The organism is Mesorhizobium sp. 43Arga (assembly GCF_053714255.1).
This window is the reverse complement of sequence record NZ_JBSKBO010000004.1, coordinates 1-55,786: the sequence shown is the minus strand read 5'-3', so window position 1 is coordinate 55,786 and position 55,786 is coordinate 1. Positions and strand designations below refer to the sequence as shown.

At 63.9% G+C, this 55,786-nt stretch carries 57 protein-coding genes (1 of these 57 cut by a window edge); 30 read left to right on the top strand and 27 right to left on the bottom strand.

Annotated features, from left to right (window positions below):
* On the bottom strand, positions 1-149 hold the 5' portion of the coding sequence (locus tag ACWGS8_RS15920; protein WP_454581822.1) for an aldose 1-epimerase. It extends 778 nt beyond the left edge of the window; only the first 149 of its 927 coding nucleotides appear in the window; its start codon is at positions 147-149; its stop codon lies off the left edge, out of view.
* 85 nt (positions 150-234) lie between these two features.
* Between ACWGS8_RS15920 and ACWGS8_RS15915 the strand changes: the two genes are divergently transcribed.
* The 8 genes from ACWGS8_RS15915 (at position 235) to ACWGS8_RS15880 (ending at position 8,476) form a co-directional block, all read left to right on the top strand.
* On the top strand, positions 235-1,002 hold the full coding sequence (locus ACWGS8_RS15915) for a FadR/GntR family transcriptional regulator (RefSeq protein WP_454581821.1): 768 nt from the start codon (positions 235-237) through the stop codon (positions 1,000-1,002).
* Positions 999-2,726, top strand: a complete 1,728-nt coding sequence (locus tag ACWGS8_RS15910; RefSeq protein WP_454581820.1) for an IlvD/Edd family dehydratase — start codon at positions 999-1,001, stop codon at positions 2,724-2,726. Before ACWGS8_RS15915 ends, ACWGS8_RS15910 begins: the two co-directional genes overlap by 4 nt.
* A gap of 11 nt (positions 2,727-2,737) precedes the next feature.
* Positions 2,738-3,517: an SDR family NAD(P)-dependent oxidoreductase gene (locus ACWGS8_RS15905; protein ID WP_454581819.1), complete on the top strand. Its 780-nt coding sequence runs from the start codon at positions 2,738-2,740 to the stop codon at positions 3,515-3,517.
* A 32-nt stretch (positions 3,518-3,549) separates the two neighbouring features.
* Positions 3,550-4,548, top strand: a complete 999-nt coding sequence (araD1, locus tag ACWGS8_RS15900) for an AraD1 family protein (protein ID WP_454581818.1) — start codon at positions 3,550-3,552, stop codon at positions 4,546-4,548.
* 52 nt (positions 4,549-4,600) lie between these two features.
* Positions 4,601-5,626, top strand: a complete 1,026-nt coding sequence (locus ACWGS8_RS15895; RefSeq protein ID WP_454581817.1) for an ABC transporter substrate-binding protein — start codon at positions 4,601-4,603, stop codon at positions 5,624-5,626.
* Between the two features lie 77 nt (positions 5,627-5,703).
* Complete coding sequence (locus ACWGS8_RS15890; protein WP_454581816.1) at positions 5,704-6,810, top strand: ABC transporter ATP-binding protein; 1,107 nt, start codon at positions 5,704-5,706, stop codon at positions 6,808-6,810.
* Between the two features lie 35 nt (positions 6,811-6,845).
* Positions 6,846-7,679, top strand: a complete 834-nt coding sequence (locus tag ACWGS8_RS15885) for an ABC transporter permease (protein ID WP_454581815.1) — start codon at positions 6,846-6,848, stop codon at positions 7,677-7,679.
* Complete coding sequence (locus ACWGS8_RS15880; protein ID WP_454581814.1) at positions 7,676-8,476, top strand: ABC transporter permease; 801 nt, start codon at positions 7,676-7,678, stop codon at positions 8,474-8,476. Before ACWGS8_RS15885 ends, ACWGS8_RS15880 begins: the two co-directional genes overlap by 4 nt.
* A gap of 15 nt (positions 8,477-8,491) precedes the next feature.
* Here the strand turns inward: ACWGS8_RS15880 and ACWGS8_RS15875 are convergent, their stop codons facing one another.
* The 7 genes from ACWGS8_RS15875 to ACWGS8_RS15845 all read right to left on the bottom strand — a co-directional run bounded on the left by ACWGS8_RS15875 (position 8,492) and on the right by ACWGS8_RS15845 (position 14,471).
* Positions 8,492-9,895, bottom strand: a complete 1,404-nt coding sequence (locus tag ACWGS8_RS15875; RefSeq protein ID WP_454581813.1) for an FAD-binding oxidoreductase — start codon at positions 9,893-9,895, stop codon at positions 8,492-8,494.
* Between the two features lie 212 nt (positions 9,896-10,107).
* Entirely contained in the window at positions 10,108-11,367 is a 1,260-nt protein-coding gene (locus ACWGS8_RS15870) for an ABC transporter substrate-binding protein (protein WP_454581812.1), read from the bottom strand.
* Between the two features lie 49 nt (positions 11,368-11,416).
* On the bottom strand, positions 11,417-11,848 hold the full coding sequence (locus tag ACWGS8_RS15865) for a hypothetical protein (protein ID WP_454581811.1): 432 nt from the start codon (positions 11,846-11,848) through the stop codon (positions 11,417-11,419).
* Positions 11,845-12,900, bottom strand: coding sequence for an aldo/keto reductase (locus tag ACWGS8_RS15860; RefSeq protein WP_454581810.1), 1,056 nt, complete (start codon positions 12,898-12,900; stop codon positions 11,845-11,847). The genes ACWGS8_RS15865 and ACWGS8_RS15860 overlap by 4 nt, the downstream gene beginning before the upstream one ends.
* On the bottom strand, positions 12,897-13,250 hold the full coding sequence (locus ACWGS8_RS15855) for a TIGR04076 family protein (RefSeq protein ID WP_454581809.1): 354 nt from the start codon (positions 13,248-13,250) through the stop codon (positions 12,897-12,899). The genes ACWGS8_RS15860 and ACWGS8_RS15855 overlap by 4 nt, the downstream gene beginning before the upstream one ends.
* 1 nt (position 13,251) lies before the next feature.
* Positions 13,252-13,740, bottom strand: coding sequence for a DUF3830 family protein (locus ACWGS8_RS15850; RefSeq protein ID WP_454581808.1), 489 nt, complete (start codon positions 13,738-13,740; stop codon positions 13,252-13,254).
* Positions 13,737-14,471 (bottom strand): GntR family transcriptional regulator, encoded by a 735-nt coding sequence (locus ACWGS8_RS15845; protein ID WP_454581807.1) that lies wholly within the window; start codon positions 14,469-14,471, stop codon positions 13,737-13,739. Before ACWGS8_RS15845 ends, ACWGS8_RS15850 begins: the two co-directional genes overlap by 4 nt.
* Before the next feature lie 124 nt (positions 14,472-14,595).
* On the opposite strand from ACWGS8_RS15845, the gene ACWGS8_RS15840 reads away from it, so the two are divergent.
* The 5 genes from ACWGS8_RS15840 to ACWGS8_RS15820 are packed head-to-tail and all read left to right on the top strand — an operon-like array spanning position 14,596 to position 19,328.
* Positions 14,596-15,396, top strand: coding sequence for an ABC transporter ATP-binding protein (locus ACWGS8_RS15840; protein WP_454581806.1), 801 nt, complete (start codon positions 14,596-14,598; stop codon positions 15,394-15,396).
* Positions 15,393-16,142, top strand: coding sequence for a branched-chain amino acid ABC transporter ATP-binding protein (locus ACWGS8_RS15835; protein WP_454581805.1), 750 nt, complete (start codon positions 15,393-15,395; stop codon positions 16,140-16,142). Before ACWGS8_RS15840 ends, ACWGS8_RS15835 begins: the two co-directional genes overlap by 4 nt.
* Positions 16,139-17,047, top strand: a complete 909-nt coding sequence (locus ACWGS8_RS15830) for a branched-chain amino acid ABC transporter permease (RefSeq protein ID WP_454581804.1) — start codon at positions 16,139-16,141, stop codon at positions 17,045-17,047. Before ACWGS8_RS15835 ends, ACWGS8_RS15830 begins: the two co-directional genes overlap by 4 nt.
* A complete protein-coding gene (locus tag ACWGS8_RS15825; protein ID WP_454581803.1) occupies positions 17,044-18,027 on the top strand; it encodes a branched-chain amino acid ABC transporter permease in 984 nt (327 codons plus the stop codon). Before ACWGS8_RS15830 ends, ACWGS8_RS15825 begins: the two co-directional genes overlap by 4 nt.
* Positions 18,024-19,328 carry an NAD(P)/FAD-dependent oxidoreductase gene (locus ACWGS8_RS15820; RefSeq protein ID WP_454581802.1) on the top strand — a complete coding sequence of 435 codons (1,305 nt, stop codon included), beginning with the start codon at positions 18,024-18,026 and terminating at the stop codon, positions 19,326-19,328. Before ACWGS8_RS15825 ends, ACWGS8_RS15820 begins: the two co-directional genes overlap by 4 nt.
* Positions 19,329-19,349: 21 nt before the next feature.
* Here ACWGS8_RS15820 and ACWGS8_RS15815 read toward each other — a convergent pair whose 3' ends face one another.
* From ACWGS8_RS15815 to ACWGS8_RS15800, 4 genes are read right to left on the bottom strand one after another with little or no spacing between them, the layout of a single operon-like run.
* A complete protein-coding gene (locus ACWGS8_RS15815; protein WP_454581801.1) occupies positions 19,350-20,006 on the bottom strand; it encodes a GntR family transcriptional regulator in 657 nt (218 codons plus the stop codon).
* Between the two features lie 9 nt (positions 20,007-20,015).
* A complete protein-coding gene (locus ACWGS8_RS15810; protein WP_454581800.1) occupies positions 20,016-21,326 on the bottom strand; it encodes an aspartate aminotransferase family protein in 1,311 nt (436 codons plus the stop codon).
* Entirely contained in the window at positions 21,327-22,385 is a 1,059-nt protein-coding gene (locus ACWGS8_RS15805; RefSeq protein ID WP_454581799.1) for a phosphotransferase, read from the bottom strand.
* Positions 22,382-23,683, bottom strand: a complete 1,302-nt coding sequence (locus tag ACWGS8_RS15800) for an ArgE/DapE family deacylase (protein ID WP_454581798.1) — start codon at positions 23,681-23,683, stop codon at positions 22,382-22,384. Before ACWGS8_RS15800 ends, ACWGS8_RS15805 begins: the two co-directional genes overlap by 4 nt.
* 178 nt (positions 23,684-23,861) lie before the next feature.
* Between ACWGS8_RS15800 and ACWGS8_RS15795 the strand changes: the two genes are divergently transcribed.
* Positions 23,862-24,506, top strand: coding sequence for a GNAT family N-acetyltransferase (locus tag ACWGS8_RS15795; RefSeq protein ID WP_454581797.1), 645 nt, complete (start codon positions 23,862-23,864; stop codon positions 24,504-24,506).
* 34 nt (positions 24,507-24,540) lie between these two features.
* On the opposite strand, the gene ACWGS8_RS15790 is transcribed toward ACWGS8_RS15795, so the two are convergent.
* Complete coding sequence (locus ACWGS8_RS15790; protein ID WP_454581796.1) at positions 24,541-26,187, bottom strand: acetolactate synthase large subunit; 1,647 nt, start codon at positions 26,185-26,187, stop codon at positions 24,541-24,543.
* Positions 26,188-26,276: 89 nt separating this feature from the next.
* Positions 26,277-27,179, bottom strand: coding sequence for a LysR family transcriptional regulator (locus ACWGS8_RS15785; protein WP_454581795.1), 903 nt, complete (start codon positions 27,177-27,179; stop codon positions 26,277-26,279).
* 102 nt (positions 27,180-27,281) lie between these two features.
* On the opposite strand from ACWGS8_RS15785, the gene ACWGS8_RS15780 reads away from it, so the two are divergent.
* From ACWGS8_RS15780 to ACWGS8_RS15755, 6 genes are all read left to right on the top strand, one after another.
* Positions 27,282-28,271: a zinc-dependent alcohol dehydrogenase family protein gene (locus ACWGS8_RS15780; RefSeq protein ID WP_454581794.1), complete on the top strand. Its 990-nt coding sequence runs from the start codon at positions 27,282-27,284 to the stop codon at positions 28,269-28,271.
* 190 nt (positions 28,272-28,461) lie between these two features.
* Positions 28,462-28,755: a TFIIB-type zinc ribbon-containing protein gene (locus ACWGS8_RS15775; protein WP_454581793.1), complete on the top strand. Its 294-nt coding sequence runs from the start codon at positions 28,462-28,464 to the stop codon at positions 28,753-28,755.
* Positions 28,756-28,811: 56 nt separating this feature from the next.
* Positions 28,812-29,798 carry a Tim44 domain-containing protein gene (locus tag ACWGS8_RS15770; protein WP_454581792.1) on the top strand — a complete coding sequence of 329 codons (987 nt, stop codon included), beginning with the start codon at positions 28,812-28,814 and terminating at the stop codon, positions 29,796-29,798.
* Positions 29,799-30,145: 347 nt separating this feature from the next.
* Positions 30,146-30,697, top strand: a complete 552-nt coding sequence (locus ACWGS8_RS15765; protein ID WP_454581791.1) for a MaoC family dehydratase — start codon at positions 30,146-30,148, stop codon at positions 30,695-30,697.
* A 2-nt stretch (positions 30,698-30,699) separates the two neighbouring features.
* A complete protein-coding gene (locus tag ACWGS8_RS15760; RefSeq protein ID WP_454581790.1) occupies positions 30,700-31,860 on the top strand; it encodes a CaiB/BaiF CoA transferase family protein in 1,161 nt (386 codons plus the stop codon).
* Positions 31,861-31,874: 14 nt separating this feature from the next.
* Positions 31,875-33,020 carry an extracellular solute-binding protein gene (locus ACWGS8_RS15755; protein WP_454582200.1) on the top strand — a complete coding sequence of 382 codons (1,146 nt, stop codon included), beginning with the start codon at positions 31,875-31,877 and terminating at the stop codon, positions 33,018-33,020.
* Between the two features lie 57 nt (positions 33,021-33,077).
* Here ACWGS8_RS15755 and ACWGS8_RS15750 read toward each other — a convergent pair whose 3' ends face one another.
* Together ACWGS8_RS15750 and ACWGS8_RS15745 are read right to left on the bottom strand one after the other, a co-directional pair.
* Positions 33,078-33,917, bottom strand: coding sequence for an amidohydrolase family protein (locus tag ACWGS8_RS15750; protein WP_454581789.1), 840 nt, complete (start codon positions 33,915-33,917; stop codon positions 33,078-33,080).
* A gap of 64 nt (positions 33,918-33,981) precedes the next feature.
* Entirely contained in the window at positions 33,982-34,767 is a 786-nt protein-coding gene (locus tag ACWGS8_RS15745; protein WP_454581788.1) for an IclR family transcriptional regulator, read from the bottom strand.
* A 168-nt stretch (positions 34,768-34,935) separates the two neighbouring features.
* Here ACWGS8_RS15745 and ACWGS8_RS15740 point away from each other — a divergent pair, with 168 nt between their 5' ends.
* The 8 genes from ACWGS8_RS15740 to ACWGS8_RS15705 all read left to right on the top strand — a co-directional run bounded on the left by ACWGS8_RS15740 (position 34,936) and on the right by ACWGS8_RS15705 (position 42,221).
* The gene (locus ACWGS8_RS15740) at positions 34,936-36,255 is read left to right on the top strand and encodes an ABC transporter substrate-binding protein (protein ID WP_454581787.1); all 1,320 of its coding nucleotides are present in this window, start codon (positions 34,936-34,938) and stop codon (positions 36,253-36,255) included.
* 127 nt (positions 36,256-36,382) lie between these two features.
* Positions 36,383-37,279 carry a carbohydrate ABC transporter permease gene (locus ACWGS8_RS15735; protein ID WP_027046570.1) on the top strand — a complete coding sequence of 299 codons (897 nt, stop codon included), beginning with the start codon at positions 36,383-36,385 and terminating at the stop codon, positions 37,277-37,279.
* Positions 37,279-38,145, top strand: coding sequence for a carbohydrate ABC transporter permease (locus ACWGS8_RS15730; protein WP_454581786.1), 867 nt, complete (start codon positions 37,279-37,281; stop codon positions 38,143-38,145). The genes ACWGS8_RS15735 and ACWGS8_RS15730 overlap by 1 nt, the downstream gene beginning before the upstream one ends.
* A gap of 4 nt (positions 38,146-38,149) precedes the next feature.
* On the top strand, positions 38,150-39,247 hold the full coding sequence (locus ACWGS8_RS15725; RefSeq protein ID WP_454581785.1) for an ABC transporter ATP-binding protein: 1,098 nt from the start codon (positions 38,150-38,152) through the stop codon (positions 39,245-39,247).
* Between the two features lie 3 nt (positions 39,248-39,250).
* Positions 39,251-40,363: a mandelate racemase/muconate lactonizing enzyme family protein gene (locus ACWGS8_RS15720; protein WP_454581784.1), complete on the top strand. Its 1,113-nt coding sequence runs from the start codon at positions 39,251-39,253 to the stop codon at positions 40,361-40,363.
* A 13-nt stretch (positions 40,364-40,376) separates the two neighbouring features.
* The gene (locus ACWGS8_RS15715; RefSeq protein WP_454581783.1) at positions 40,377-40,706 is read left to right on the top strand and encodes an L-rhamnose mutarotase; all 330 of its coding nucleotides are present in this window, start codon (positions 40,377-40,379) and stop codon (positions 40,704-40,706) included.
* The gene (locus ACWGS8_RS15710; RefSeq protein WP_454581782.1) at positions 40,699-41,775 is read left to right on the top strand and encodes a Gfo/Idh/MocA family protein; all 1,077 of its coding nucleotides are present in this window, start codon (positions 40,699-40,701) and stop codon (positions 41,773-41,775) included. The genes ACWGS8_RS15715 and ACWGS8_RS15710 overlap by 8 nt, the downstream gene beginning before the upstream one ends.
* Complete coding sequence (locus tag ACWGS8_RS15705) at positions 41,772-42,221, top strand: MaoC/PaaZ C-terminal domain-containing protein (protein WP_454582199.1); 450 nt, start codon at positions 41,772-41,774, stop codon at positions 42,219-42,221. Before ACWGS8_RS15710 ends, ACWGS8_RS15705 begins: the two co-directional genes overlap by 4 nt.
* 379 nt (positions 42,222-42,600) lie before the next feature.
* On the opposite strand, the gene ACWGS8_RS15700 is transcribed toward ACWGS8_RS15705, so the two are convergent.
* From ACWGS8_RS15700 to ehuR, 11 genes are all read right to left on the bottom strand, one after another.
* Complete coding sequence (locus ACWGS8_RS15700) at positions 42,601-43,722, bottom strand: acyltransferase family protein (RefSeq protein WP_454581781.1); 1,122 nt, start codon at positions 43,720-43,722, stop codon at positions 42,601-42,603.
* A 213-nt stretch (positions 43,723-43,935) separates the two neighbouring features.
* A complete protein-coding gene (gene doeB / locus ACWGS8_RS15695; RefSeq protein ID WP_454581780.1) occupies positions 43,936-44,937 on the bottom strand; it encodes a N(2)-acetyl-L-2,4-diaminobutanoate deacetylase DoeB in 1,002 nt (333 codons plus the stop codon).
* 5 nt (positions 44,938-44,942) lie between these two features.
* Positions 44,943-46,121, bottom strand: coding sequence for an ectoine hydrolase DoeA (doeA, locus tag ACWGS8_RS15690; RefSeq protein ID WP_454581779.1), 1,179 nt, complete (start codon positions 46,119-46,121; stop codon positions 44,943-44,945).
* A 134-nt stretch (positions 46,122-46,255) separates the two neighbouring features.
* Positions 46,256-47,248 (bottom strand): cyclodeaminase, encoded by a 993-nt coding sequence (locus ACWGS8_RS15685; protein WP_454581778.1) that lies wholly within the window; start codon positions 47,246-47,248, stop codon positions 46,256-46,258.
* A complete protein-coding gene (gene eutB / locus ACWGS8_RS15680) occupies positions 47,245-48,234 on the bottom strand; it encodes a hydroxyectoine utilization dehydratase EutB (RefSeq protein ID WP_454581777.1) in 990 nt (329 codons plus the stop codon). Before eutB ends, ACWGS8_RS15685 begins: the two co-directional genes overlap by 4 nt.
* Positions 48,235-48,239: 5 nt before the next feature.
* Positions 48,240-49,019 carry an ectoine utilization protein EutA gene (eutA, locus tag ACWGS8_RS15675; RefSeq protein ID WP_454581776.1) on the bottom strand — a complete coding sequence of 260 codons (780 nt, stop codon included), beginning with the start codon at positions 49,017-49,019 and terminating at the stop codon, positions 48,240-48,242.
* Between the two features lie 3 nt (positions 49,020-49,022).
* On the bottom strand, positions 49,023-49,682 hold the full coding sequence (gene ehuD, locus ACWGS8_RS15670) for an ectoine/hydroxyectoine ABC transporter permease subunit EhuD (RefSeq protein WP_454581775.1): 660 nt from the start codon (positions 49,680-49,682) through the stop codon (positions 49,023-49,025).
* Complete coding sequence (gene ehuC, locus ACWGS8_RS15665; RefSeq protein WP_454581774.1) at positions 49,682-50,341, bottom strand: ectoine/hydroxyectoine ABC transporter permease subunit EhuC; 660 nt, start codon at positions 50,339-50,341, stop codon at positions 49,682-49,684. Before ehuC ends, ehuD begins: the two co-directional genes overlap by 1 nt.
* Positions 50,342-50,545: 204 nt before the next feature.
* The gene (ehuB, locus tag ACWGS8_RS15660) at positions 50,546-51,397 is read right to left on the bottom strand and encodes an ectoine/hydroxyectoine ABC transporter substrate-binding protein EhuB (protein WP_454581773.1); all 852 of its coding nucleotides are present in this window, start codon (positions 51,395-51,397) and stop codon (positions 50,546-50,548) included.
* 82 nt (positions 51,398-51,479) lie between these two features.
* Entirely contained in the window at positions 51,480-52,265 is a 786-nt protein-coding gene (ehuA, locus tag ACWGS8_RS15655; RefSeq protein WP_454581772.1) for an ectoine/hydroxyectoine ABC transporter ATP-binding protein EhuA, read from the bottom strand.
* Positions 52,266-52,410: 145 nt separating this feature from the next.
* On the bottom strand, positions 52,411-53,796 hold the full coding sequence (gene ehuR / locus ACWGS8_RS15650) for a MocR-like ectoine utilization transcription factor EhuR (RefSeq protein ID WP_454581771.1): 1,386 nt from the start codon (positions 53,794-53,796) through the stop codon (positions 52,411-52,413).
* Between the two features lie 83 nt (positions 53,797-53,879).
* Between ehuR and ACWGS8_RS15645 the strand changes: the two genes are divergently transcribed.
* Both ACWGS8_RS15645 and ACWGS8_RS15640 read left to right on the top strand, forming a co-directional pair.
* A complete protein-coding gene (locus tag ACWGS8_RS15645) occupies positions 53,880-54,371 on the top strand; it encodes an Lrp/AsnC family transcriptional regulator (RefSeq protein ID WP_454581770.1) in 492 nt (163 codons plus the stop codon).
* Positions 54,372-54,502: 131 nt separating this feature from the next.
* Positions 54,503-55,786, top strand: a 1,284-nt coding sequence (locus ACWGS8_RS15640; protein WP_454581769.1) for an NAD-dependent succinate-semialdehyde dehydrogenase, incomplete at its 3' end; no start/stop codon positions are given.

Genomic DNA, 55,786 nt, shown 5'->3' with positions numbered 1-55,786 from the left:
AGCCAATCCACAACGGCGCCATCTTGCCACCATCGATAGGACGCCAGCGCACCGCCGGCTGCCGGAGCAATGTCGACTGTCGCGATGCCGTCGGTGATCGAGACCGGTTCCGTGTGCTGCGCTGCAATGGCAGCAAAATTCTTTGTCATCGGCGCTCCCCTGTCCCTTGACTCCAATCGCCATGGCTATAAGACATATCATATGAATAGTATGAAGAATAAGAAATCTTTTAGCATGGCACGGACGTCACGGATTGCCGTTGCGGTTTCCAGCGGCTCCACCGCGCTGCACGCGACCGTCGTCGAGCAGATCGGCCTGCGCATCGTGCAGGGTGACTTCCTGCCCGGCGAGGCGCTGCCCAATGCCGACGATTCCAGCGAGATGCTGGGGGTCAGCCGCACGGTGCTGCGCGAGGCGATCAAGGTTCTGGCCGGCAAGGGGCTGGTTGAATCGCGGCCTAAGACCGGCACACGCGTGCGCCCACGCTCCGACTGGAATTTTCTCGATCCGGACGTGCTGTCGTGGCGTTACGCCGGCGGCGTCAGCGCCGACGATGTGCGGGCGCTGTTCGAACTGCGTCGCGCCATCGAGCCCATGTCGGCAGCACTTGCCGCCCAGCGGGCCACGCCTGGACAGATTGCCGAGATCCATGCGGCACTGGCCGAGATGGAAGCGGTGAGCGACGATGGCGATCGCTTCGCCAAGCCTGATCTGGTGTTCCACCAGACGATCCTGCGCATGACCGGCAATGAGCTGATCGGCTCGCTGGCGGCGCTGGTCGAAACCGCGCTGGTGATGAGCTTTCGTCTTTCCAACGACAATCCGGAAGGCCAGCGCCACTCCCTGCCGCTGCATCGCGAGGTGGCTGAGAAGATCGCCGCCGGCGACGCCGCCGGCGCGCAGAAGGCATTGCTGGTGCTCATCGACAATGCCGAGGACGACGTACGCCGCAGCGTCGAGAACCGCAACAAACGCCGCACCGACCGGGGCCAGCAATCGTGACCGAGACCAACCGCAAACTACGGTCCGAAGCCTGGTTCGGCGGTGAAGGCAAGAACGCCTTCATGCACCGCAGCTGGATGAAGAACCAGGGCATCCCCGCCGACGCTTTCGACGGCCGCCCGGTGATCGGCATCTGCAACACATGGTCGGAGCTGACGCCGTGCAATGCGCATCTGCGGGCGCTGGCCGATCACGTCAAGCGCGGCGTCTACGAGGCCGGCGGCCTGCCGCTCGAATTCCCTGTCATGTCGCTCGGCGAAAGCAACATGCGCCCCACCGCCATGCTGTTTCGCAACCTGGTCAGCATGGATGTCGAGGAATCCATCCGCGGCAATCCCGTCGACGGCGTCATCCTGCTGGTGGGCTGCGACAAGACCACGCCGGCGCTGTTGATGGGCGCCGCCTCGTGCAATTTGCCGACCATCACCGTTTCCGGCGGGCCGATGCTCAACGGCAAGTTCCGCGGGCAAGATATCGGCTCGGGTACCCATGTCTGGAAATTCGCCGAGGAAGTAAAGGCCGGCCGCATGCCGGTCGCCGACTTCCTCGCCGCGGAACAGGGCCAGAGCCGGTCGGCCGGCAGTTGCATGACCATGGGCACGGCCTCGACCATGGCCAGCATGGTGGAAGCGCTGGGGATCGGCATGCCGGACAACGCCGCAATCCCGGCGGTGGATTCGCGCCGTGGCGTGCTCGCCCAGATGGCAGGACGCCAGATCGTCGATCTGGTCCGCAGGGACGTGAAAATTTCGGACATTCTCACCAGGCAGGCGTTCGAGAACGCCATTCGCGTCAATGGCGCGATCGGCGGTTCGACCAATGCGGTGCTGCATCTGATCGCCATCGCCAACCGGGTCGATGTCGATCTTAGCCTCGAGGACTGGGACCGCCTTGGCCGCGACGTTCCAACCATTGTCGACCTGATGCCGTCGGGCCGGTACCTGATGGAAGATTTCTACTATGCCGGGGGGCTGGCTGCGGTCATGGCGTCGCTTGACGAAGTGGGGCTTCTTCATCGCGACGTCATGACCGTCAGCGACAAAACGATCGGCGAGTTGATCGACGGCGCGCCCAACTACAACCGCGAGGTCATACGGCCGCTGAGCGAGCCGCTGACCGAGCAAGGGGGCATCTCGATCCTGCGCGGCAATCTGGCGCCCAATGGCGCCGTCATAAAGCCGTCGGCGGCGACGCCCGCACTGATGCAGCATCGCGGCAAGGCTGTCGTCTTCGAGAACATCGAGCATTACTACGCCCGCATCGACGATCCCGACCTGGATATCGACGCCTCCTCGGTGATGGTGCTGAAGAATTGCGGGCCGCGCGGCTATCCCGGCATGGCCGAGGTCGGCAACATGCCGCTGCCGGCGAAGCTGCTGAAGCAGGGCGTCTCCGACATGGTGCGCATCTCGGATGCGCGCATGAGCGGCACGGCCTACGGCACGGTGGTGCTGCATGTCGCGCCGGAGGCCGCGGCCGGTGGCGCGCTGGCCCTGGTGCGTGACGGCGATCTCATCGAACTCGACGTTGCCGGCCGCCGGTTGGAGCTTTTGGTGTCTGATGAGGAGCTGGCGATCCGCCGCCGCGACTGGAAGCCGCCGGCGCCGCCCGAAGGCGGCTATCAGAGCCTCTATGTCGAGCGCGTGCTGCAGGCCGACAAGGGCTGCGATTTCGACTTTCTCGTCGGCCGGCGCGATGCCGGCATCCCCCGGCATTCCCACTAGAGAGGCGCGCGATGACGGATCAGATCGGCAGCTACGCGACCTACCCGAGCCTCAAGGGCCGCAGCGTCTTCATAACCGGCGGCGGCAGCGGCATCGGCGAAAGCCTGGTGCGCCATTTCTGCGCGCAAGGCAGCCGCGTCGCCTTCGTCGATCTGGCCGAGGAGCCTTCCAGGCACCTGGTCGAGGCGATCGCCGCCGAAGGACATGCTCCGCCATTGTTCATTCCCTGCGACCTACGCAACGTCGAGCAGCTGCAGGCGGCAACCGCGCGGGCCATGCAGCACAATGGCCCGATCCAGGCGCTGTGCAACAATGCCGGCAACGATGACCGCCATCAGACCAAGGATGTGACGGTGGCCTATTGGGACGACCGCATGGCGGTCAATCTGCGCCACCAGTTCTTCGCCGCGCAGGCGGTGCGTCCGCAGATGGGCGCACAGGGTGGTGGCTCGATCATCAATTTCGGCTCCATCACCTGGATGGTCGGCGATCCCGATTGTCCGGCCTATGTCACCGCGAAAGCCGCCGTCTACGGCATGACGCGGGCGCTGGCCCGCGAACTCGGCCCCGAGCGCATCCGAGTCAACTGCATGGTGCCGGGCTGGGTGATGACCGAGCGCCAGATGCGCCTGTGGCTCGATGCCGACGGTGAACGCCAGATCGCGGAAAGGCAGTGCCTGCCCGACCGGCTGCAGCCCGGCGATATCGCGCGCATGGCGCTGTTCCTCGCCGCCGACGACAGCCTGATGTGTACGAGCCAGCAGTTCATCGTCGATGCGGGCTGGGTGTGACCCATACGGCTGCAAGGGAAGAAGGGTATTTCATGCGTCTTGTTCAGTACAGAATGCCGGATGGCAGCAGGCGGGTCGGTCGCGTGTCCGAGGATGGCGACCATCTGCACCCGCTCAAGGGGACGAGCACCGTGCTGGAGTTGGCGGAAGCCGCGATCGCGCGTGGCGGGTCCATTGCGACGCACGTCGAAGAGCGCACGACGGCCGAGCAGATCGGCTATGACCAGTTGCTGAGCGATGGCCGCGTCCTGGCACCCGTCGACCATCCGGAGCCTGCGCGCTTCCTGGTTACCGGAACCGGCCTGACCCATACCGGAAGTGCCGCCGCGCGCAATCAGATGCATGTTCTGACCCATGGCGACGGTGCCGAGGAATCCGATTCCTTGAAAATCTTCCGCATGGGGCTGGAGGGCGGCAAGCCTGGCGCTGGCAAGATCGGCATCCAGCCTGAGTGGTTCTTCAAAGGCGTCGGCACCTGCGTTGTGCCGCCCGGCGCGCCGCTGCCGATGCCGGCATTCGCAAAAGCCGGCGCAGAGGAAGCCGAGATCGTCGGGCTTTATTTCAATGGGCCGGACGGCCATCCCTATCGCATCGGCTATGCGCTCGGAAACGAATATTCCGACCACGTGACGGAGGGCGAGAACTATCTCTACCTTGCTCACTCCAAGCTGCGCTCCTGCTCGATCGGTCCGGAGCTTTTGGTCGGAGATCTACCCGAAGAAGTTCGCGGTCATTCCCGCATCCTGCGCGATGGCGCAGTCATCTGGGAGCAGGAGTTCCTATCGGGCGAAGCGCACATGTCGCACTCGATCGCCAATCTCGAACACTTCCATTTCCGCTACCCGATGCACCGAAGGGCGGGCGACCTCCACGCCTATTTCTTCGGCGCGGCGGTGATGAGCTACGCCTCCGGCATCAAGACGGCTTCCGGCGACGAGTATGAAATCCAGGCACAGGCGTTCGGCAAGCCGCTGCGCAACCGGATGGAGTCGGTGCCGGACGAGGGACTGGTCACCGTCACCCAGCTGTGACGGCGCAGTCCCGGAAATTACGGTCCATCAGAACGACAATGGGAGATTAAAAATGGGACTGAAGAGAGCGTTTCTAAGACTAGCGACAATCGGGCTCGGCATCGGCCTGATGACATCGGCGGCGCTGGCCGCGAACCTTCGGGTGCTTGCGTGGGACGGCTATGCCGACCCCGACTGGGTCAAGGATTTCACCGCGGCAACCGGCATCGGCGTCGACGTCGTCTTCATCGGCAGTGATGACGAGATCTGGGCCAAGATCAAGGGCAGCGAAGGCCAGGATTTCGACGTCTTCGCCGTCAACACCGCCCAGTTGCAGCGCTACATCAAGGCCGATCTGGTATCGCCGATCGACACCACGAAGCTGCCGAACCAGAAGGAGGTGCTGCCGCGCTTCCGGGATCTGTCGCAGGTCAGCGGCGACACCAAGGACGGTAAGGTCTACGGCATTCCGTTCTGCTTCGACTCCATCGGGCTGATCTACGACACCGACAAGGTCAAGCCGGCGCCGACCTCGATGTCGGTGCTGTGGGATCCGGCCTACAAGGGCAAGGTCCTGGCATACGACAATGGCGAGCACAATTTCTCGTTCACCGCGCTGACGCTCGGCTACAAGGATCCGTTCAACCTCGACGCCGAGCAGATGGCGGCGGTCAAGGCCAAGCTGGTCGAACTCAAGCGCAATGTGCTGAGCTTCTACACCACCGCCGACGAGGCGCAGCAGATCTACCAGAACAATGACGTTGCCCTGATCTGGGCCAATTATGGCCAGCAGCAGGTCAAGGCGCTGCAGAAGATCGGCGCCCATGTCGCGTACATCAATCCGAGTGAGGGCGCCCTGGCCTGGCTCGACAATTGGGTGATTTCCAAGGGCGTGCGCGACAATGCAGCGGCCGAGAAGTGGATCGACTTCATGCTGACGAAGAAGGTCAGCGGCGAGCTTTCCGAGCGTACCGGTTTCGGCAACACAGTGGTCGAGTCGAGCAGCGCCGGCAGCAACGACAAGCTGGTCTGGCTCAACAATGTCGAAGATCCGCTCAAGCGGTCGGACATGTGGAACGAGATCAAGGCGACGCCCTGATCCTTTCCGCAGCCCGACCCAGAAGGACCCGGCGGTCCGGACGTTCCGGACCGCCGCAGCGTATGCGAGAATAGTTTATGAACCAGAACACCGACCTGCTGACGCTGCGGTCCGTCTCGAAATCCTACGGCACGGTTCCCGTTCTGCACGACATCGACCTCTCTATCCGGGATGGCGAGTTCCTGACCGTCCTTGGACCGTCAGGCTCGGGCAAGACCACGGTCTTGCGGCTGATCGGCGGGCTGGAGCCGCTGACCGCGGGCGAAATCCGCCTCGACGGCCAGGACATCAGCCACATGCCGATCAACAAGCGGCCGTTCAACACCGTGTTCCAGGACTATGCGCTGTTCCCTCATATGACCGTTTCCGGCAATGTCGGCTATGGGCTTTCGGTGCGCCATATCCAGCGCAAGGAGATCGCGCGCCGTGTCGCGGAAGCCCTCGACCTGGTGCAGCTCGGGCGCTTCGCCGACCGTTTTCCAGCACAGCTTTCCGGCGGCCAGCGCCAGCGCGTCGCGCTCGCCCGGGCGCTGATCTGCCAGCCGCGCCTGATCCTGCTCGACGAGCCGCTCGCCGCGCTCGACCTCGAACTGCGCCGGCAGATGCAGGAGTTCCTGAAATCCATCCAGCGCGAGATCAAGACCACCTTCCTGTTCGTCACCCATGACCAGGAAGAAGCGATCGGCATGGCCGACCGGATCTGCGTCATGCAGGCCGGTCATATCCGCCAGCTCGGCACGCCGCACGAGCTTTACTACAGGCCGAATTGCGAGTTCGTCGCGCGCTTCTTCGGCGAGAACAATCTGGTGGCCGGAAAGCTCGGCGGCCCCGTCCAGGGCGAGCAGCGGCCGATCGAGACCGCCCTTGGGCGGCTGATCTGCTCGATCAGCGACCAGCCGCATTTGAAGGCCGCGCCAGACGGCGCGAACGCCTTCGCGGCGTTCCGGCCCGAGGCCTTACATCTCGCGGAAGCCACGGACGGCGACAACCGCTTTTCCGGCATCATCGCCGATCTGGCCTTTGCCGGCTCGTCGACCGTCGCCACGATCGCGGCGGGTGCGGATAATGCGGCACAACGCCTGAGGCTGCGAACCCCAAGCCGGATCGACGGCAGCACGCTGAAATCCGGGGAGACGGTTTCGCTTTCGTTTGCGCCGCATGAAGGCCATCTGGTGCTGGCATGAGCGCGGCCGGCTCGATACATCCCGCGGAAAGGCGCTTGTCGCTGCTGGTGACGGTGCTGGCTTTCGCACTGCCGGTGATCTTCGTCCTGGTGCCGCTGGCGATCTTCCTGGTCTACAGTTTCTTCAGCGTCGACCAGGGCACGATCGTCTACGCGCCGACGCTCGCCAACTATGTCCGGTTCTTTACCGATCCGATCTTCCTGCCGGTGTTCTGGAACACCATTGTGCTGTGCGTGTCGGTGGCCGTCATCTGCATCCTGCTCGCCTATCCCGCCGCCTATTTCCTGACGACGCTGAGAGGGCGGTGGCGTTATGCCTTGCTGATGCTGCTTCTGGTGCCGCTGCTGATGAGCTACGTCATCAAGATCTACGCGATCCGCAGCATCCTCGGCCTCAACGGCTTCCTCAACAAGGCGCTGGTGGCACTCGGCATATTGCAGCAGCCGTCGACGCTTTTCGTGTTCAACATGAACGCCATCCTGTTGACGCTGAGCCTGCTTTTGATCCCCTTTGCCATCCTGCCGATCTTCCTGTCGCTGGAGCGTATCCCGCAGACCTTGCTGCGTGCCTCCGACGATCTTGGCGCGAGCGGCTTGCAGACGTTCCTGCGCATCACCTTGCCGCTCAGCCTGCCCGGCGTCGCCTCGGCGGCGAGCTTCGTCTTCGTGCTGGCGATCGGCGATTTCCTGACGCCGCAGATGGTCGGTGGGATCAGCGGCTTCACCTTCGGCCGCATCCTCTACAGCCAGTTCGGCACGGCCTACAATTGGCCGTTCGGCGCCGCACTGTCGGTAGCGCTGGCGATCGTGGTGATCTGTGCCATCCTCATCGGCGAACGGTTCGGGCGCAGCCGGGGGACGTCGGTATGAACGCCCTGCCCCGCCCCTCCACCATCTTCCTGGCGGCGATCACAACGCTGGTCGCGGTGCTGCTCTACAGCCCGCTCTTCGTGCCGATCGTGTCGTCGTTCTTCACCATCTCGCACGGCGATGTCGACTGGTCGTCACCGACCCTCTCGACCTATCGGGCTCTGGCCGGGAACCACGATATCCTGGCCGCCTTGCGCACCACGCTGATCGTCGGCCTGTGCACCGTCGTGCTGTCGGTGGTCAGCGGAACGCTGCTGGCGCTCTATTATCACGGCCGCCGCTCGGGGCGCTCGGTCTTGCAATTCATCATCTTCCTGCCGTTCCTGATGCCGCCAATCATCAGCGGCCTGGCGCTGCTGATCTTCTTTCGCGAGATCGGCCTCGAGCGTTCGCTGCTGACGGTCGTCATCGGCCATACGGTCTTCGTGCTGGCGATCGTCTATCGCACCGTGCTGATGCGGCTGCAGTCGATGAGCCGCACGCTGGTCGAAGCGTCCTACGATCTCGGCGCCACCGGCTGGCAGACTTTCTGGCGCATCATCCTGCCTAACCTGTCGAGCGCCATGGTTGGCGGCGCCATCCTGGCCTTCGCGCTGTCGTTCGACGAGACGATGATCACCATCCTGGTCACCGGCACGCAAAGCACGCTGCCGGTCCGGCTGTGGGCGATGATGCGGCTTGGCTTCTCGCCCGACATCAATGCGCTGGTCGCCTTGATCCTGATGTTCACCGTGCTGCTCTGCGTGCTCGCCGCCCGTTTCCTGATCCCCAGGCAGATGGCGGCGGAACGGAGCTGAATTATCGAACACCCGTCAGCGGGGGAAAGCCGTTGCGTCGAGGTCGAAGACGCGCCCGGGATTGAGAATGTTCTTCGGGTCGAGCGCAGTCTTCAGCCGCCGCATCGTGGCGATTTCGGCGTCGCTGCGCACCAGATGCAGCCACTGTTTCTTGTCGAGGCCAATGCCATGTTCGGCCGAAACGCCACCTCCCGCCGCCGCCACGCCGCTATAGACGATGCCGTACGCCGCCGCCGGATCGGTGGTGCGCACCTGGTAGTGCAGATTGCCATCGCCGAGATGGCCGAAGACATAAATGTCGGCACCGGGGTCAAAGGCGTGGATCGCGGTCTCAGCTTCTTGCAGGAACGCGCCCATCCGCGCCAAGGGAATGCTGATGTCGACACCGATCAGGCCTTTGATCGAAAACAGCACGCGATTGGCGTCTTCCCGCACGTCCCACAGCGCCCGGAAGTCGCGCGGCGACTGCGAGACGACGACATCGTCGACCACGCCATCCTCGACCGCCTGCATCAGGACTTCGGCGAAGCGCTCGCTGTCGCGCTCGGGCTCGCTGCCCTGGATTTCGGCCAGCACATAGACGGGTGAACCCGCCGGCAACGGCGCCGGCATAGCCATGCTGGCAGCCATCACGTCATAGAGTGGCGCGAAGTTGACCTCATAGGCGGACAATAACGGACCAAGCTTTTGCCGCAGCAGCCCGAGCAGGGCGATCGCCGCATCGAGCGAAGCGAGCGCACAGAAGGCGTTCACTTCGGAGGCCGGCTTCGGATGCAGCCTCAGCGCGGCGCGTGTGACGACGCCAAGCGTCCCTTCCGCGCCGATGAAGATCTGGCCGAGGTCGTAGCCGGAATTGTCCTTGGGCAGGCCTTTCAGCGATGTCAGCACACTGCCGTCGGCAAGCACGGCCTCCAGCCCCAGCACCTGCGCGCGGTACATGCCGTAGCGCAGCACTCGGATGCCGCCGGCGTTAGTGGCGATGTTGCCGCCGACCGTGGCCGAGCCGCGCGCGCCGATATCGACGCCGAACATCAACCCGGAACCGTCGGCCGCCTCCTGCACCGCTTGCAGCGTCGCGCCGGCTTCGGCGACGATACTGGCGGCTTGGGCGTCCGGCATGGCGAGGCCGCTCATGCGTTCCAGCGACAGCACGATCTCGCCAGGCTGGACCCGTGTGCCGCCAGCCAGCCCGGTGCGTCCGCCCTGGATGACGACCGGCTGGCTAAGAGCGTTGCACCCGGCGAGTGCGGCCGCGACACCAATAGTATCGCGCGGACGCAGCACAACTTCGGGCAAAGCTCCAAGTTTGCCGTCGGGATCGTCGCGATAGCGCTGGTCGACATCAGCGCCGGCAAGCACGCCGCCCGCGCCCAGCCGATCGCCAAGGGCGGACAACAGTCGTTGCGTTTCGGGCGACATCGGCTCAGGCGCCTGCTTGGCGAAGCGCGTCGTCTGCGTCCAGCGACCGGATGGGCCGATGAGTATTTCCGTCCGACACGCTCGCCATCCTTCAATTGCAGCCAGCCGATCCTATTCGGGATAGCTTGTCGCGCAAGTGATATCGCCTGCCCCGGGCGACACCGGCATCAATCACGGCAAGACGCGATTAATGCCGGCGCCACTGCGTCTGCTTACTGAAGCTTGGCCTGCAGCGCGTTGACGTCGTCGGTGGTCATTTCGCCGTCGGTGGTCACCTTGCCATCGATGATCTTCCACAGCCGGAACGGGCCGGTGATGTCGCCAAATTTGTCGAAGGCGACCGGGCCGATGACGCCTTCGTAGCGGATCGGCTTGCCATCCTTGATCAGGCCGAGCGCCTTGGCGAATTCCTCCTTGCCGGCAAAGATCGGCGTGCCGGCCGGATCGACCGCCTTGTACATGGCGTCCTTGATCTTGGCCGGATCCTCGGAGCCGGCAATGGCGATGGCCAGCCCGACAATGGCGCCGGCATCATAGGAACGGTCGGCCGCCGGATTGGAGGGTTCGATACCGGAGAATGCCTTGTAGTTCTTGGTGAAATACTCGGTCGATGCGGTCGGGCTGGTTCCCGACGACGTGCCATAGGCGTCCTTCAGATAGTCGGCGCCGACGGACTCGATGAAGTCAGGGCTGTTCATCCCGTCATTGAGCAGGAATTTCTGCACGCCGCCTTGCGAAATCCAGGTGCGGGCAACGGTCGCGCCGTCAACCGGGGTGCTGACCAGATAGAGGCCGTCCGGCTCGCCCGCCATCGCCGCAGTCACCTCCGAGGCATAGCTCGACTGCTTCTCGTTGTACGGCGTGTCGGAGACGATGGTGCCGCCGAGCGCTTTGTAGGCGCGCGAGAATTCGGCCACCATGTTGACGCCGAAATCATTGTTGACGTGGATGATCGACAGTTTCTTGAAGCCCTTGTCGATGGCGTATTTGGCGGCGGCCACACCTTGCAGCGCATCGGACGTGATGGTGCGGAAGAAGATGCCGTTGGTCTTGCCGTCGCGGCCGAGCGCGGTCAGCGTGGGCGAGGAGGATGCCGGCGAGACCTGGACGATCTTGGCAGGTGCTGTGACAGAGGTCAGGATCGGGATCGACACCGACGAAATGATGCCGCCGATGATGACCGGCACCTTCTTGACCTGCACCAGCTGGGTCGCGGCGTCGACGGCGATGTTGCCCTGGCTCTGGCTGTCGCGCGTATCGGTCACCAGATCGCAGCCGCGCACGCCGCCGGCTTCGTTGATGTCGCGAAAAGCCATTTCGACCGACTTGGCGCCGGCCTGGCCGTATTCGCCGGCCGGACCGGTCAGTTCCATGACAAGCCCGACGGTGATCTTGCAGTCGGCGGCCTGCGCGGCGCCCGCCAGCGTGACGAGAGCAAGCGCGGTGGTGAGTTGGAGTATCGTCTTTCTCATTGTTGTTCCCCTTTCGTTACTCGACCCTAAATTGATCTCTGGAGCCTGTTCAGCGTTCCGGCACCTGCAGCCAGGTTTCATGCAGGTGTCGCCATTCGACGCCGTTCGGCGCCGATGAACTGGTGGTGAAGACAGCGCTCGACTGACGGCGGCTTCGCTTACCGCCGCGCAACTGCGCCTCGACGTAAAGGACGACGATGGAGTCCTCGGTTTGCCAACCGGGCCGGATGTCCTCAATCGAAATGGCAAACCCGTCGTCGCATGTGGCGCGGCTGGAGCGGACATGATCGATCACAGCGTCACGATCGAGGATCTGGCCGCTCGGTGCGATCATGGTCAAGCCTTCGCCCATGACGCCTTCGAAGCGCGAGAAATTCACCGTGTCGGCGCGCGCGGCGACGAACCAGTCGACGAAGAAGCGATGCAGGCCGACGACCTCGGCGCTGGCCTGGGAAAATAGCGTGGGGCTGCTGGCGTTCATGTGCGGCCTGCGTTCAAATTGTAGTGCATGATCGAGCCGTGGCGGCCATGGCGGTCGCGCTCCAGTGTGTAGACGTCACCCAGGGGACCTTGGCTTTGCGCGATCACGGCCGCGATCTTCGCCCGGTCATCGGCGTCGAGCGCGACATCCATAATGCCAGCATTGGCGAGCGCATGGGCCTGGTTACGGGCGCCGACGATGACGGCGGCGACTCGCGGCTGCTTCAGCACCCAGGCGCTGGCGATGGTGGCGATGTCGACGCCGTGGCGGTCGCCAACGGCCTTCAATGCCCGGAGCAGCTGCTGGAACAGGTCCCAGCCGCCGAAATCATCGATGATCAGCTTGTATTTGACCAGCGAACGGTTCTCGAGGGGCGTGGTGGGTTCGGCAACCCCAAGCCATCTGTCGCTGAGGAAGCCGCCGGCCACTGAACCATAGCAGAGGAAGCTGACGCCGTTTTTCGCGGCAAGCTCGGCGAGGCTGTGTGCCGGCCGCTGATCAAGCACCGAATATTGCAGTTGCTGGCTGACCAGCGGAATGCCGGCGGCGAGGATTTCGGCGAGCCGCGGCGTGTCGAAATTGGTGGTGCCGAGATTGCGCACCTTGCCCTCGCGCCTAAGCTCATCGAGCCAACCCATTGCTTCGACATAGCGAGGCTGGTCATAGTCCCACCAATGAAACTGGACGAGATCGAGCCGTTCGGTCTTCAGCCTGCGCAGCGACTGCTCGACGATGCCCCTGATGTAGTCGCGGCTGATCGTTGCCAGCCGTTCAAGGTCGGGCACCAGCTTGGTGTGCACTTTCATTTTCGCGGCAACGTCGAGGCCGCGCTCGCTGGCCAGGCGCAGGCGCGCTGCGCCGATCAGTTCCTCGACGCCGGTGTAGATATCGGCGCAATCATAGGTCCAGATGCCGGCATCGAAAGTAGCGATCAGATCGGCCACCGCCTGGCTGCGGTCGATGGCGCCATGGCCGCCGGCAAGCTGCCAGCCGCCGCGAATGACGCGCGAAATGGTGTAGCCGGGGCCGAGTTCGAAAGTCTTTGCGGTCATCCCTTGTCATTCTCCTTCGGCAGCGGCACGGCCGTAGTCTGCGCATGGCTGAACCGCCGTTTGCCGGTCCTGACGATTCTGAGCCGGCTGGCGCAATTGGGATCGGGACAGGCGATCTCGGCGTCCGATGTCATCCAGTCATTGGCGTCGGTCGGCCGCTGCTTTGCCGCCAGCAGTGGCAGGACGGCGGCGAGTGAATAGATCGAAAAGCCCTGCCCCGCCGGCAGGGACAGCATCTCGCCCTTGAGTTCGAAAAAATCACCCGCCTTGGCGCCGCAATAGATCGGTTTGCCCTCGGGGATGACTGCCTCGACGCGAAGGTCGAAGAGCTCGAAACTGTCGTCGGCCATGTCAGGCCTCCACCAGGCTGAAGGTGACGTCGCAGGCGCCGTTGCGGCGGATGACACCGCAGGCGGCAGCGAACTGCTCACGCTCCTGCGGCAGCACCTGCGCCACCACGCTGCCGGCCAGCCAGCCGATCGGGAACAGAAGCCGCGCGCCCTGCCCGTAGAACAGGCCGATGTCGAAAATGGCATTGGGGTTGCCGCCCCACATGCGCGGCGGCACGTAGGACAGCACAATGTCGCCGAGCTGCGGCGTCAGCGTCGCGTTCTCCGCCGGCAATGGCTTGGCGAAGGACTGGCCTTCGAGATCGGTTGATGGAACCGGACAAGAAATCTCAGGTCCCGTCCACATGGCATGGATGCCGGGGACCACACGTGGGGCGGCGAGATACGCCAAAAGGAAAGCCGCGTTTTCCGGCGCCTTTTCGGGCAGCAGCAGCGCTGTCACGGAAAGCTTCGAGCGCGGTTCGGTGATCCTGATAGCCGGCTTGTTCATGTCTGGTCTTTCGCGGCGGCGGATTGAAGCTTGTCGCGCAGGAAGGCAAAGGGCCGGCTGATATCGGCCACCAGCGCCTCGCGCGCCGCTTGCGCATCCTGCTTTGCGAGCGCCGCGACGATGCGGCGGTGATAGTGCGCGGTGTCGACCTCGCCGGCGTCGGAAAAGGCGTAGATGGCAACGCGGATGCAAGGCCCCGATTGCAGCCACAGGCTTTCGATCATCGGGATCAGCACGGCCGAGCCGCAGCAGCGGTAGATCTCGAAATGGAAGCGCTGGTTGAGCGTCGCTTCGCGGTCGATATCCTTCTTGTGCTTCAGGGCCCGCATCTCGTCCCACTCGCCGAGCATGGCTTCAATCGAGGCGATCTGGCGCGGGTTCATGCGCGTGGCGGCAAGCGCGATCGCTTCGCCTTCGATGAGCGAACGGGCGCGCAGAAGGTCGTCGATACGGTCCAGCGTGATCGGCGGCACGCGCACCGAGCGGTTGGGCAGCGCCTCCAGCGCCTTTTCCGTGATCAGCCGGCCGAGCGCTTCGCGCACCGGCATGGTCGAAGTGACCAGCGCATCGGCAAGGCCGCGGATGGTCAGCACCTGATTTGGTTCGAAAAGGCCGCCGATCAAGGCGCGGCGCAATTCGGAATAGACGCGATCCTGCACGGTCTCGCGGCCGACCGGCGTAAGCTGGGCTGCGATTGTTTCGTTGGTTCGCTCGATGGCAGCCTTCTGCATTCCCGGCTTTTGCCCCGTTTTCGGCTTGCGGATGAAATTAAAGCCGAATAGCGTGATCAAAGCAAGTGTGATCACAAATCAAAAATCAGGAGACGGCGGTGATCGTCTTCGGCCAGAGGGTCTGATGAGCGAGGCAACCGAACGGCAGGGGAAGGAGACCCGTGCGCCGGTTCTGACGGCGAGAAATGTCGTCAGGCGGTTCGGCGGCCTTGTCGCCGTCAACGATGTCTCGTTTGACGTCAAAGCGGGCGAAATCCTCGGCCTGATCGGACCGAACGGCGCCGGCAAGACGACCATGTTCGACCTGCTGGCCGGCAGTATTTTGCCTTCCAGCGGTGACATCCTTATCAATGGCGCGCGCGTCTCCGGCGAAGCCGCGCATCTGCGCATCGGTCGTGGCCTTGGCCGTACCTTCCAGATCCCGCGCCCGCTGCCCAATCTGACGCTGATCGAAAACATCATGCTGGCGGCACAGGACCAGGCCGGCGAGAAACTGCTCGCCAATTTCGTCACGCCAAGGCGGGTAGCGGCACAGGAAAAGGCGGCCAGGGCAAAGGCGCTCGACCTTTTGGAGCTGGTGACCCTCACCCGTCTCGCGCATGAGCCGGCGCGTGTGCTGTCCGGCGGCCAGCGCAAGCTGCTCGAGCTTGCTCGCGTCATGATGGCCGACCCGGCGATCATCCTGCTCGACGAGCCGGCAGCCGGCGTCAACGCGACGCTGCTCGAAGTCATCATCGACCGCATCCGCGACATCAACGCGCGCGGCATCACCTTCCTGCTGATCGAGCACAATATCGACATGGTGACGCGGCTCTGTCACCGCGTTCTGGTCATGGCGAGCGGGCAATTGCTCAGCGAAGGCACTGCGGAAGAAGTCGCCCGCGACCCGCGCGTCATCGAGGCCTATCTCGGAGGCACGGCATGAGCGAAACCGTGCTCGATGTCCGCGATCTCGAAGCCGGCTACGAGCCCGGTGTGCCGATCGTGCGCGGTGCGTCGATCACCGTCAGAAAAGGCGAGATCGTCGTCGTCCTTGGCCCCAACGGCGCCGGCAAATCGAGCTTCATAAAAGCGATCGCCGGCCTCGTCCCGATCACCGGCGGCACCGTGCTCCTGGACGGCAAGGACATCACGACAGCACCCGCCCACACTATGGTGCGGCTTGGCCTGGCCTTCGTGCCGCAGACCGAGAACATCTTTCCGCTGATGTCGGTCGAGGACAATCTGAAAGTCGCCTGCGGCATCCTCGAGCGACGTGAAATCCCTGCGCGTATCGACGAGATGTATGCCGCCTTCCCGGATCTCGTGCGCCAGCGGCGCACCGCCGCCGGCAATCTGTCGGGCGGACAGCGACAAATGCTTGCTGTCGCCCGCGCGCTGATCGTCCATCCCAAGGTGCTGGTGCTGGATGAGCCGTCGGCCGGCCTGTCGCCGAAATTCGTGTCGATGGTGTTCGAGATGCTGGCCGGCATCCGCAAGTCCGGCGTCACCATCCTGCTGGTCGAGCAGAACGCCAAGGCTGCGCTGGCCATCGGCGACCGCGCCTATGTGCTGGTCGAAGGCAAGGACCGGCACGAGGGCGCCGCTTCCGAACTGTGGAACGATCCTGTGGTCGCCGAACTCTATCTCGGCCAGCGCCCGTCTCGCACCAGCAAGGGAGGCGTGGCATGAGCCTGCAATTTGTCGTCGACGGGTTACTGACGGGTTCGATGATCGGTCTTGGCGCCATTGGCGTGACGCTGACCTATTCGATCCTGCGCTTCTCGAATTTCGCTCATGGCGACTTCATGGCCTGGGGCACCTATGCGACTTTGGCCGTCGTCAGTGCCATTGGCGCCACCTTCGGCAAGGTGGCACCCATCGCGCCGCTGTCCTTCGGCTGGCCGCTCCTGGTTGCCCTGGTCGTCGGCATGGCCTTCACCGCCTTGCTGGCGTTGCTGCTCGACAGAGTGCTGTTCTCGCGGCTGCGCTCGCAGGGTCAGGCAATCATCGTGGTGATGGCGAGCTTCGGCGCCTCGATGGCGCTCAGAAGCCTGCTCGAATTCACCTTCACCTCGCGGCCGACCTATTTCAGCCGGGCGATCCAGATTGCCATGCCGGTCGGCTTCGGCATCCGCATTACGCCCGATCAGATCGCACTTCTGCTGCTGACCGCTGTGCTGGTGCTCGGCGTGCATCAGTTGATGACGCGCACGCAGACCGGCCGCGCCATGCAGGCGCTCAGCCAGAACGCGGCGCTGGCCCGCATCGTCGGCATCGATGTCGCCAGCGTCGTGCGTGTCACCTGGATCATCGGCGGTGCACTTGCCTGCGTCGCCGGCGTGATGATCGGCATTCTGGTGCAGATCCGTCCGTTCATGGGCTTCGACATGCTGCTGCCGATGTTCGCCGCCGCCATCCTCGGCGGCATCGGTAGCATTCCGGGCGCGGTGCTCGGCGGCTTGATCATCGGGCTGGCCGAAGCCGGCGCCGTGCAGCTGATCGGCGCCGAATGGCGCGCCGCCGTCTCCTTCATCATCCTGATGGCTGTGTTGTTCGTGCGGCCGATCGGCCTTTTCGGAGTTCGGGAAAGATGATCGATCTCATCGGTTATGGTGCCTTCTTCCTGACCACCGCGCTGATCTTTTCGCTGGTCACGCTGGGTCTCAATCTGCAGTGGGGGCTGACCGGCCTGTTCAATGTCGGCCTCGCCGGCTTCGTCGCCATCGGCGCCTATACCTCGGCCTTGCTGACCACGCCGGACGATGCCGCGCGGCTGGGTGGCTTCGGCCTGCCGATCCTTGCCGGCTGGCTTGGTGCGATGGTCGTCGGCGGCGTTGCCGCTGCCCTGACCGGCATGGCGACGCTGCGGCTGAGGTCCGACTATCTGGCGATCACCACCTTCGGCGTCGCCGTCGTCGTGCAACTGGTCGCGCTCAATGCGCAGAAGCTGACCGGCGGGCCGTTCGGCATCGGTTTCATCCCGCGTCCCTTCGGCAGCCTCGCCGAGACGCCGCTGCTGTTCAACCTGTCCAACCTTGCCGTCGTCGCGGCGGTCACCCTCGTCGCCTGCCTCGCGTTGGAGCATCTGACGCGCAGCCCTTGGGGACGCGTGCTGAAGGCGCTGCGCGAGGATGAGCGGGCGGCGATCTCGCTCGGCAAGAGCGCGCGTTTCTACCGCGTCCAGGCCTTTGCCGTCGGCGGCGCGATCATGGCCCTTGCCGGCGCGTTGCAGGCACATTTCACCGGCTTCATCGCGCCGGACAATTATTTGCCGATCCTGACCTTCCAGGTCTGGGTGATGCTGATCGTCGGCGGCTCGGGCAGCAATCTCGGCGCCGTCATCGGCAGCATCCTGGTCTGGGGGATATGGGCGGGGTCGGGCACATTCGCCAGTGTGCTGTTTGCGCCCGAGCAGCAGGCGCGTGCGGCCTCGCTGCAGATCGTCGCCATCGGCGTGATGCTCTGCGTCATCTTGCTGATGCGGCCGAACGGGCTGTTCGGCGACAGGCCGCTTCGCCCGCGCCTGGACAAGCGGGCGAAGGTGGCTGCCGGCAAAAGCGGCTCCGGTTCATGAATGCCCTGGTTCGATGCGAGACGCACGGCGCTTCGCTCTGGCACGCCGTCAGCCGCAGCCGCCGGGAACGGCCGGCGCAGCAAGGCGGGCTGGATGTCGATCTGGCCATCGTCGGCGGTGGGTTTTCCGGCCTGTCGACCGCGCTGCACGCCGCCGAAAAAGGCATCTCGGTCGCCGTCCTCGAGGCCGAAATCATCGCCTGGGGCGCGACCGGGAGGAATGCCGGTTTCGTCGTGCCGAACTTCGCCAAGATGGATCCCGACAGCATCGTTGCGCATCTCGGTTCCGAGCGCGGCGAACGCCTGATCGACTTTGCCGCCGGCAGTTCAGACCTGGTCTTTGGCCTGATCAGGCGACACGGCATCGACTGCGACGCCGTGCAGAACGGATGGATCCAGCCGGCGCATTCGCCTGCCGCGTTCGAGAAGGTCAAATCGCGCGCCGGGCAATGGGCACAGCGCGACCGGCCTGCGGTCACATTGGATCGACAAGACGTCGAGGCGCTGACCGGTGCACGCGGCTATGTCGGCGGGTGGATGGACCGCTCGGGTGGCGTGCTCAATCCGGTCGCCTATGCGAACGGACTGGCCGTTGCGGCGGAGAGGGCTGGCGCCAAGATCTTCGAGCGCACGCCGGTTACCTCGGTCGATCGCGTGGCCGATGGCTGGTCGCTGAAAACGCCATCGGGTTCGGTGCGTGCCGGCAAGGTGCTGATCGCCACCAACGCCTATGGCGGGTCGCTCAATCCGCTGCTGCAACGAAGCTATTTTCCGCTGAAGATTTTCCAGGTCGCGACCGAGCCTTTGCCCCGCGAAGTGCGGGCGCGGTTGCTTCCTGGCGGGCACGGCGTCGGCGACACCAGGCGCAATCTCTTCACCTTCCGCTTCGATGCCGACAACCGGCTGATCAGCGGCGGCATGCATATTCTGAGCGCCGGCGCCGACACACGTGTACCGCAGACAATCTGGCGGCGGCTGGCCAAGCGTCTCGACTTGCGAGACCTGCCACCGCTTGCCTATGGCTGGTCGGGAATGGCCGCGGTCGAACCGGATTTCCTGCCGCACCTCCTGGATCTGGGGCCGGGGCTGATCGCCGGCCGCGCCTGCAACGGGCGCGGCATCGCCATGACGACGGCGATGGGCAAGGTTCTGGCCGATTGGGCCGCCGGAACCGAGGCGCGTGATTTGCCGCTGCCATTCGCGCCGCCGGCGCCGATCCCCTTCCATGCGCTGCTGCGGCACGCGCCCAATGTGCTGCTCGGCTGGAGCATACTGCGCGACCGGCTGGACGAGACAGCGTAGGCCGGCCCAGCCGCCGTCCGGTCAGGCTGTCATGCGAAGATTTTCGGAGAGAACCGCGGCCGCCACGGCGATGTCCTGCTCGATGGAGACGCGGACAGCGGGACCATTGCGCTGCTCCAATGCAACAACAATACTGCGATGCGCGTCGTTCGACTGCGGAATGTAGCGATCGACTTGCATCAGCAGCTTGAGATAAGGACCCACCCGACCCCAGAGGTCGCGGATCATGTTCAAAAGGATCGGCGCGCCGGCATGTTGGTAGATGGCAAAGTGAAAGGCCTCGTTCAGAGCGAGATATACGCTGGCGTCGCCAGCCTCGATCGCGCGCTGCATACCGGCGAGCGTCGCCTGAATTTCGACCAGCCCGCTTTCGCTCATCCGCGTGGCGGCCATCTCACCCGCCAACCCCTCGACGGCAATACGGATATGGGTGAGTTCCTCGAAGGCGGGGGCCGACAGCAACGGCACGATGATCGAGCGGTTGTTCTGCATCTCGAGCAGCCGCTCGGCGACCAGCCTTTGCAGCGCCTCGCGGATCGGAGTCGTCGAGATGCCGAAGGTTTCGGCAAGCTTACGGATGACCAGGGTCTGGCCCGGGCTGAAGCCGCCTGAAATCAATTCCTGCTTGAGCGCGCGATAGGCGCGGTCGTTGAGGGTCTGATGTTCGAGCTTCAGCATGCGTTCCGATCACCAGTTCGACAAAGCGCGATCGAGCGTCTCGGCCAGTTGCTCGGCATTATCCCTGGCAAAGGGCAGCGGCGGCCTGATCTTCAGCACATTGCCGCGCGGACCGCAGGACGAGATCAGCACACCATCCTCGCGCATGGCTTCGACGACGGAAGATGTCTTGCTGGCGGCCAGCGCCTCGTCGCCGTCGGCCGTCAGTTCGACGCCGAAATAGAGGCCGTTGTGCCTGACGTCGCCGACCATGCCGTGACGGCCCTGCAGCGCGCGCAGCAGGTCAGCCGTGTAGGCGCCGACATTGTGCGCGTTCTCGATCAGCCCCTCGCCTTCGATCACGTCCAGCACCGCGATGCCGACGGCGGCAGCGACCGGATTGCCGCCGAAGGTGTTGAAATAACCGGTGTTGGAGCCGAAGGACGAGACAAGCGGCGGCCGCACGAGCACAGCACCCATCGGATGCCCGTCACCGATCGGCTTGCCCATGGTGACGATGTCGGGCTCGATGCCGTAATTGGCAAAACCCCACATGCCCTGGCCAAGGCGGCCGAAGCCGGACTGGACCTCATCGGCGATGACGATGCCGCCGGCCTTCCTGACGTGATCCGCCGCCTCGCGCATGACAGCCGCATTGGGGAAGAAAATGCCGTCGCTGGAAAAGGCCGAGTCGAGCAGCAGCGCCGCCGGGCGGATGTTTTGAGCGCGCATGTCCTCGATGGCGGCGGCGACATTCTTGGCGAAATCATCAGCGGCGCGACCGTGGTCGCGGAACGTGTCCGGCGCCGCCACGGTCCGGTGGTGCGCCGGCACGCCCTTCGCGCCGACCGCCGCCGGCGACAGCTGCGCGGTGGCGATCGTGGCGCCGTGATAGGCGAAATCGGTGATGATGACGCCGGTGCCGCCGCTCGAATGCTGGGCGATGCGGATGGCGAGGTCGTTGGCCTCGCTGCCGGTGCAGGTGAACATGGCATGGCCGAGTTGGGAGGGAACCGTGCCGAGCAGTTTTTCCGCATAGTCGAGGATGATCTCGCTCAAGTAGCGGGTATGGGTGTTGAGCGTTGCGGCCTGTCCCGACAGTGCCTCAACAACGCGCGGATGGCAGTGCCCGACCGAGGCGACATTGTTGTAGGCGTCGAGGAATTTGCGGCCTGTCGCATCGTAGAGCCAGACGCCGCTGCCGCGCACCAGATGAATCGGGTTGCGGTAGAAGGCGCGATAGGTCGGCCCGAGCAGCCTGGCGCGGCGTTCGAGCAGGGCCTGCTCGGATGCCGTCGAACCGGCATTTGCAGGATATGGCGAAGACTGGGACACGGGCATCTACTCCGGATTGGAATGGTCAAGGAAATAACGGCGGGCGTCAGCGGACGACAGCCCATCGAGCCGTTCGAGCGAAGTCCAGACTTCGGCGATGAGGCGCAGCACATAGTCGCGCTTGGCCGGGAACCGTTCCGCCTGCCAGCTGGCGATGTTGGCGATGAGCGCGAGGCGAGCGCGGATCAGATCGAAAAGGATGCCGATCTCTTCGCTCTCCAACGGCAGCACCGACTGGTAGCCGGCGACGAAGCGGGCTGCCGGCGCCAGCGGATGACCTTCAGCCGGCCAGCGGTAGACGGCGCCGATGGCGAGGTCGCAGATCAGCGGCGAATGGATCATGTCGCCGAAATCGAGAATGCCGCTGACCACCTCCGGCCGCGACGCGTCCATCACCACATTGTAGGAGTTCATGTCGTTGTGGACGATCTGGGCGCGCAGGCTCGGAATGACCGGCGCTGCATGCTCCTCGAAGGCATCGATGACGCGCTCGACCATGGCGCGGTGGCCGGCATCGGCGATATGCGCCAGCATCGGCCGCGTCTTGGCGACCTTGCGTATGTCCCAGAGCAGGTCGCTGCCGGCGGCCGGGTGGAAGAAGCCGCGCAGCGCCCGGCCGAGCCGGGCAAGGAAAATGCCGAGATTGCGATCCTGCGCCGCCGATGTGGGCGAGCGCGACAGCAGTTGGCCGGGCAGGTAGGTGACCAGCCGGATGATGCGCGGCGCCGACCCATCGACGCTGACGATGAACTGCGCTTCGCCCCCAAGGCTCTTGCGCACCGAAGGGACCGGCAAGGTCGGGTCGACCGCCAGGATGTGGTCGAGCGCCTTGTTCTGGAAATCGGTGAAGCCGGCCTCCTCCGCCGGATGGGAAACTTTCAGGACGAACTCGCCCTCGCCTTCGGTCTGGATGTGGAAATTGTGGTCACGTTCGCCCGGCAGCGGACGCGCGCTGCCGGTGAGGCCGTAGTGCCGGCGCAAAATGGCGAGCGCGTCGGCGGTCGAGACATCGGGCGCGTCCTCGGCGAGCGTTTCGCCAAAGGCGTCAGGCACGGGCGCATTCATGAGTTCACCTCTGGATCGATCGGCTCGAGGCCGCACCAGTCGGCGATGAACAGCGCGATGGTCTGGGTGACCTTGCGCACCGAGTCGAGATCGACGGCCTCGTCATAGCCATGCGGCATGCGGCAGATCGGGCCGTAGACGATCGCCGGCGTGTCGGCATAGAGGCCGAAGAAGCGGGCATCCGTCGTCGCCGAGGTAACGTGTTCCGTCAGCGGCTCGCCCCAGACGGCGGTATGGCTGCGGCGCAGCACGGCTTCTATCTCGTCCGCGCCCTCCAAAACATAACCCTCGGCCATGAAGCCGATATAGCTCATCTTGGGCGGACGATTGGCGAGGAAGGGATCGGCACGGGCCGCATCGGCGATGCAGGCTTCGAGTTCGGCCCTGGCGTCTTCGAGTTTCTGGCCGGGATAGGTGGCGACCCGCATCTCGAAGACGCAGCGCGCCGGAACACTCGATGTCCACTCGCCGCCCTCGATCTTGCCGAGATTGAAGCGGATCGGGTGCGGATGATCGCAAAAATGCGGGTCATCGACCTTGCGCGCATTCCAGACGATTTCGAGCCGCTTCAGCGCCTGGATGATGAGAAAGGCCTTTTCGATGGCATTGGCGCCGGCCGAGAAAGCGCCCGACGCATGCTGCGGATCGCCGTCGACCTCGACCCTGAACCAGATTGGCCCGACCTGCGCGCGCATCAAGCGCGGTTCCAAGGGTTCGGGAATGAAGGCGGCGTCGGCGCGGTAGCCGCGTTGCAGGCAGGCCAGCGCGCCATTGCCGGTGCATTCCTCCTCGACCACCGACTGGAGGTAGACATTCGCGGCCGGCTGATAGCCGAGGCTGCGCAAGGCGGCGAGCGCATAGAGACAGGCCGACAGGCCGGCCTTCATGTCGCCGGCGCCGCGGCCATGCATCCAGCCGTCCTCGATCGCCGGGTCATAGGGATCGCGCACCCAGCGGTCGAGCGGCCCCGTCGGCACCACGTCGATATGGCCGTTGAGGATCAGCGAGCGGCCGGTGGCGTTTCTCGGTGTGTGGGTGGCGACGACGTTGAAGGCATCGTCATAGGAAACCGCAACCGGTGAAAACCCCGGAAGGTCGCGGATTGCGTCGACATCGACGCGCCACATGTCAACCGTATAGCCACCGGCCTCGTAGGCGGCCGCCATGAAGGATTGCGCGGTGTGCTCCTCGCCGCGCTGGGAAGGAAAGCGCACGAGGTCCGCCAGGAACGCGACTTGCCGCGCGAAGCCGTCATCGACCGCGTGCAAAATGGCTTCGTCCGCAATTCGCTTAAGCATGATATTCCGCTTTCTAATGAATGGTGTATCATATCTCATATGCCATATCCTGGAAAGGCAAAGAGACAGGTCGGGCCAAAACCATGGCCCAACCCGGGAAGCTCTTGGCAGGCGGGCGCAGAGTTGGCATCAGCTTACTGAATGCCGGTGAGACTGCTTTGGCAGAGATCGAGGACAGATGCTGGTCACCGAAGGCGCATTGCCGGATGAAGTCACCGACCTGTCGGCCGGCTACCGGCGCGTGCCGGCCGGCAAGATCGTCAATGCGGTGACATGGATGGAAGCGCGTGCCCCGGCACCGGGTCTCGCCCAACCTTTGGCGATGACCCGGATCAGCAAGCCCGACAGCGCCGCCTACCGCGCGATCTTCCTCGAGATCGGCGCTCCCTGGCTGTGGGACCGCGCCGCCGAGATGTCGGATGCCGAAATATCAGTGCACCTCGCCGATCCGCGCCAGCACCTCTATTACGGCCATGACGACAGCGGCGGCCATGTCGGCATGGTCGAGTTCCGCGTGGCCGACGACAACGAAGTCGAGATCACCTATTTCGGCCTGCTCCCCGGCTTGACCGGCCGTGGCCTCGGCAAACGATTGATGGCCGGCGCGCTCGACCAGGCATGGCGCCTCGGCCCCGGCCGCATCTGGCTGCACACCAGCAGCTTCGATCATCACAGCGTCATCGGTTTCTACCGGGCTTGCGGGTTCCAGCCCTATGCGGCCGGTTTCGAAATCACCGACGATCCGCGGGTCAAGGGAACCCTGCCGCGCGATGCCGCCCCGCAAATCCCGTTGATCGAAACGGAATGGGTGCCCGGCGCCTGAGACCGCTTTCGCAACCCGCCCCAGCCAGGTGCCGTCAGGGCGTCCGCGGCGCCGGCAGCCGCTCGCGCAATTCGTCGACGAGCACCCTGGTGTTTTCGGAATAGTCGATGGGCACGACGACGAGATGCACGCCGCCGCCGGTGAAGGCCTGTTCCAGCGCCGGCCGCAAATCGGCGATCTCTGCAACCCTGGTTCCCTTGGCGCCATAGGCCTCGGCGTATTTGACGAAATCGGGATTGCCGAAGGTCATGCCGAAATCCGGGAAATCGTCGACCGCTTGCTTCCAGCGGATCATGCCATAGGCATGGTCTTCCAGCAGCAGGATGACGAGGTTGAGCTTCAGCCTGACGGCGGTCTCCAGTTCCTGGCTGTTCATCATGAAGCCGCCATCGCCGCAAATGGCCATGACACGGCGCCGGGGATAGAGCAGTGACGCCATCATCGCGGATGGCAGGCCGGCGCCCATCGTGGCCAGCGCATTGTCGAGCAGCAGCGTGTTTGCCATGCGCGTGCGGTAGTTGCGGGCGAACCAGATCTTGTACATGCCGTTGTCGAGGGCGAGGATCCCATCCGCAGGCATGATGGCGCGCACGTCATGCACGATGCGCTGCGGCGTGAAGCGGTCTTCGGTGGCGCGCGCCGCGATGCGGCTCAAAATGCCTTCCCTGAGCGGCAGCAAGGCCTGCGCGTTGGGGATCTTGCCCTCGATGCGGTCAGCCAGCAGCGCCAGCGATGGACCGAGGTCGCCGACGATCTCGGCCTGCGGGAAATAGACCTGCTCGACATCGGCCGAGTGGTAGCCGACATGGATGACCTTCGGCCCGTTGGCGCCCATGATGAAGGGCGGTTTCTCCACCGTGTCGTGGCCGATGGTGATGATCAGATCGGCCTGTTCGATCGCCTCGTGCACATAGTCGCGCTCCGACAGGGCCGCCGTCCCCATATAGAGTTCAGTGCCGCCGGGCACAGTGCCCTTGCCCATCTGCGTGGTGAAATAGGGTATCTGCGTGCGCAGCACGAATTGGGCGACATCGGGGGTGACACGCGGCCGCGACGCCGCCGCGCCGAACATGAGCAGTGGACGCTTGGCCTCCATGATCATGCGGGCGGCGCGATCGAGCGCGTCCGCGCTGGCCAGCGGCAGTTCGACCGGATGCGTCGGCACCAGCGCCACCGGCTCGCATTTCGCCGCCGCAATGTCTTCGGGCAGTTCCAGATGCACCGGACCGGGTCGCTCTTCCTGGGCAACGCGGAAGGCCTCGCGCACCAGCGAGGGGATCATCTTCGGCGAGACGATCTGGCGCGACAGCTTGGTCAGCGGCTTCATCGCCGCGACGATGTCGACGATCTGGAAGCGCGCCTGCCGCGACGACAATATGCCTTTCTGACCAGTGATCATGATCATCGGCATCGCGCCGAGCAGCGCATAGGCCGCGCCGGTCGTCAGATTGAGCGCGCCGGGGCCTAGCGTGGTGATGCACACGCCTGCTTTGCCGGTGAGCCTGCCATAGGTGGCGGCCATGAAGGCGGCCGCCTGCTCGTGGCGGGTCAGGATCAACTGGATCGACGAGCGGTGGATCGATTCGACGATGTCGAGATTCTCCTCTCCCGGAATGCCGAAAATCCGGTCGACCCCTTCATTCTCGAGGGCCGCCACGAACATATCCGAACCTTTGGTCATGAACCGCCTCTCCTGCAATGCGCACAGTCCGCCTCCATATGGCATTGGAAAGCGGCGCCTCAAAGAGCGCAAGCCTGCTCTGTTGGCGATCACCCCATCAGTTTCGGCAAAGCGGCCGTCAGCGCATCGACGGCGAGCCTAACCTTGAGCGGCAGATGCGGCGTCTGCAGCCAGAGCGCGTGGCAGTCGTAGGGATAGCGCGGCTGGTCCGGCAACAGCGCCACCAGCGCGCCGGCCTTGATGCGTTCGCGAACCAGCCAATAAGGTAGCCACGCCAGGCCCATACCGTCGACCGCTGCGTCGGCGATGGCATCGAGATCGTCGAGCCGCAGCCGGCCACTGGGGATGATCTCCTGTGCGGATTGCCCTTCACGCGCAAACAGCCAGGGTTGAACGACCTGGCCGAGCCGGCGATAGACGATTGCCTGATGGTCGGCGAGGTCTTCGATCCGCCGCGGCTCACCGTGAAGTCTGAGATAGGAGGGCGCGGCACAGACAACCATGCCCTGGCGTGCAACGCGGCGCGCGATCACGCCGGCCTTGTCCTCAAGGTCGCCGGTGCGGATGGCAAGGTCAAAGCCGTCCTCCGCGAGATCGGCGAAGCGGTCGCTGAGTGACAGGTCGAGTTCCAGCATCGGATAGTGCCGCGCCAGCTTCAGCAGCACGGGGGTGACGCAGTGGCGGCCGAAATGCGCCGGCATGGTGACGCGCAGTCTGCCGCGCGGTTCCGAAAACTGGTCGGCGGCGAGCGCATCGGCGGCTTCCGCCTCGGCCAGTACGATGCGGCAGCGTTCGTAATAGGCGCGGCCGAAATCAGTCAGGCTCTGGCGGCGCGTGGTGCGGTTGATGAGACGAACCCCCAGCCGATCTTCGAGAAAGCGGACATGCTTGCCCACCATCGGCCCAGACAGGTCGAGCGCCACCGCAGCAGCCGCGAACGAGCCAAGGTCGACCGCCTTGACGAACACGGCCATGCTCTCGAGCCTATCCATATTCGAAACCTCTGGTTTCTACTGCTTTATCCTTACGTCCATTTATCGATGAACTCTTTGGCTGCATAGCTCATTCGGCTCAGATAATTTGGAGTAACCCGAATGGCACGTGTTGTCCGCTTCCACCGGCATGGCGATCCCGAAGTCCTGCGCATCGAGGATATCGAACTTCCTCCACCGGGTCCGGGCGAGGTGCAAATCCGCGTCAAGGCGCTCGGCCTCAATCGCGCTGAGGCGCTGCTGCGCGCGGGCAGCTATATCGAGACTCCGCCCCTGCCCTCCGGACTTGGTCTCGAGGCGGCGGGCGTTGTCGAAACAGTAGGCGAAGGCGTGAAGGATTTCGTCCCGGGCGACGCTGTCAGCGTCATCCCGCCGCAATCGATGGTGCGCTGGCCGGCTTACGGCGAGCTGGTCACCTATCCCGCCGGGCTCATCGTCAAGCACCCATCGTCGCTCGACTGGCAGACAGCGGCGGCTGTCTGGATGCAATATCTCACCGCCTATGGCGCCCTGACCGACATCGCCAGACTGAGCAGTGGAGATGCTGTCGTCATCACCGCGGCCTCAAGCAGCGTCGGGCTTGCCGCGATCCAGATCGCCAACAAAATTGGCGCGACAGCGATCGCGGTGACGCGGACCTCGGCCAAGAAACAGGCCCTACTCGATGCCGGAGCGGCGCATGTTGTCGTCCTGGCGGAGGAGGATCTCACCGCACGGCTGAACGCAATCACCGGACCGCGAGGCGTGCGCGTCGTGCTCGATGCAATTGGCGGTCCAATCTTCGAGCCGCTGACGGCGGCAATGTCAAAGGGCGGCATTCTCATCGAATATGGCGGGCTGAGCGGCGAGCCGACGCCGTTCCCGTTGGCTGCCGTGTTGAGCAAGACGCTGACGCTGCGTGGTTATCTCGTCCACGAGATCACCGGCGCCCCGGAGAAGCTGGAGATCGCCAAGGCGTTCATCCTCGAAGGCCTGGAAACCGGCACGCTGAGGCCGATCATCGACCGGAGCTTTGCCTTCAACCAGATCGTCGAGGCGCATCGCTATCTCGAATCGAACGAGCAGTTCGGCAAGATCATCGTGACGATCTGAGCAACGACGAACAAATCATTCTTGCCTGCATTACCGCCCTTGAAGGCCTGGCTCCGCATTCCTAACTGTCTGATGCGGGCCGGGCCCCTCTGACGATCGCTTCTGGTGATTGTGATGTCGGACCGCTTTAACGGGCCCGTTTCCAGCCTTTCGGTCAAGCGGGCTCAATCCTTTCGGTTTGGAGCCCCGCATGACATCTTCCCTCCTTGGTCTGGTTTGCCCCTCCTGCCGCGTCGCGCTCGTGATGAGCGAACGCCAGGGTATCGAGATCGACTATTGTCCGCAGTGCCGTGGCGTCTGGCTTGATCGAGGCGAACTCGACAAGATCATCGAGCGTTCCGGCAGGGAGGCATCGCCCGCGCCGCAGCCACAGCCGGCCGCCTTCTCCCAGCCGCAACATGCCCGCGATGACGATTATTCGCGCTCGCAGGGCCACCGCTATCCCAAGCGGAAGAAATCCTTCTTCGAAGAATTGTTCGATTGACGTCCGGCGCCTGCTGAAAATTTTTCCAGAAGCCACATCGATAAAGGTCCACCCCGATGATGTCTCGCACCAGCCGATTTGTAACCCTGTTTGCCGGACTGTTCCTCACATTCTCCATGGTCGCGATCGATCATGCCGAGGCTCGGCGCGGCGGCAGCTTCGGCAGTCGCGGCACGCGAACGTTCCAGTCGGCGCCGCCGACCAGGACCGCGCCGACGCCGATCGCTCCGGTCGAGCGTTCGATGACACCCAACACCGGTGTGAACTCTGCCGCCCGGCAACCGCAGGCCGGCCCGCAGAGGCCCGGCTTCATGAGCGGCTTCGGCGGAACGATGATGCGCGGGCTACTGATCGGCGGCCTGATCGGCCTGCTCCTGGGCCAAGGCTTCGGCGGCCTGGCCGGCATGTTCGGCTTCCTGCTTCAGGCCCTGCTCATCGGGGGCGCGATCATGCTGGCCATCCGCTTCTTCCGCTCCCAGTCGGCGCAAAGCCCCGCCCCGGCGCTCGCTGGTGCCGGCAACGCCCAGGCATCGCGATTTGAAAACCGCGCTGCAGTACAGCAGCAGACGGCGGGCTCATTCACGATCCCCGGCTTTGGCGGCGGTTCGGGCGGAGGCTCTCCGGCCGCCGATTCCGAAGAGATCCGGCTGGCACAAACTGACCTCGATGCATTTCAGCAGTTGCTGACAGACGTCCAGGAAGCGTTCGGGCGCGAAGACCATGCCGCCCTGCGCCGGGCGACAACGCCCGAGATGGTGTCCTATCTCTCAGAAGAGCTGGCCGACAATGCCCAGAAAGGTCTCAGGAACGAGGTCTCCGACATCACCTTGCTGCAGGCCGATATCGCCGAAAGCTGGCGCGAGGATGACCATGACTACGCAACGGCCGCGCTACGCTACGAGTCCCGCGACGTGATGCGCGAACGGGCCAGCGGCAAGGTGGTCGAGGGCGACGAAGACCATCCGACAGAGACAACCGAACTGTGGACATTCACCCGTCAGAATGGCTCGAACTGGAAGCTCTCGGCCATACAACAGGCCTGAGCCCGACCGTTGTAACGGCGTCGCGGGCGCCTCAGCGCACGATCCTGACCCACATCGGCGCGCCGATCTCGACGGCGCGCCCGATGCGCTGAAGTAAGGCGCCTCCCGGTTCAGGCTGCCGACAAACCCCAGACAATCCTTGCTCATGATTATCACGCCTGTCCCGCCTGCGCCTGAGCGTGCGAGATTGGCCGAAATTTCGCCTGTATTCGCTTGCAACGAAACCCCATATGTGAAAATACTATTTACAAAAGAAGATTGACGGGAGGAGACGTCATGCAGTCAGGCGCCTTGACGCGTGTTGAAATGGTTGCGTGGAACCTCCTCCACAGCCGGCGGAGCCAGCCATGAACGACTTCGCCCCCACCGTCGGCGTCGCTTCGACCTACCCCAAAAACATGCCTGAGGCGCACGCCGCGCTGCCGGTGTGGAACGCCGAGAACTGGTTCTACGAGGACTGGCCGGTCGGCCAGAAGATCCGTTCGTTGCGGCGCACGATGGCGGAAGGGGACAGCCACCTTTTCAACACGCTGGTGCTCGACATCCATCCTTATGTGCAGGACCAGATGTTCGCCGAGAGCGAAGGCATTTTCGGCAAGCGGCTGATCGCCGGCGCCTTCGTCTTTTCGGCGGGACTGGGGCTGGTCGCCACCAACTGCGTCAACGCCTTTTCCTATGGCTACGACAAGCTCCGTTTCATAAAGCCCGTCTTCATTGGCGACACGATCTATTCGATCCGCTCCAACCTCGACAGGACACCGCGCTACAAGGAGATGGGACTGATCCGTGCCAGCTACGAAGTGTTCAAGGGCGAAGGCGAGCTCGTCCTCTATTGCGAGCATCTGCAGACGGTGAAGTACCGCAACCCGGCCGATTTCGTCGGCAAGACGGAGAAATGAAAATGCCGGCTTTGGCCGAATTGCCGCTTGCCGGTCTCACCGTCGTCGACATGAGCCAGTTCCTGTCCGGGCCTTACTGCTCATTGCGGCTGCTCGATCTCGGCGCCCGCGTCATCAAGATCGAGCGTCCCGATGGCGGCGATCTGTCGCGCCGACTCTACCTCAGCGACACCGAGATCGGCGGCGATTCCACCATCTTCCACGCCATCAACCGCGCCAAGGAAAGCTTTGCCATCGACCTCAAGAACGAGGCGGATCTCGAGGCGCTGCGCGGGCTTCTGGCCAAGGCCGACGTGCTGATCCAGAATTTCCGGCCTGGGGTCATCGAGCGCCTGGGCCTCGACTATGAGGCCGTCCGCAAGATCAACCCAAGGCTCGTCTACGCATCGATCAGCGGCTATGGCGAGGACGGCCCATGGGTCAAGCGGCCGGGCCAGGATCTGCTGGCGCAATCGCGCTCCGGCGTGATGTGGCTGAATGGCGACGAGGACCAGGGGCCGGTGCCGTTCGGGTTGGCCATCGGCGACATGCTGGCGGGCGCGGCCTGCGCGCAAGGCATTCTGGCTGCGCTGGTGCGGCGCGGCATCACCGGCCAGGGCAGCCACATCGAAACCAGCCTCCTGGAAGCGCTGGTCGACTTCCAGTTCGAGGTGTTGACGACGCATCTCAATGACGGCCGGCGTCTGCCGCGCCGCTCCAATTTCCGCAGCGCACATGCCTATCTCTCGGCGCCATACGGGGTCTACCCGGCCAAGGACGGCTATCTCGCAGTTGCCATGACACCCATCCCAAAGCTTGCCGACCTGCTGTCGCTCGAAGAGCTGGCGCCTTATCGCGACAGGCCGGCCTCGTGGTTCACCGCGCGCGACGACATCAAGGCGATCATCGCGCAGCGGATCGCCAGCAAAACCATCGACGAATGGCTCGCCATTCTCGAGCCCGCCGACATCTGGTGCGCCAAGGTGCTGACCTGGCCGGAAATGCTGGCCAGCGAAGGCTTCCAGTCGCTCGACATGCTGCAGACGGTGACGCGCGAGGACGATGTTTCGATCCTCACCACCAGTTCGCCGCTAAGGGTCGATGGTGTCAGGGCCAAGGTCGATCGCGCGGCACCACGCATCGGCGAGCACAGTGCCGCGATCCGCGAGGAGTTCGGCCTGTGACCACGCTCAAGGGCATGACCTGGAGCCATCCGCGCGGCTACGATCCGATGGTCGCCTGCTCTTCGCTCTGGCAGCAGAAGACCGGCGTCGCCATCGACTGGGACAAGCGCTCGCTGCAGGATTTCGAATCCTTCCCGGTCGAGGAACTGGCGCGCGCCTACGACCTCATCGTCATCGACCACCCGCATGTCGGCCAGATCACGGCGGAACGCTGCCTCGCACCGCTGGATGTCGCCGGCCGCGAGGCCGAGCGCGCAGCCCTTGCATCGGGGAGCGTCGGCCAGTCCTATCCGAGCTACAACTGGCAAGGGCGGCAATGGGCCTTCCCGATCGATGCGGCCAGCCAAGTCCAGGCATGGCGGCCGGACGCGCTCGACGCACCGCCGGCGCGCTGGAGCGAGGTGCTCGATCTCGCCCGGCAAGGCCGCGTGCTTTTGCCGCTGCGGCCGCCGCATGTGCTGATGGCGTTCTACACGCTGGCCGGCAATCTCGGGCACGCTTGCGCGACCGATCCGTCCCGCGATCTCATCGACAGCGAGGCCGGCAGCGAAGTCTTCGAGATGATGCGCGAGATCGCCGCGCTGGTCGAACCGGCCTGTTTGGAGATGGATCCGATCGCGGTTTCCGAACGCATGGCAGCGGCCGGTTCCCAGATCGTGTCCGCACCGCTGATCTATGGCTACGTTTCCTATGCGATGTCGGGGTTTCGCGCGCGCCGGCTGGCCTTTACCGACATCCCGGTCGTTGGCGCCAACGGCCCTGTCGGTTCGGCGCTCGGCGGCACCGGCATAGCGGTGTCAGCCTTTTCCAAGGCGAAGGAGGCCGCGACCGATTTTGCCTACTGGGTCGCCAGCGGCGACGTGCAGCGCGGCGCCTATGCCGCTGCCGGTGGCCAACCAGGCCATGCTGCCGCCTGGGAAGACCACACCGTGAATGCCGCGACCGGCAATTTCTATCGCGAAACACGGGCGACGCTGGAGGGTGCATGGGTGCGGCCGCGCCATGACGGCTACATGGCGTTCCAGCAGGCAGCGTCCGACCGCATCCTTTCCGGCATGACTTCCGGGCACAGGGCCGCCCAGGTCGTTGCCGATCTCGTCAGCCTGTTCCGGGAGAGTGTCCCCGCGCAGGTGTCCGGCGCTGCCGGCAGAGGAGCCTGAACAAAACCGAACGGAACCTCTGGGCTACGCCCCGGCGAGGCGCCGAGGCAAATCCAGCTATTCCAACCGCCAGAGCTTGCGGGCATTCGCGGATAGGAGCCGCTCGCGTTCCGCGATGCTGCAGCCGGAAAGCAGCGCGTGGGTCGCCGCCACCCAGGTCGAGAGGCCGCCACCAAGCGTGCAGACCGGCCAGTCGCTGCCCCAGACGACGCGGTCCCAGCCGAACGCGGCGATGGTGTGCTCGACATAGGGCCGCAGCGTCCCGACCGTCCAGCTGCCGGCATCGGCATAGGCAACGACGCCGGAGATCTTGGCCATGACGTTCGGACGCCGCGCGATCTCGCTGATATGCTCGCGCCAGGGATGCTCGGCTCCGCCCTTGATGTCGGGGACGCCGCAATGGTCGAGAACGAACTGGACGTCGGGCGCCAGGTCGGCCAGCGCGATCGCCTTGGGGATCTGGTGCGGCAGCACGACCAAATCGAAGGTCAGGCCAGTGCCGCCAAGTCGCTTGATGTTGTCGCGAAACACCGCGCCTTCCGACACATCGTCCGGGACGACATGGAGCACGCGGCGGAAACCCCTGACGAAAGGATTTGCCCGCTGCCTTTCGAGATAGGTCGGGAAATCCGTGTCTTCCGGCCTGCAGGACGCGATCGCCCCTACCAGCATGCTGCCGGCCTGCCGTGACAATCCTTCGACACGCGCCGTCTCGGCTTCGATGTCAGCGGGATCGACATCGACCTCCATGTGCAGCACGCGCTCGATGCCGACACGCTGCGCCTCGGCGGCATATTCCTCATAGGAGAAATCGCGGTTGAGCTGCGGCACGCCGGCAAGCCAGGGATAGCGCAAGGCCGAGCGATCGATGAGATGCAGATGGGTGTCGATGATCACTGGAGTTCCTCCCAAATTGGTTTTTAAATCATCTCACGGAGGAATCCTTCATTCAAATAAGAATTTATGCTGCCGACCCTACAGCCGACCCGGCCAGGTGCGACAGCTTCTCGCAGGTCGCCAGCAACAGCTCGATCGTCCTGGTGATATCGGGCGCCGACGGTGCGTTGACCACGGTGATGTAGGGAATGGACAGGGCGGCGATGGCCTTGCCGTCGGAACTGCGCACCGGCGCCGAGAGGTTGAAGACGCCAGCGGTCTGCATCGAGGCCATCATTTCGTAGCCACGGTCGCGGATCTGGTCGAGCCGGGTGAAGAACTCGGTCGACTGCGCCGTCTTGTCGGTGCTGCGGGCGTGTTCGGAGATCATCATCTGCCGCTCCTCCTGCGAGCGGAAAGCGAGCAGTACGTGGCCCGAACCGGTGTCGAACAGGCTGATGTGGGAGCCCACCCGGATCGAGATGCCCCAGTAGTTCGGCGCCTCCTGCTGGGCGATGACGACGGCGGAACCACGATCAAAAACAACGAGTTGGTTGGCCTGCTGCGAGGTCTCGGCCAGTTCGCGCATCAGCGGCGTGGCGTAGGAAACCAGCCGCCGCACCGGAGCGTGCAATTGCGCCAGGCCAAACAGTTTCAGCGTCAGCGAATAGCGGTCGCCGTCAAGCCTTGTGACATAGCCGCGCCGCACCAGCCGGTCGAGCATGCGGTAGAATTCGTTCGGGCTGCGGTCGAGTTTCTTGGCGATTTCGGCCTGGGTCAGGCCGCCGTCGACGCCGGCCAGCAGTTCCAGGATGTCGAGCCCCTTGTCGAGCGCCGGCGCGCGGTAGCGCTCGTCTTCGCTGTCGTCCATGAGGCATTTCTCCAGTGAATTCTGTCCTTCATATACGCAGGAATGCGGCTGACGGAAACAAATTTCGCCTTGACGTACGTATGAATGTTTTGTTTGTATATGAATGTCGCATTTCTTGTCACGCGGATAAGTCGCGATCGCGCCGCGGCGCACCCAGGGAGGAAACCAATGAACAGACTGCTTTCCGGCGTCTCCGCCGGCGCATTGGTGCTTGCATTCGGTGCAGGCACTGCCCTTGCCGGCGACCTGCCCGGCAAGTTCGAAGGCGTCACCGTCGACGTGAAACTGATCGGCGGCCAGCAATATGAAAAGCTCTATGAGCGCATTCCCGAATGGGAGAAGGCCACCGGCGCCAAGGTCAACATCCTGACCAAGAAGAATGGCTTCGACATCGACAAGGAGTTGAAGTCCGACATCGCCTCCGGCAGCACCAACTGGTGCGTCGGCTGGAACCATTCGTCCTTCGCACCACAATATACTGGCCTCTACACCGACCTCGGCAAATTGCTGCCCAAGGAAGAGATCGACGCCTTCGTGCCGTCGACGATCAAGGCGGCCACCATCGACGGCAAGCTGGAGATGCTGCCACGGGCGCAGTTCGACGTGTCGGCGCTCTACTACCAGAAGAGCCTCTACGAGAACGCCGACAACAAGACCAAATTCAAGGCCAAATACGGCTATGACCTGGTGCCACCGGACAGCTGGAAGGAAGTTACCGACCAGGCCGAGTTCTTCGCCAACCCACCCAATTTCTACGGCACGCAGTTCGCCGGCAAGGAAGAGGCGATCAACGGCCGCTTCTACGAAATGGTGGTCGCCGAAGGCGGCGAGTATCTCGACAAGGACGGCAAGCCGGTCTTCAATTCCGAGGCCGGCATCCGGGCGCTCGACTGGTTCGTCAATCTCTACAAGGCCAAGGCGGTGCCGGCCGGAACCACCAACTATCTCTGGGACGATCTCGGCCAGGGCTTTGCCTCGGGCACCGTGGCCATCAATCTGGACTGGCCGGGCTGGGCCGGCTTCTTCAACGATCCGAAGTCGTCGAAGGTGGCGGGCAATGTCGGCGTGAAAGTCGCGCCGAAGGGGTCTTCCGGCAAGCGCACCGGCTGGTCCGGCTTCCACGGTTTCTCGGTCACGGAAAGCTGCCCGAACAAGCAGGCCGCGGCCTCGCTGGTGTGGTGGCTGACCAATGAGGACAGCCAGAAGCTGGAAGCCGCCGCAGGCCCGCTGCCAACCCGCACAGCGGTCTGGGACTGGGATCTGAAGCAGGCCGAGAACGATCCCTACAAGAAGGAGGTTCTCTCCGCCTTCCAGGAAGAAGCCAAGCACGCCTTCGCCGTGCCGCAGACGCCTGAATGGATCGAAATCTCGAACGCCGTCTATCCCGAACTGCAGGCGGCCATCCTGGGCGACAAGACCGCCAAGCAGGCATTGGATGAAGCCGCCGCCAAGGCGACGCAGATCCTCCAGGATGCCGGCAAGCTCTAGAACCTTCTCCCAAGGCCGCCTCCCCCATTCATGAATGGGGGAGGCGATCGCGTCTCGTCGGAAGCTCCGCGATGCATATCGCCTTTCGCCGCCCCGCCCACGCAACGCAAAACCCAACAGGATTCTGATGAAGGGCTTCAAGCCATCGGCGCCATTCCTGCTGCTGCTTCCGGCCTTCATCGTGCTGGCGGCGGTCGTCGTCGTGCCGCTGCTTCTGTCGCTCTATTCCAGCTTCACACCGTTCCGCCTGACCAAGCCCGAAACATTCTTCGTCTTCGTCGGCTTCCGGAACTATCTGTCGATCCTGGCCAACACCGATTTCTGGTGGGCGTTCGGGCGCACTGTGCTGTTGCTGACCATCGCGCTCAATCTCGAAATGCTGCTTGGGCTGGGGCTCGCCATGCTGGTCGAGAAGGCAACGCGCGGCCAGCGCATCCTGCGCACGCTGATGATGTTTCCGATGATGTTCTCGCCGATCCTCGTCGGCTTCCAGTTCAAGTTCATGTTCAACGACAATATCGGCCTGGTGAACAACGCCCTGCAGTCGCTCGGCATTACGCAGGACGCCATTCCGTGGCTGATCGAAGGCCACCTCGCCTTCATCGCCATTTCGATAGCCGAGATCTGGTCGTCGACCGCGATCTTCGCCATCCTGATTCTCGCCGGCCTGCTCGCCATGCCCAAGGAGCCGATCGAGGCCGCGCGTGTCGACGGCTGCACGCCGTGGCAAACCTTCCGCTATGTGACGTGGCCGTTCGTCATGCCTTTCGCCTATATCGCCATGACCATCCGTTCGCTCGACGTCGCGCGCGCCTATGACATCGTCAAGATCATGACCGATGGCGGACCGGCGGGCCGCACCGAGCTGTTGTGGACGCTGGTGGCGCGCACCGCCTATAGCGACGGGCGCATGGGCATGGCCAACGCCATGGCCTATTTCTCGATCCTGCTGTCGATCGCCTTCACCGTCTATTTCTTCAACAAGCTCGCCGCGGCGCGCACGCAGATCGGTGCGGAGTGGTGATGGACGAGAATTCTTCCGCCCGGCTCAAGCGCCGGCTGCTGGGCATCGTCCATCGCATCGGCCTGTTCCTGGCGATGCTGACCATCTGCATGCCCGGCCTCTGGATCGTGCTGTCGTCGCTGCGGCCGACGGTCGAGATCATGGCCAAGCCACCAGTGTGGATTCCTCAGGAGATCTCGTTCGACGCCTATGTCGCGATGTTCTCAGGCATCGGCAAAGGCGGCATCCCAGTCATCGAATATTTCCGCAACTCGCTGATCATCTCGGTGACTTCGACGATCATTGCGGTCGCCATCGGCATGGCCGGCGGCTATGCCTTCGCGCGCTACCGTTTCCGCGGCAAATCCAGCGTCTTCCTCGGCCTGATGTTGACGCGCACCGTGCCGGGCATCGCGCTGTCGCTGCCGCTCTTCTTCCTCTATGTACGGCTCGGCATCATCGACACGCATTTCGGGCTGATCCTGGCCTATGTCGCGCTCAACGTGCCGTTCACCATCTGGCTGATCGACGGCTTCTTCCGCCAGGTGCCGAAAGACCTCGCGGAAGCAGCACAGATCGATGGCTGCACGCGCTGGCAGGCTTTCTGGCAGGTCGAGTTCCCGCTCGCCGGTCCGGGCATTGCGTCGGCTGCGATCTTCGCCTTCCTGACCTGCTGGAACGAGTTCGCGCTGGCTTCGCAACTGACGCGCTCGGTCAGCGCCAAGACGCTGCCGGTCGGCCTGCTCGACTATACGGCCGAGTTCACCATCGACTGGCGCGGCATGTGCGCGCTGGCCGTGGTGATGATCATTCCGGCACTCACCCTCACCTACATCGTCCAGAAACACCTTGTCGGCGGCTTGACCTCCGGCGCGGTGAAAGGCTGATCCCATGGCAACGGTTTCCCTCAAAAAGCTGACCAAGCGCTACGGCAATATCGGGATCGTGCATGGCATCGATCTCGATATCACCGACCGCGAATTCATCGCACTGGTCGGCCCGTCGGGCTGCGGCAAGTCGACGACTTTGCGCATGATCGCCGGGCTCGAAGAAATCAGCGCCGGCTCGATCGAGATTGGCGGGCGTGTCGTCAACGACCTGCCGCCGCGCTCGCGCAACATCTCGATGGTTTTCCAGTCCTATGCGCTCTATCCGCACATGACGGTGCGTGAGAATCTCGGCTTCTCGCTGAAGATCGCCGGTGCGGCCAAAGAGGACATGGATCGCCGCGTCGCCGAGGCCTCGGCCATTCTCGGCCTCGACATGCTGCTCGACCGCCGCCCGTCGCAACTGTCGGGCGGCCAGCGCCAGCGCGTCGCCATGGGCCGCGCGATCGTGCGCGACCCCGACGTGTTCCTGTTCGACGAGCCGCTCTCCAATCTCGACGCCAAGCTTCGCACGCAGATGCGCACCGAAATCAAGAAGCTGCATGCCAAGGTGCAGTCGACGGTGATCTACGTCACCCACGACCAGGTCGAGGCGATGACGCTGGCCGATCGCATCGTCATCATGCGCGACGGCCATATCGAACAGGTCGGCACGCCCGACGAGGTGTTCCGCCGCCCGGCGACACGCTTCGTCGCCGGCTTTATCGGTTCGCCGCCGATGAATTTGCATGAGGCGACGATCGATGACGGCCAACTGGTCTTCGCCAGCGGCGAAAAACTGCCGCTGCCCGCCCAATTCAAGGCCAATGTCGCGACCGGGGACAAGGTCGTGTTCGGTCTGCGGCCCGACGACATCTATCCGACCGGCCATGGCATCAGCTCCGGCGGCGCGGCCGAAGTCCATCAGATCGAACTGTCGATCACCGTCACCGAGCCACTCGGCAGCGAGACGCTGGTGTTCGTCGAGTTCAACGGCGCGGACTGGGTTTCGCGCATGCTGAACCCGCGCCCGTTGCGGTCCGGCGAGCGGGTCACGATGAGCCTCGACCTGTCGCAAGCGCATCTGTTCGCCGCCGAGACCGGAAAGACATTGCGGAGCTGAACGATGGCTAGAATTGAGAAAGTCGAACTGCGGATGGTGGACCTTGTGCCCAAGGTCAAGCGCACGGATGCCATCCAGAGTTTCGTCAGCCAGGAAACGCCCATCGTCACGATTACCGATTCCGACGGCGCTGTCGGCACCGGCTACAGCTACACGATCGGCACCGGCGGCTCCTCGGTGATGCGGCTCTTGTCCGACCATCTGGCGCCACGCCTGGTCGGCCGCGACCCCGACATGATCGAGGCGATCTGGCACGATCTCGAATTCGCCACCCATGCGACCACCATCGGCGCCATCACCGCGATCGCCATTGCGGCGATCGACACTGCGCTCTGGGATCTCAGGGCAAAGAAGCAGAAGCTGCCGCTGTGGAAACTGGCCGGCGGCGCCAAGGACCGCTGCCCGCTCTACACGACCGAAGGCGGCTGGCTGCACATCGAGACCGCTGCACTTGTCGACGACGCACTGGCAGCCAAGGCGAAAGGATTTCGCGGCTCGAAAGTAAAGATCGGCAGGCCGCACGGATCGGAGGATCTCGCCCGCCTGTCGGCGGTGCGCAAGGCGGTGGGCGACGGCTACGAGATCATGACCGATGCCAACCAGGGGTTTTCCGTCGACGAGGCGATCCGGCGCGCGGCGCGGTTGCGCGAACTCGACCTCGCCTGGATCGAGGAGCCGCTGCCGGCCGACGATATTGACGGCCATATCAGGTTGTCCAACTCGACGCCGACGCCGATCGCCATTGGCGAGTCGCTCTATTCGATGCGCCATTTCCGCGAATACATGCAGAAAGGCGCCTGCTCGATCGTGCAGGTCGATGTCGGCCGCATCGGCGGCATCACGCCATGGCTCAAGATCGCCCATGCGGCGGAGGCCTTCGACATTCCGGTCTGCCCGCATTTCCTGATGGAGCTGCATGTCAGCTTGACCTGCGCGGTTCAGAACGGCAGGTATGTCGAGTACATTCCGCAACTCGACCAGCTGACCGGCAAGCATATGCGCATCGAGGATGGGCATGCGCTGGCGCCCGACGAATCCGGCATCGGCATCGACTGGGATTGGGACGCGGTCAAGGCCATGAGCATCGCCGAATTCACCACGGCGATCACCAGATAGGAGAGAAACGGATATGCAGCGGATGGGCATGGTGCTGGGGTTGAAGCCGAAAAAGGTCGAGGAGTATGTCCGCCTGCATGCCGCCGTCTGGCCCGACGTGCTGACCATGATCTCGGCCTGCAACATCAAGAATTATTCGATCTATCTGAAGCGACCGGAGAACCTGCTGTTTTCCTATTTCGAATATCACGGTACCGACTATGCGGCCGACATGGCCAAGATGGCCGCCGACCCGAAGACGCAGGAATGGTGGGCGGTCTGCATACCATGCCAGGAGCCGCTCACGACCCGCAAGGAGGGCGAATGGTGGGCCAGCATGGACGAGGTCTTCCACTATGACTGAAGGCGGTTTCGACCCTGCCTTACTCGTCCAGTCGTGGCCAAAACCCTCGAAGCCTCGCCCGATCGTCACTTTCGGTGCCGGATCGATCGTCGGCGACGCGCATTTTCCCGCCTATCGCAAAGCCGGCTTTCCGATTGCCGGCCTCTATGATCCGGACCAGGCCAAGGCGAAAACCCTGGCCGACAAATGGGGCGTGACGGCGTTCCGTTCGGTCGACGAAGCCGCATCCGTCCAGGATGCGATCTTCGATCTGGCGACCCCGCCGGGACGGCACGCCGAGATCCTGAAAGCCCTGTCGGACGGTGCGGTCGCGTTGATCCAGAAGCCGATGGGCAATTATCTCGGCGAGGCCACCGAAATCCTCGAAATCTGCCGCGCCAACAACCTCAAGGCGGCCGTAAACTTCCAGCTGCGTTTCGCGCCAATGATGCTGGCGCTCAAGGATGCCATCGCCAGGGGCTGGCTCGGCGAGGTCGTCGACTTCGATGCCTGGCTGGCGCTGGCGACGCCGTGGGAGTTGTGGGAGTTCCTGCTCAAGGCGCCGCGCGTCGAGATTGCCATGCACTCGATCCATTATCTCGACCTGATCCGGCAATTGCTCGGCGATCCCAAAGGCGTTCACGCCAAGACCCTTGGCCATCCCAACCACAAGGTGGCGCAGACGCGCACCAGCGCCATTCTCGACTATGGCGACGCGGTACGCTGCGCGCTGTCGATCAACCATGACCACAAATTCGGTCGCCGCCACCAGGCCTGCGAGTTCCGCATCTGCGGTACGGAGGGTGCGGCCTATCTCAAGCTCGGTCTCAACCTCGATTATCCCCGGGGCGAACCGGACATTCTGGAAATCCATCCGAAGGGCGGAACGGGCTGGATCGCGGTACCGCTTGCCGGCGAATGGTTCCCCGACGCCTTCGTCGGGCGCATGGCCAATGTGCAGCGCTTTGCATCAGGAGAAGACGACGAACTGGTCAGCTCGGCAGAGGACGCCTGGAGCACCATGGCGCTGGTGGAAGCCGGCTATAGATCGAGCGCGGCGCCGGCCACGCCAATCGCGGAAAGACCCTGATGGAACAGACCACCTATTTCGAAGACTATGAGATCGGCTCTTCGCGGCTGACCAGCGGCCGCACCATCACCGAGACCGACTTCGTCGTCCATGCCGGCCACACCGGGGATTTCTTCCCGCACCATATGGACGCCCAGTACATGAAGACGACGCCATTCGGCCAGCGCATCGCGCATGGCACACTGGTGTTCTCGGTCGGTATCGGGCTGACGGCGAGCATCGTCAACCCCGTCGCCTTCTCCTATGGCTATGATCGGCTGCGCTTCATCAAGCCGGTGTTCATCGGCGACACGATCCGCACGCGCACCACCGTCACGGCCAAAGAAGACGATCCCAAGCGGCCGGGCTCGGGACGGGTAATCGAGCGCTGCGAGGTGATCAACCAGCGCGGCGAAGTCGTGCTGGCCGCTGACCACATCTACATCGTCGAACGCAAGCCGGCCTGAGGCAGCGTCTGCCAGGAACCGGTGGCGCGTGCGGTGATGCGCTCCATCCCGAGCAGCAGGACCATCCCGACTATGATTTTCGCGACAGGCCGCCGCCCTCTATCGCATTGACGAGCGTGTCGCTTCCTTTGCGAAGGAGCCGGCGCAGAACGCTCACTGCGGCCTCTCGATCAGGCCTTCCGCAAATTCACGCAATCGATGCTCCCCTGACACGCGGACTCCAGCGTAGTGGAAAACCGCCAAATTGGATATGAGTATCGTCGCGTACGAACCGCACCAAACCCGCTGCAGGCTAGCCAACGTTGATGGCGAGAAGCCCGGGCCGATGTGATCTCTGTCAGATATTTCTGCAGGGCGCTGCCCGGCCGAGGCGCGGCGCCTATGCTGCCGTGGCCGGCCGATCCTTGAACAGGACCGGATCAGCAACAGCCGGCCCCGCATATCGCATACGCAGGCGCAGAAACGGCGCTTCGATGCAGGTGTAGCTGAGATAGCCGATCGGGATCGTCGCCAGAAAGCACAGCAAGGACCAGAGGCAGGCAATGTAGAAATTGCTTATGCCCATGATGTTCAGGTTTATGAACGACGCCAACTGCATGACGAAGAACAGGTGCAGGAGATAGATCGAATAGCTGTAGGCGCCAGCCTTCTCCAGGATCTTGAACGGCAGGCCTGTTCGCTGCCTTGGAAAGCTGGTGTCATAGTAGGCGATCCCAAACGAATAGGCCGCCGCCTCCACCGTCGGCAGGATGATCCATATCCAGTGCGGCGAGGGATAGCGCGCTAGCTGGTAAAATCCCCCGGCGGCATCGAACCACCAGAAGAACCCCGAAAAGGCCAGCAGGACGGTCAGCGCGAGCCAGTGCCGGTCCTTCGCATGGGCGCGGAGATGGAAGGCTAGGATGCCGGCCAGGAACTGATCGGCATGGCCAATGATGGTCCACGCCGCCGCCGACTGTACCTCGCCGAGTTGCACGTAAAGCGCCCACCTCAGCAGAATGGCTGCCGCGATGAATAGCAAAGGGGCGAACAGGAAGCGTCTGGACGCCATCAGCAGGAACGGCAGCAGGATGTAGAAGTGGGCTTCCACGGTTATCGACCAGCCGCCGTTCGGGAGGGTGGGAAAGATCACCCCCTTCCCGACGTCGGTGAAATAGCCGCCCAGGGGCTGGCCCGCCATGGATACGCGGCAAGCCTCGATGGCTATCACGGCCAGCAGGAGCGGAAGCAGCCTCAGCGCCCGGTTGGCGAAGAAGGGCAGATAGCTGACCTGTTTCCCGTCAAGCAGCTTTGCGAACAGGTAGCCGGAGAGCGTCATGAACAATGAAACGCCGGTGAACCCCTCATCCAGCAGGCTGAAGATGGGCACAGCGGGTATGAAACCATAGGGCACCGGTCCCTCGGGAGACTGGTGGAGGAAATGCCAGCTGAAGACCAGGAAGGCCGCAAGGCCACGAACATGGTCCAGCGCCGGATAGTGTTCTCCAGTCGAAGATCTCATGATTCAGACCAGGCGCCCGGGCGTTCAACGATCATCGCCATGTCGCGCGGTCCAATGCCCGCAACGATGGCAGCAGTGCGAGGGTCCGCTTGCCAATGCCCAGTTTGTCTGCGTCTCGTTAATTTACACTTCCATCAGATGGAGAAAATCCGGCGCGGCCGGCCGCAACCGCCGGAAACCGCGCGGCAGGTGCCGGGACGCAGCCGCCTTCCCTCAATCGACCTCGACGGCAACCACCGCCGCGCAGTCACCAGCCTTGACCAGTCCGGGAAAATGCCGCGCCGCCAGCATGCCTGACATCTTTGCCCGGATCTCCTGCGGGGCAATGCCGGTGCGGCCAACCGAATGGACTCGTGCCAGCACCGCGCCGTTCTCGATGGGCTCGCCGAGATCGACCATGGTTTCGATCATGCCGTCCTCCTCGGCGAAGGAGAAGCAATCGCCCGACGGCATGTCCAACCATTGAGTTCCGCCCTTCTCGACCGCACCAGCGACGATGCCCGCATGACGAAGCACATTGAGTATGCCACGCCGTGCAATCCGCACCGTTTGAGCGCGCGAGGTGCCGCCGCCGCCAAGCTCGGTGCTGACGAAGACCTTGCCCATCTCCTCCGCCGCCGTGTCGTACATGCCGACCGAGTCGATCTCGATCATGCGCATCGAGAACGGCGCCGAAAATGCCGCCACCGCATCGAAGGCTTTCTGCTCCAACGCCTTGTCGGGCAGAGTGTGGGCCGCACAGAACGGCACGAAGTCCAGTGTCTTTCCACCGGAGTGGCAGTCGAAGACAATGTCGGCGCGAGGCAGCAATTCACGCTGGAAGTAGTCAGCGATCTTTTCCGTTACCGTGCCGTCCGGCCGGCCGGGGAAGCTGCGGTTCATGTTGCCCTTGTCGATCGGCGAGGTCCGCGTGCCGGCGCGGAAGGCTGGATAATTCATCGCCGGCACGATGATCACCGTGCCGCTGACTTGGCTGGGGTCGAGCGTGCGGGCAAGGTCGTAGAGCGCCAGCGGGCCTTCATACTCGTCGCCATGATTGCCGCCGGACAGCAGCGCCGTCGGCCCCTTGCAGTTGCGGATGACACAGATCGGGATCATCACCGAACCCCAGGCCGAGTCGTCGCGGCTGTAGGGCAAGCGCAGAAAACCATGCTGGACGCCGTCGCGGTCGAAATCGACGGTCGGCGCGATCGGTGATGGGCGGAGGCTGGACATCGGGCTCAATTCTTCACCACCAGTTTGCGCGGCACATTGGCCAGGCGCTCTACACCGGTTTCGGTAATCAGGATGGACTCGGTGATCTCCAGCCCCATCGTTTCCAGCCAGAGGCCGGTCATGAAATGGAAGGTCATGCCGGGCTTGAGTTCGGTGCGATCGCCGGGACGCAGGCTCATCGTGCGCTCGCCCCAATCCGGCGGATAGGAGAGACCGATCGAGTAGCCTGTGCGGTTGTCCTTGACGATGCCGTATTTCTTCAAGACGGCGAAGAAGGCATTCGCGATGTCCTCGCAAGCGTTGCCAGGCTTTGCGGCGGCAAGCCCTGCCTCCATGCCTTCCAGTGTCGCCTTCTCGGCATCGAGGAATTCCTGCGTTGGCTTGCCGAGGAAGACGGTGCGCGACAGCGGGCAGTGGTACCTGTTGTAGCAGCCGGCTATTTCGAAGAAGGTACCCTCGCCCCGCTTCATCGGCTGGTCGTCCCAGGTCAGATGCGGCGCCGAGGCGTCGACGCCGGACGGCAGCAGCGGCACGATCGCCGGGTAGTCGCCGCCGATACCGTCGACGCCGCGCGTGCCGGCATCATAGATCTCGGCGACGAGATCGCATTTGCGCATGCCGATCTCGATCTTGTCGAAGATGCGCTGGTGCATGGCTTCGACGATGCGGGCGGCCTTGCGCATATAGTCTATCTCGGTCGGGCTCTTCACCGCACGCTGCCAGTTTACCAGGGCCGTGGCGTCGACGAAGCGGGCATTGGGCAGATGCTTCTGCAGCGAGGCGAAGGCGGCGGCCGAGAACCAGTAATTATCCATCTCGACGCCGATGGTGAGCTTGCCCCAACCGCGATCGGAAAGCATGCTGGACAAGAAATCCATCGGGTGGCGTTCGGTCGACTGCACATAGTGGTCGGCGTAGCCGACGATGTTGTCATGCGCGAGATAGGCGGTGCGCTTGGCGCCGTTGGCGTCCTGACCGCGGCCATACCAGACGGGCTCGCCCGATGGCGGCACGATGACCGCCTGGTGCACATAGAAGGACCAGCCGTCATAACCGGTCAGCCAGGCCATGTTGGAGGGGTCGCTGACAACGAGGAGGTCGACGCCCCTGGCCTCCATGGCTTTCCGCGTCTTGGCGAGGCGATCCGCAAATTCGCCGCGCGAGAATTTCAGGTTCGGTTGCATTGTTCTTGTTCCTCGTTTGTTTGGCCCTGGAGCCCGTTTCAACTTTGTTGAACCGGCTCCAGGAATTTTTGCTTGAGCATGATCTGATCGGAAAACCGGTTCCCGCTTTTCCGGATCATGCTTTGCGGCGAGCATCAGCTCTCAAAAATGGTTCCGGCATTGGCCGCCCGCGCGCGGTCGCGGGCGAGCGTGGCGATCGCCGTGTCCTGCACGCCGGTGCCGGTCAGGTCCGCGATGGTTATATCGCTGGCCGAGCGTCTTCCGTGTCGTTCGCCCGCGATGATCTGGCCGAGTTCGGTCACCTCTTCCTCGGCGGCCATGACCCCTGCCGAGATGGCATGATGCAGTTCGCCCAGACGCCGCGTCTGGCGCGCGCTGTCGGCGACATAGAGGTCGGCCATGCGCAGGATCGCGGGCGCGATCTCGTTCTTGTGTTCAGCGTCCGAGCCCATGGCGGTGATGTGCTGGCCGGCGGCGACGAAGCCGGCCTTGATTAGCGGCTCGGCCGACGGCGTGGTGGTGACGATGATGTCGGCGCCGGCAACGGCATCTGCTGCATCGGGCTCGGCGCGCACGGTAATGCCCAGTCTTTCACGCAAGCGAGCAGCAGTGGCTTCGGCCTTGGCGGCGTCGCGCGCCCAGATGCGGGCTTCCGCGATCGGCCTGACAAGGCGCAGTGCTTCCAACTGCAGACCTGCCTGCAAGCCGGCGCCGAAGATCGCCGCCACGGTGGAGTCCTCGCGTGACAGATGCTTCGCCGCGACCGCGCCGGCAGCGGCGGTGCGGACATCGGTCAGGTAGCCATTGTCCAGCAGCAGCGCCTCGACCACACCGGTCTTTGCCGAAAGCAGCACCATCATGCCGCCACCGCTCGGCAGACCGAGTTTTGGATTGTCGAAGAAGCCAGAGCTGATCTTGACGGCGAAGCCGTCGATACCGGGCACATAAGCGGACTTCACGTCGACCTCGCCGCGATGCTCCGGGATGTCGAGGCGCAGGATCGGCGGCATCGCCACCGGCAACGTCGCCAGCGAACGGAAAGCGTTCTCGACGCAAGCGACGGCATCGAGATCGAGCGTCACGATCTTGCGCAGCTCGGCTTCGGTCAGAATCATCATACGGCTCATGCGGCGCGCTCCCCGATTGCCGCGCCGCAGACGATCCTGCGATGCGCGTTCATGTCGATGTTGCGGCCGGAAAGAAGTACGACCACCGGCCCTTTCGCCTTGACCTTGCCGGCGAGCAGCGCGGCGATGCCGATGGCGCCGGCGCCCTCGACGATCTCACGCTCCTGCGCATAGGCATGGCGGATGCCTGCAGCGATCTCGTCCTCGCTGAGCAGGATGACATCGTCGAGCAGGTCGCGGCACATGGCGAAGGTCAGCCTGTTGTGGAGGCCGATACCACCACCAAGCGAATCCGCCAGCGTCGGCAGTTCTTCCACCAGGACAGGCCGGCCGGCATCGAGGCTCGCCTTCATCGCGGCACCACGCGCCATCGAAACCCCGATCACTTTTATGCCCGGACTGACGCCCTTCACGGCTGCGGCAACGCCGGAGACCAGGCCACCGCCTGAAAGCTGCACCAGCACGAGACTGGCATCAGGAACCTGCTCGATCATCTCCAGCCCGAGCGTGCCTTGCCCGGCGACGATGGCGGGATGGTCGAAAGGCGGCAACATGACCAGCCCCTCCTCAGCCACCAACCGTTCGACTTCCTGCTGGGCATCGTCCTGGCTGTTGCCGACGATGCGGACCTCGGCGCCGAGCCGGCTGATTTCGTCCAGCTTGTTCTGGGGCACCAGCCGCGACATGCAGATCACCGCGCGCATGCCTTCGAGCTTCGCCGCATGCGCCAGCGCCCGGCCATGATTGCCGGTCGAGGCCGCGATGACACCGCGCGCCCTTTCCTCCGCGCTGAGCGAGGCGACGGCATTCGAGGCGCCGCGGAGCTTGAAGCTGCCGGTGGCCTGGCGATGCTCGAGCTTGAGATGGATGGGCACACCACCGAGACGTTCCGAAAGGCTCGAGGATGTTGCGATCGGCGTGCACTCGACTTTGCCGGCAATGCGGGCACGAGCGGCGCGGATATCGTTAAGGGAGACGGTCGCCATGGTCATCAATCGCGCGGCAGAGGAAGCGTCATCAGTTGCCCGAACTCAGGGCGCGGCGTCTCATCGCCACACAGCCGCAAGCAGTTCCAGGCTGTCGCCTGGTTGCTGGTCACCACAGGACGGCCGATCGCCTCTTCCATGCCGGTGACCGCAAGCGCGCCGCGTAGCGCCGTGCAGGACACAAACAAGGCGTCGGCCTGTGGGTGGGTCACTTGCCGCGCGAGATCGACAAGGGCTGCCGGCGGGATGCGCGCCATCTCGCGGTCGTCTTCGAAACCGAGACAGGTGAAGCTGGCGATCTCGAAACCACGCGCGGCGAAATAGGCCGCCATCGGCCTGGAGGTTTCGACCGTGTAAGGGGTCAGAATGCTGATCCGGCGCACGCCGAAGGCAGTCAGCCCGCGCACCCCGGCCATTGGCGGAGTGACCACCGGAACGCTTGATTTGGCCGCCTGGATCGCCGCCTCGATCTCGGCATCGCCGATCACCACCGAGGCCGACGTGCAGGAGTAGCAAATGGCGTCGAGCCTCTCGTCGGGCAGGATCAAGGCAGCACCCGCCGTCAGCGCCGGCTGCATCTTGCGCAGATTTTCCGGCGTCGTCGGATTGGCATAGGGGATGCGCGCGGCATAGACGCCGATGCGCTCGCTCGCCACCATGCAGCGGAAATCCGGTTCGGTCGTGTGGTCGGTGGCGAGGATGATCAGGCCGACGCGCTTGTCGAGCGGACGGTCATCGAGCGAGGGCCGTTTCGGATAGACCTTGATCTCGGGCAAAGGTTTCATCGGCTATCTCTCGATCTTGCCATAACGGCGTTCCAGCCAGCGTAGCAGCACGACCGAACAAAGGCTGATGGCGAGGAAAAAGGCGCCGACCAGTGTGATCGGCTCGATGTAACGATAGTAAGTGTTGGCGACGCTTTTGGCCTGGTTCATCAATTCCAGCACGGTGATCGCCGACAGCAGCGGCGTTTCCTTGAACATGGCGATGAAATAGTTGGCCAGCGCCGGGATCATTGGTGGGATGGCTTGCGGAATGATGATGTGGGTCCAGGTCTGCCTGGCGTTGAGATTGCAGGCCTTGGCGGCCTCCCACTGGCCACGCGGTACATTGTCGATGCCGGCGCGGTAGACCTCAGCCGTGTAGGTGCCGTAATGCAGGCCGAGCCCGATGACACCAGCGACCAGCGGCGGCAGCAAGATGCCGATGTCGGGCAGCACGTAGAAGATGAAATAGAGCTGCACCAGAAGCGGCGTGCCACGGATGAATTCGGCCGCCCAGCCGACGGTGCGTGACACGGCCTTATTGGGCGAGCGGCGCGCCAGCGCAATGCCCAGTCCGACGATCGCCGCCAGCACCGAGCCGAGCAGCGTCGCCAGGATAGTGACCTTCACCCCCTGGATCAGCGTCGGCATGATCTGCCATACGAAATCCCAGTCCCATTCCATCAGACGCGCACTCCATCAAGGCCGCGCGCCATGCGGCGTTCCGGCGAGCGGACGCCCCACGAAATGAGCAACGCCAGGATGAAATAGATGACCAGGATGGTGGCGAATGGCACCATCGTGTTGCCGGTCTGGGCGCGCACCACCTGCGCCTGGAAGGTGAGGTCGGCGAGCGAGATCAGCGAGACCACGGAGGTGGCCTTGAGCAGCTCGATGGCATTGTTGCCGAAGGTCGGCAGCATCACCAGAAAGGCCTGAGGCAGGATGACATGGCGCAGGCCTTGCCAGCGGCCGAGATTGAGCGCGATGCAGGCCTCATGCTGTTCGCGGCCGATCGACTGCACGGCGCCGCGCACCACTTCGGCGGCATAGGCGCCGACGTTCAATCCCAGCGCCAGCACGCCGGCTTGCAACGGGGTCAGTTCGAGGCCCATCAGCGGCAGCACGAAATAGGCGAAGAAGAGCTGCACGAAGATCGAGGTGCCGCGGAAGAATTCGATATAGGCGGTGGCGAGCGCCCTCAACGCGAAGAAGCGCGACAGCCGCCCCATCCCGGCAAGAAAGGCCATGATCAGAGCAAGCACCGACCCCATCAGCGTCAGCTCGATGGTGACAAGCGCTCCCTGCAATATCAGGCCGAGATAGCCGGACCACTGGGTCATCTAGGTTCCAACGTTTGATCTTGGTCCCTTCTCCCCGTGGAACGGGGACAAGATGCCGGTCTACTACCCTCCGTAGCTGCAGCGCAGCTGCTGCGTAGGACGGGCAGGCAGATAAGGGGCAGCGCGAACTTATGAAGGTATGGCGCCGCCCCTCATCCGTCACTTCGTGACACCTTCTCCCCGTTGAACGGGGGAGAAGAAAAATCACTTCGCCGAGCAGAGCTTGTCGCGCGTCGTCGACATGGCGGCGGCGGCCGAGAAACCGTAGGGCTCGATAATCTTGGCGAACTCGCCCGACTTCTTCATCTTGGCCAGTTCGACGTCGAAGGCATCGCGCAGCGCCTCGTCGCCCTTCTTGAAGGCGGCGCCGTCGCAATAAACCGGGGCGCCCTGCACCGGCGCGATGACTTCGAGGTTCGGATCATTGGCCTTTTTCATCAGATCGTTGATCGACAGAACCGGCAGCGAATAGGCGTCGATGCGGCCGTCCTGCACCATCTTCAGGCCGCTCTGGCCGTCCGGCACGACGATGACGCGTTCGCGCGGCACACCGGCGTTGAGCGCCAGCTTCTCCTCGGTGCCGCCGCCGGGCGCGCCGATCGTGGCTGATGTATCCTTGGCGACGTCCTCGTACCCCTTGAAGCCTTTCGGATTGCCCTTCTTCACCAGCATCGACTCGGCATCGCACAACACCGGCTCGGAATAGGCGACCGCAGCACAACGTTCGGGCTTCATGAACAGGCCGGCGGTGACGACATCGAAACGGCCGGCCTTCAGGCCGGGGATCATGGCGCCATATTCCGAGATCGAGGCGACGATGTCGGCGACGCCCAGCCGCTTGAAGATCTCGCGCGCCACGTCCGGCGCGGCACCCGAGACCTTGCCGTCCGCGGCGACCGCCGTATAGGGCGGCTCATTGGCGATGGCGACACGGGCAAAGCCCTGTCCCTTCAACTGTTCGAGCTTGCTGTCGTCGGCCGAGCCCGGGATCGCGCCGGCCAGCACCGCCGTCAGTGCAACGCCGGCGACGCCGGCCAGAATGCCAAGTTTCTTCATTGTTCCCAACTCCTTGTTTCTTGTCTTGGTTTTGGCTTCTTGCCTTGGTTTGTCTGGGGCGATCTGCCGCCCCGCAAAGCGGTCAGACGCGATGTCCGGCCGCGATGATCTTCTTCAGGAAGCCTTGCGTGCGTTCCTGCTTGGGATGGCGAAAAATCTCGTCGGGCTTGCCTTCCTCAACGATCTTGCCGCGATCGAAGAACAGCACCCGGTCGGCGAAGTCGTGGGCAAAACCCATCTCATGGGTGACCAGCAGCATGGTCATGTCGGTCTCGGCGCAGAGCCGCCACAAGACGTTGAGCACCTCCTCGACCAGTTCCGGGTCGAGCGCCGACGTCACCTCGTCGAACAGCATGATCTTGGGCTGCAGAGCGAGCGCCCTGGCGATCGCCACGCGCTGCTTCTGACCACCCGACAGCTGCGCCGGCATCGCCTTGGCCTTGTCGGCCATGCCGACCATGTCGAGCAGTTCCATCGCCCGCTTCTCGGCGGCAGGGCGTGGCGTGCCCTTGGTTAGTATCGGCGCCAGCGTCACATTGTCGATGACGCTCTTGTGCGGAAACAGGTTGAACAGCTGGAACACCATGCCGATCTTCTGACGCATCCTGGCCAGATGGCGCTCGTCGGCGGGCAGCAGCTGGCCATTGCGTTCCATGTGGTAGAGCTGCTCGCCCTCGATCTGGATGTGGCCGCCATCGATGCGCTCCAGCGTCATCAGGATGCGCAGGATCGTCGTCTTGCCCGAGCCGGACGGACCGATCAGCGCCAGCTTCTCACGCGGCATGACCTGCATCGACAGGCCGTCCAGCACCTTGAAGGCACCGAAGCTCTTCGAAATGGCGTCGACCTTGATAATGGGTGCGGACAAATGAATTTCCCCGTGCTGGAGAAGCCTGTGCCCTTAACGATGCGGAACGCGCCAAATCATGTCAATCGGGAAAATAATATCATGACAATATTTCCCATTCCGCACAATTGTTGAGCAATCGGTGCCGAGGAGAGCGGCGCACTCGCTAGATTGCCAACAGCAGATGTTCCGGATCGCCAAGCAAGAGCTTGGTGACAACGCCGAGGCCGGCGCGCAGTTCCCCTTCGGTGGTCGAGCCCAGCGAGATGCGCACCGCCGGATGCCAGGGCGCGTCGGAAATGCGGAAGGATGTGCCCGGCGCGATCGCCACGCCCTGCAGCCGGGCCTGGGCGACAAAACCCTCCTCGGCGCGGTCGTCGGGCAGTTGCAGCCAGATATGCAGTCCGTCGCGCCGGGCACGATAGTCGATCCCGGCCAATGCTTCGGCGGCGATATCCTGCCGCCGCCGCAATGCGGCGCGCTGCCAGCGCACGAGTTCCATCGCGGTGCCGTCGGTCACCCATTTGGTGGCGATCTCGGCCACCAGCGGCGTTGCCATCCAGTTGGAGACCAGGTGCCGGTTGGCGACGGCGGCGACATAGCGGTCGGGTGCAGCGAGATAGCCGATGCGCAGGCCGGGCACGGTGATCTTGGTGAAGGAGGTGACGTAGAGCGTGCGCTCCGGGGCAAAGGCGGCGACCGGCGGCGGCCGGTCCTCGACCAGCGGCCCCAGCACGTCGTTCTCGATGATGGCGATATCGTGCTTGCGCGCAACCGCGGCGATTTCTTCGCGCCGCCGTGCATCCATAAGGGTTGCCGTGGGGTTGATCACCGAGGGCTGTACGAACACCGCGCGGATGTCGGAAAGCCGGCAGGCCTCGTCCAGCGCCTCCGGAATCAGGCCATTGCCGTCGATCGGCAGGCCTTGGAGGTTGAAGCCGAGATAGCGCGCCAGCGGCACTAGCGTGTGGTGGCCGATCGCCTCGGTGGCGACTGTCGAGCCAGGCGGCGCCACGCTCATCAGCGCCACCGTCATGCCGGCGGTGGCACCATTGGTCAGGCTGATGTTCTGTGCCGAAATGTCGAGTCCGCACAATTTCAGCCATTCGACCGCCACCGCACGATGGCGCGGAAACACCATGTTGGGCCGGAAGGACAGCGCCGAACTCGACGGCAGGTTTTCGGCGAGCCAGCCCAGCGCCTGTTTCAGCCGCTCCAGATGCATCGGTTCGCAGACCGGCTTCAGGATGGAGAGGTCGATGACCTCGCCGAGGCGCTCGGGCAGATAGGGCGGCTCCGGCTCGCGGCGCTGCGTCTGGACGAAGCTGCCGCGGCCGATCTCGCCCGAGATCAGGCCGCGCCGGATCAATTCCTCATAGGCGCGGCTGACCGTCTGTACCGACAGCTTGAGGTCGGCGGCCAGCCGGCGGTGTGTCGGCAGCCGCGCGCCATTGGCAAGGCGCCCGTCATGGATGGCGCGCGCGAACTGGTCGGCCAGCGATTGATAGGCTGGCCGCCTTATGAGCGCGGGATCGGGTTGCCACAATGTCATGACTTATTAGAGATCGAAATCAGTGCAATTGACAATCGAAATAATGCGCCATCATGGTACTGTGGACGAAAAAGTGGGCCCTGATGACTGCTGCGAAACTCGACGCCATCGACCTCAAAATCCTCGACGCCATCCAGCGCGACGGGCGCATCACCAAGCTGGCGCTGGCCGAGCAGGTGGGACTGTCGCCGACCCCATGCTGGATGCGCCTGCGCAAGCTGGAGAAGGCCGGCATCGTCTCGGGTTATCACGCGAGGATCGCCATGCGCGTCGTGGCGCCGGTGGCCACCGTGCTGATGGAAGTGACGCTGGCCAGCCACCGCCAGGCCGATTTCGACCGCTTCGAGCGCGTCATCCGCGATATCCCCGAGATCGTCGCCTGCTGGTCGGTGGGCGGCGGCGTCGACTATGTGCTGAAGGTGATGGCGCGTGACATCGACGCCTACCAGCGGCTGGTCGACGGCTTGCTCGAACGCGAGATCGGCATCGACCGCTACTTCACCTACATCGTCACCAAGACGGTGAAGGAAGAGGTCGCACTTCCCATCGCCGAGTTGCTGCCCGCGTCGCCGTAATGCCGGAGAAATCGTCTGCAGAGGCGGCACAATAGAGACAATATCTCTACTGCAGGACACCCAAACAGCCTCTCTGTCCGCCCAAGATGGATAGTCTCCCCGGATCAGACCGAACCGGGGAGGCTTCGACCATGTCCGCGCATTTTGCCCGTACGCATCGCCATGAGGCGCTTGACCGCCTCGCCGACCGCCGTCTGATGCGCGAACTCGCCTATGTCGACGGCCACTGGACGGCGAGCGAGGCGGCGGAAAGTTTCGAAGTCGCCGATCCCGCGACAGGCACCACCGTCGCTTTCGTCGCCGCACTCGACGCGCGCCAGACGACAAAGGCGATCGATGCTGCCGCGCGGACTTTCCCGGCCTGGCGCTCGCTGCTGCCGCAAGAGCGGTCAAGAATCCTGCGAAAATGGTTCGAGCTGATCATCGCCGCGAAAGACGACCTCGCTTTGCTGATGACCCTGGAACAGGGCAAGCCCTTGCCGGAATCGCGCGGCGAGATCGACTATGCCGCCTCTTTCGTCGAATGGTATGCGGAGGAAGCCAAGCGCCTCAACGCCGAGAGCGTCACCTGCCATCTGGCGAATGCGGAAATGATGGTGCGACGCGAGCCGCTCGGCGTCGTCGGCATCGTCACGCCATGGAATTTCCCCTCGGCCATGCTGACCCGCAAGGCGGCCGCGGCCCTTGCCGCCGGCTGCACCATCGTCGCGCATCCGTCCTCGGAAACGCCGCTGTCGGCGTTGGCGCTGGCCGAGCTTGGCAAGCGCGCCGGGCTGCCGGCGGGTGTCTTCAACATCGTCACCGGCAAGGCCGCGACGATCGTTGGGCGCATGTGCGAGGACGCACGCGTCCGCGCCATGAGTTTTACCGGCTCGACCGAGATCGGCAGGCTGATTGCCGCGCAGAGTGCGCCGACGATGAAGCGGTTGGTGATGGAGCTTGGCGGCCACGCACCGCTGATCGTCTTTGCCGACGCGGATCTCGACAAAGCGGTGAACATCGCCATCGACGCCAAATTCGCCACGTCAGGCCAGGATTGCCTCGCCGCCAACCGCATCTACGTCCAGCGGCCGCTCTACGATCGCTTCTGCGCTTCCCTCGCGAGGCGGATCGAGGCGCTGAGGACCGGCAATGGCCTTGACGACATGACTGACATCGGACCGCTGATGCATGAGCGCGCCGTCCAGAAAGTCGAGGAGCAGGTCGCCGACGCCATCGCCCGTGGCTCGCGCTGCCTCGCCGGCGGCAAGCGGCATCAGGCCGGACCGCTGTTCTACCAGCCGACGCTGCTGACCGATGTTCCCGACGCGGCGCTGATCATGCGCGAGGAGACTTTTGGGCCGGTCGCCGCGGTGACGCCGTTCGACGACGAGGACGAGGTGATCGAGCGTGCCAATGCCACCGAATATGGCCTG

Bases quoted from the DNA above. Each gene is read 5' to 3' on its own strand.
- ACWGS8_RS15890 (WP_454581816.1), top strand. From the start codon at position 5,704: ATGAACCAGAACACCGACCTGCTGACGCTGCGGTCCGTCTCGAAATCC.
- ACWGS8_RS15745 (WP_454581788.1), bottom strand. From the start codon at position 34,767: ATGGACGACAGCGAAGACGAGCGCTACCGCGCGCCGGCGCTCGACAAG.
- ACWGS8_RS15840 (WP_454581806.1), top strand. From the start codon at position 14,596: ATGAGCGAGGCAACCGAACGGCAGGGGAAGGAGACCCGTGCGCCGGTT.
- ACWGS8_RS15870 (WP_454581812.1), bottom strand. From the start codon at position 11,367: ATGAGAAAGACGATACTCCAACTCACCACCGCGCTTGCTCTCGTCACG.
- eutB (WP_454581777.1), bottom strand. From the start codon at position 48,234: ATGGCGACCGTCTCCCTTAACGATATCCGCGCCGCTCGTGCCCGCATT.
- ACWGS8_RS15740 (WP_454581787.1), top strand. From the start codon at position 34,936: ATGAACAGACTGCTTTCCGGCGTCTCCGCCGGCGCATTGGTGCTTGCA.
- ACWGS8_RS15715 (WP_454581783.1), top strand. From the start codon at position 40,377: ATGCAGCGGATGGGCATGGTGCTGGGGTTGAAGCCGAAAAAGGTCGAG.
- ACWGS8_RS15780 (WP_454581794.1), top strand. From the start codon at position 27,282: ATGGCACGTGTTGTCCGCTTCCACCGGCATGGCGATCCCGAAGTCCTG.
- ehuC (WP_454581774.1), bottom strand. From the start codon at position 50,341: ATGACCCAGTGGTCCGGCTATCTCGGCCTGATATTGCAGGGAGCGCTT.
- ACWGS8_RS15685 (WP_454581778.1), bottom strand. From the start codon at position 47,248: ATGAGCCGTATGATGATTCTGACCGAAGCCGAGCTGCGCAAGATCGTG.
- ACWGS8_RS15795 (WP_454581797.1), top strand. From the start codon at position 23,862: ATGCTGGTCACCGAAGGCGCATTGCCGGATGAAGTCACCGACCTGTCG.
- ACWGS8_RS15820 (WP_454581802.1), top strand. From the start codon at position 18,024: ATGAATGCCCTGGTTCGATGCGAGACGCACGGCGCTTCGCTCTGGCAC.
- ACWGS8_RS15895 (WP_454581817.1), top strand. From the start codon at position 4,601: ATGGGACTGAAGAGAGCGTTTCTAAGACTAGCGACAATCGGGCTCGGC.
- ACWGS8_RS15770 (WP_454581792.1), top strand. From the start codon at position 28,812: ATGATGTCTCGCACCAGCCGATTTGTAACCCTGTTTGCCGGACTGTTC.
- ACWGS8_RS15800 (WP_454581798.1), bottom strand. From the start codon at position 23,683: ATGCTTAAGCGAATTGCGGACGAAGCCATTTTGCACGCGGTCGATGAC.
- ACWGS8_RS15830 (WP_454581804.1), top strand. From the start codon at position 16,139: ATGAGCCTGCAATTTGTCGTCGACGGGTTACTGACGGGTTCGATGATC.
- eutA (WP_454581776.1), bottom strand. From the start codon at position 49,019: ATGAAACCTTTGCCCGAGATCAAGGTCTATCCGAAACGGCCCTCGCTC.
- ACWGS8_RS15850 (WP_454581808.1), bottom strand. From the start codon at position 13,740: ATGAACAAGCCGGCTATCAGGATCACCGAACCGCGCTCGAAGCTTTCC.
- ACWGS8_RS15760 (WP_454581790.1), top strand. From the start codon at position 30,700: ATGCCGGCTTTGGCCGAATTGCCGCTTGCCGGTCTCACCGTCGTCGAC.
- ehuD (WP_454581775.1), bottom strand. From the start codon at position 49,682: ATGGAATGGGACTGGGATTTCGTATGGCAGATCATGCCGACGCTGATC.
- ACWGS8_RS15700 (WP_454581781.1), bottom strand. From the start codon at position 43,722: ATGAGATCTTCGACTGGAGAACACTATCCGGCGCTGGACCATGTTCGT.
- ACWGS8_RS15875 (WP_454581813.1), bottom strand. From the start codon at position 9,895: ATGTCGCCCGAAACGCAACGACTGTTGTCCGCCCTTGGCGATCGGCTG.
- ACWGS8_RS15720 (WP_454581784.1), top strand. From the start codon at position 39,251: ATGGCTAGAATTGAGAAAGTCGAACTGCGGATGGTGGACCTTGTGCCC.
- ACWGS8_RS15805 (WP_454581799.1), bottom strand. From the start codon at position 22,385: ATGAATGCGCCCGTGCCTGACGCCTTTGGCGAAACGCTCGCCGAGGAC.
- ACWGS8_RS15915 (WP_454581821.1), top strand. From the start codon at position 235: ATGGCACGGACGTCACGGATTGCCGTTGCGGTTTCCAGCGGCTCCACC.
- ACWGS8_RS15865 (WP_454581811.1), bottom strand. From the start codon at position 11,848: ATGAACGCCAGCAGCCCCACGCTATTTTCCCAGGCCAGCGCCGAGGTC.
- ACWGS8_RS15835 (WP_454581805.1), top strand. From the start codon at position 15,393: ATGAGCGAAACCGTGCTCGATGTCCGCGATCTCGAAGCCGGCTACGAG.
- ACWGS8_RS15845 (WP_454581807.1), bottom strand. From the start codon at position 14,471: ATGCAGAAGGCTGCCATCGAGCGAACCAACGAAACAATCGCAGCCCAG.
- ACWGS8_RS15860 (WP_454581810.1), bottom strand. From the start codon at position 12,900: ATGACCGCAAAGACTTTCGAACTCGGCCCCGGCTACACCATTTCGCGC.
- ACWGS8_RS15905 (WP_454581819.1), top strand. From the start codon at position 2,738: ATGACGGATCAGATCGGCAGCTACGCGACCTACCCGAGCCTCAAGGGC.
- doeA (WP_454581779.1), bottom strand. From the start codon at position 46,121: ATGCAACCGAACCTGAAATTCTCGCGCGGCGAATTTGCGGATCGCCTC.
- ACWGS8_RS15645 (WP_454581770.1), top strand. From the start codon at position 53,880: ATGACTGCTGCGAAACTCGACGCCATCGACCTCAAAATCCTCGACGCC.
- ACWGS8_RS15880 (WP_454581814.1), top strand. From the start codon at position 7,676: ATGAACGCCCTGCCCCGCCCCTCCACCATCTTCCTGGCGGCGATCACA.
- ACWGS8_RS15710 (WP_454581782.1), top strand. From the start codon at position 40,699: ATGACTGAAGGCGGTTTCGACCCTGCCTTACTCGTCCAGTCGTGGCCA.
- ACWGS8_RS15725 (WP_454581785.1), top strand. From the start codon at position 38,150: ATGGCAACGGTTTCCCTCAAAAAGCTGACCAAGCGCTACGGCAATATC.
- ACWGS8_RS15825 (WP_454581803.1), top strand. From the start codon at position 17,044: ATGATCGATCTCATCGGTTATGGTGCCTTCTTCCTGACCACCGCGCTG.
- ACWGS8_RS15775 (WP_454581793.1), top strand. From the start codon at position 28,462: ATGACATCTTCCCTCCTTGGTCTGGTTTGCCCCTCCTGCCGCGTCGCG.
- ACWGS8_RS15785 (WP_454581795.1), bottom strand. From the start codon at position 27,179: ATGGATAGGCTCGAGAGCATGGCCGTGTTCGTCAAGGCGGTCGACCTT.
- doeB (WP_454581780.1), bottom strand. From the start codon at position 44,937: ATGTCCAGCCTCCGCCCATCACCGATCGCGCCGACCGTCGATTTCGAC.
- ehuR (WP_454581771.1), bottom strand. From the start codon at position 53,796: ATGACATTGTGGCAACCCGATCCCGCGCTCATAAGGCGGCCAGCCTAT.
- ACWGS8_RS15735 (WP_027046570.1), top strand. From the start codon at position 36,383: ATGAAGGGCTTCAAGCCATCGGCGCCATTCCTGCTGCTGCTTCCGGCC.
- ACWGS8_RS15765 (WP_454581791.1), top strand. From the start codon at position 30,146: ATGAACGACTTCGCCCCCACCGTCGGCGTCGCTTCGACCTACCCCAAA.
- ACWGS8_RS15790 (WP_454581796.1), bottom strand. From the start codon at position 26,187: ATGACCAAAGGTTCGGATATGTTCGTGGCGGCCCTCGAGAATGAAGGG.
- ACWGS8_RS15855 (WP_454581809.1), bottom strand. From the start codon at position 13,250: ATGGCCGACGACAGTTTCGAGCTCTTCGACCTTCGCGTCGAGGCAGTC.
- ACWGS8_RS15755 (WP_454582200.1), top strand. From the start codon at position 31,875: ATGACCTGGAGCCATCCGCGCGGCTACGATCCGATGGTCGCCTGCTCT.
- araD1 (WP_454581818.1), top strand. From the start codon at position 3,550: ATGCGTCTTGTTCAGTACAGAATGCCGGATGGCAGCAGGCGGGTCGGT.
- ehuB (WP_454581773.1), bottom strand. From the start codon at position 51,397: ATGAAGAAACTTGGCATTCTGGCCGGCGTCGCCGGCGTTGCACTGACG.
- ACWGS8_RS15810 (WP_454581800.1), bottom strand. From the start codon at position 21,326: ATGCCCGTGTCCCAGTCTTCGCCATATCCTGCAAATGCCGGTTCGACG.
- ACWGS8_RS15815 (WP_454581801.1), bottom strand. From the start codon at position 20,006: ATGCTGAAGCTCGAACATCAGACCCTCAACGACCGCGCCTATCGCGCG.
- ACWGS8_RS15730 (WP_454581786.1), top strand. From the start codon at position 37,279: ATGGACGAGAATTCTTCCGCCCGGCTCAAGCGCCGGCTGCTGGGCATC.